At 39.9% G+C, this 57,671-nt stretch carries 46 protein-coding genes (2 of these 46 running past the window's edge); 25 read left to right on the plus strand and 21 right to left on the minus strand.

Translation table 11 applies throughout. The features are described from left to right. Nucleotides 1-35 carry the 5' end (the start) of a LexA family protein gene (locus V6R21_RS11970; RefSeq protein WP_334243847.1) on the minus strand. It extends 361 nt beyond the left edge of the window, so the window shows 35 of its 396 coding nt (coding positions 1-35); it begins with the start codon at nt 33-35; its stop codon lies beyond the left edge, outside the window. A 200-nt stretch (nt 36-235) separates the two neighbouring features. Between V6R21_RS11970 and V6R21_RS11975 the strand changes: the two genes are divergently transcribed. Beyond that, entirely contained in the window at nt 236-556 is a 321-nt protein-coding gene (locus V6R21_RS11975; RefSeq protein ID WP_334243848.1) for an HIRAN domain-containing protein, read from the plus strand. Between the two features lie 40 nt (nt 557-596). On the opposite strand, the gene V6R21_RS11980 is transcribed toward V6R21_RS11975, so the two are convergent. Beyond that, nucleotides 597-1,835: a M16 family metallopeptidase gene (locus V6R21_RS11980; protein ID WP_334243849.1), complete on the minus strand. Its 1,239-nt coding sequence runs from the start codon at nt 1,833-1,835 to the stop codon at nt 597-599. A gap of 430 nt (nt 1,836-2,265) precedes the next feature. On the opposite strand from V6R21_RS11980, the gene V6R21_RS11985 reads away from it, so the two are divergent. From V6R21_RS11985 to V6R21_RS11995, 3 genes are all read left to right on the plus strand, one after another. After that, entirely contained in the window at nt 2,266-2,736 is a 471-nt protein-coding gene (locus tag V6R21_RS11985; RefSeq protein ID WP_334243850.1) for a DUF4136 domain-containing protein, read from the plus strand. 302 nt (nt 2,737-3,038) lie between these two features. Further along, nucleotides 3,039-3,593 carry a DUF4136 domain-containing protein gene (locus V6R21_RS11990; protein WP_334243851.1) on the plus strand — a complete coding sequence of 185 codons (555 nt, stop codon included), beginning with the start codon at nt 3,039-3,041 and terminating at the stop codon, nt 3,591-3,593. A gap of 279 nt (nt 3,594-3,872) precedes the next feature. After that, nucleotides 3,873-5,108, plus strand: a complete 1,236-nt coding sequence (locus V6R21_RS11995; protein WP_334243852.1) for a BamA/TamA family outer membrane protein — start codon at nt 3,873-3,875, stop codon at nt 5,106-5,108. Between the two features lie 37 nt (nt 5,109-5,145). Here V6R21_RS11995 and V6R21_RS12000 read toward each other — a convergent pair whose 3' ends face one another. Beyond that, nucleotides 5,146-9,720: a S8 family serine peptidase gene (locus tag V6R21_RS12000; protein ID WP_334243853.1), complete on the minus strand. Its 4,575-nt coding sequence runs from the start codon at nt 9,718-9,720 to the stop codon at nt 5,146-5,148. A 420-nt stretch (nt 9,721-10,140) separates the two neighbouring features. Between V6R21_RS12000 and V6R21_RS12005 the strand changes: the two genes are divergently transcribed. After that, on the plus strand, nt 10,141-11,904 hold the full coding sequence (locus V6R21_RS12005; protein WP_334243854.1) for an AMP-dependent synthetase/ligase: 1,764 nt from the start codon (nt 10,141-10,143) through the stop codon (nt 11,902-11,904). 56 nt (nt 11,905-11,960) lie between these two features. Here V6R21_RS12005 and prmC read toward each other — a convergent pair whose 3' ends face one another. After that, on the minus strand, nt 11,961-12,806 hold the full coding sequence (gene prmC, locus V6R21_RS12010; protein ID WP_334243855.1) for a peptide chain release factor N(5)-glutamine methyltransferase: 846 nt from the start codon (nt 12,804-12,806) through the stop codon (nt 11,961-11,963). Nucleotides 12,807-13,107: 301 nt separating this feature from the next. Here prmC and V6R21_RS12015 point away from each other — a divergent pair, with 301 nt between their 5' ends. The 5 genes from V6R21_RS12015 (at nt 13,108) to lepB (ending at nt 17,840) form a co-directional block, all read left to right on the plus strand. Beyond that, on the plus strand, nt 13,108-13,881 hold the full coding sequence (locus V6R21_RS12015) for a ParA family protein (protein WP_334243856.1): 774 nt from the start codon (nt 13,108-13,110) through the stop codon (nt 13,879-13,881). Nucleotides 13,882-13,921: 40 nt separating this feature from the next. Next, complete coding sequence (locus V6R21_RS12020) at nt 13,922-14,857, plus strand: ParB/RepB/Spo0J family partition protein (RefSeq protein ID WP_334243857.1); 936 nt, start codon at nt 13,922-13,924, stop codon at nt 14,855-14,857. Nucleotides 14,858-15,084: 227 nt separating this feature from the next. Beyond that, nucleotides 15,085-15,663, plus strand: coding sequence for a DUF5683 domain-containing protein (locus tag V6R21_RS12025; protein ID WP_334243858.1), 579 nt, complete (start codon nt 15,085-15,087; stop codon nt 15,661-15,663). 171 nt (nt 15,664-15,834) lie between these two features. Beyond that, on the plus strand, nt 15,835-16,557 hold the full coding sequence (dapB, locus tag V6R21_RS12030) for a 4-hydroxy-tetrahydrodipicolinate reductase (RefSeq protein WP_334243859.1): 723 nt from the start codon (nt 15,835-15,837) through the stop codon (nt 16,555-16,557). Between the two features lie 119 nt (nt 16,558-16,676). After that, nucleotides 16,677-17,840, plus strand: coding sequence for a signal peptidase I (lepB, locus tag V6R21_RS12035; RefSeq protein ID WP_334243860.1), 1,164 nt, complete (start codon nt 16,677-16,679; stop codon nt 17,838-17,840). 92 nt (nt 17,841-17,932) lie between these two features. Here the strand turns inward: lepB and V6R21_RS12040 are convergent, their stop codons facing one another. From V6R21_RS12040 to V6R21_RS12065, 6 genes are all read right to left on the minus strand, one after another. Then, nucleotides 17,933-18,910, minus strand: a complete 978-nt coding sequence (locus V6R21_RS12040; protein ID WP_334243861.1) for a bifunctional heptose 7-phosphate kinase/heptose 1-phosphate adenyltransferase — start codon at nt 18,908-18,910, stop codon at nt 17,933-17,935. Between the two features lie 212 nt (nt 18,911-19,122). Then, nucleotides 19,123-20,337, minus strand: a complete 1,215-nt coding sequence (locus tag V6R21_RS12045; RefSeq protein ID WP_334243862.1) for a pyridoxal phosphate-dependent aminotransferase — start codon at nt 20,335-20,337, stop codon at nt 19,123-19,125. Nucleotides 20,338-20,563: 226 nt separating this feature from the next. Continuing rightward, complete coding sequence (locus V6R21_RS12050) at nt 20,564-20,911, minus strand: hypothetical protein (RefSeq protein ID WP_334243863.1); 348 nt, start codon at nt 20,909-20,911, stop codon at nt 20,564-20,566. Between the two features lie 370 nt (nt 20,912-21,281). Further along, a complete protein-coding gene (locus V6R21_RS12055) occupies nt 21,282-21,926 on the minus strand; it encodes a glucosaminidase domain-containing protein (RefSeq protein WP_334243864.1) in 645 nt (214 codons plus the stop codon). 612 nt (nt 21,927-22,538) lie between these two features. Further along, complete coding sequence (locus V6R21_RS12060) at nt 22,539-24,611, minus strand: M13 family metallopeptidase (RefSeq protein ID WP_334243865.1); 2,073 nt, start codon at nt 24,609-24,611, stop codon at nt 22,539-22,541. Nucleotides 24,612-24,819: 208 nt separating this feature from the next. Continuing rightward, nucleotides 24,820-26,121: a hypothetical protein gene (locus tag V6R21_RS12065; protein ID WP_334243866.1), complete on the minus strand. Its 1,302-nt coding sequence runs from the start codon at nt 26,119-26,121 to the stop codon at nt 24,820-24,822. Nucleotides 26,122-26,370: 249 nt separating this feature from the next. Between V6R21_RS12065 and V6R21_RS12070 the strand changes: the two genes are divergently transcribed. The 5 genes from V6R21_RS12070 to V6R21_RS12090 all read left to right on the plus strand — a co-directional run bounded on the left by V6R21_RS12070 (nt 26,371) and on the right by V6R21_RS12090 (nt 31,300). Continuing rightward, complete coding sequence (locus V6R21_RS12070) at nt 26,371-27,330, plus strand: prephenate dehydrogenase/arogenate dehydrogenase family protein (RefSeq protein WP_334243867.1); 960 nt, start codon at nt 26,371-26,373, stop codon at nt 27,328-27,330. Nucleotides 27,331-27,394: 64 nt separating this feature from the next. Further along, the gene (locus V6R21_RS12075) at nt 27,395-28,141 is read left to right on the plus strand and encodes a tetratricopeptide repeat protein (protein WP_334243868.1); all 747 of its coding nucleotides are present in this window, start codon (nt 27,395-27,397) and stop codon (nt 28,139-28,141) included. A 346-nt stretch (nt 28,142-28,487) separates the two neighbouring features. Further along, on the plus strand, nt 28,488-29,357 hold the full coding sequence (locus V6R21_RS12080; RefSeq protein ID WP_334243869.1) for a hypothetical protein: 870 nt from the start codon (nt 28,488-28,490) through the stop codon (nt 29,355-29,357). A 115-nt stretch (nt 29,358-29,472) separates the two neighbouring features. Beyond that, entirely contained in the window at nt 29,473-30,042 is a 570-nt protein-coding gene (locus V6R21_RS12085) for a hypothetical protein (RefSeq protein ID WP_334243870.1), read from the plus strand. 325 nt (nt 30,043-30,367) lie between these two features. Beyond that, a complete protein-coding gene (locus tag V6R21_RS12090; protein WP_334243871.1) occupies nt 30,368-31,300 on the plus strand; it encodes a hypothetical protein in 933 nt (310 codons plus the stop codon). Nucleotides 31,301-31,381: 81 nt separating this feature from the next. Here V6R21_RS12090 and V6R21_RS12095 read toward each other — a convergent pair whose 3' ends face one another. Continuing rightward, nucleotides 31,382-31,585, minus strand: coding sequence for a hypothetical protein (locus tag V6R21_RS12095; RefSeq protein WP_334243872.1), 204 nt, complete (start codon nt 31,583-31,585; stop codon nt 31,382-31,384). Between the two features lie 87 nt (nt 31,586-31,672). Further along, on the minus strand, nt 31,673-32,215 hold the full coding sequence (locus V6R21_RS12100) for a flavodoxin family protein (RefSeq protein WP_334243873.1): 543 nt from the start codon (nt 32,213-32,215) through the stop codon (nt 31,673-31,675). 170 nt (nt 32,216-32,385) lie between these two features. Here V6R21_RS12100 and hutG point away from each other — a divergent pair, with 170 nt between their 5' ends. From hutG to V6R21_RS12125, 5 genes are all read left to right on the plus strand, one after another. Then, nucleotides 32,386-33,381, plus strand: coding sequence for a formimidoylglutamase (hutG, locus tag V6R21_RS12105; protein ID WP_334243874.1), 996 nt, complete (start codon nt 32,386-32,388; stop codon nt 33,379-33,381). Nucleotides 33,382-33,476: 95 nt separating this feature from the next. Continuing rightward, nucleotides 33,477-34,802, plus strand: a complete 1,326-nt coding sequence (locus V6R21_RS12110) for an MFS transporter (protein WP_334243875.1) — start codon at nt 33,477-33,479, stop codon at nt 34,800-34,802. 10 nt (nt 34,803-34,812) lie between these two features. Continuing rightward, nucleotides 34,813-35,475 (plus strand): uracil-DNA glycosylase, encoded by a 663-nt coding sequence (ung, locus tag V6R21_RS12115; RefSeq protein ID WP_334243876.1) that lies wholly within the window; start codon nt 34,813-34,815, stop codon nt 35,473-35,475. Nucleotides 35,476-35,827: 352 nt separating this feature from the next. Beyond that, on the plus strand, nt 35,828-37,171 hold the full coding sequence (locus V6R21_RS12120) for an MFS transporter (RefSeq protein ID WP_334243877.1): 1,344 nt from the start codon (nt 35,828-35,830) through the stop codon (nt 37,169-37,171). A gap of 239 nt (nt 37,172-37,410) precedes the next feature. Beyond that, nucleotides 37,411-39,471 carry a GAF domain-containing protein gene (locus tag V6R21_RS12125; protein WP_334243878.1) on the plus strand — a complete coding sequence of 687 codons (2,061 nt, stop codon included), beginning with the start codon at nt 37,411-37,413 and terminating at the stop codon, nt 39,469-39,471. A gap of 52 nt (nt 39,472-39,523) precedes the next feature. On the opposite strand, the gene V6R21_RS12130 is transcribed toward V6R21_RS12125, so the two are convergent. Further along, nucleotides 39,524-40,858, minus strand: a complete 1,335-nt coding sequence (locus V6R21_RS12130; RefSeq protein ID WP_334243879.1) for a sensor histidine kinase — start codon at nt 40,856-40,858, stop codon at nt 39,524-39,526. A gap of 312 nt (nt 40,859-41,170) precedes the next feature. Further along, on the minus strand, nt 41,171-41,458 hold the full coding sequence (locus V6R21_RS12135; protein WP_334243880.1) for a hypothetical protein: 288 nt from the start codon (nt 41,456-41,458) through the stop codon (nt 41,171-41,173). A gap of 248 nt (nt 41,459-41,706) precedes the next feature. Between V6R21_RS12135 and V6R21_RS12140 the strand changes: the two genes are divergently transcribed. The 4 genes from V6R21_RS12140 (at nt 41,707) to V6R21_RS12155 (ending at nt 47,265) form a co-directional block, all read left to right on the plus strand. Then, complete coding sequence (locus V6R21_RS12140; RefSeq protein ID WP_334243881.1) at nt 41,707-43,083, plus strand: DUF2254 domain-containing protein; 1,377 nt, start codon at nt 41,707-41,709, stop codon at nt 43,081-43,083. 22 nt (nt 43,084-43,105) lie between these two features. Beyond that, nucleotides 43,106-43,831, plus strand: coding sequence for an SDR family NAD(P)-dependent oxidoreductase (locus V6R21_RS12145; protein ID WP_334243882.1), 726 nt, complete (start codon nt 43,106-43,108; stop codon nt 43,829-43,831). A 150-nt stretch (nt 43,832-43,981) separates the two neighbouring features. Beyond that, nucleotides 43,982-44,716 (plus strand): rhamnogalacturonan acetylesterase, encoded by a 735-nt coding sequence (locus tag V6R21_RS12150; RefSeq protein WP_334243883.1) that lies wholly within the window; start codon nt 43,982-43,984, stop codon nt 44,714-44,716. A gap of 125 nt (nt 44,717-44,841) precedes the next feature. Continuing rightward, complete coding sequence (locus V6R21_RS12155; RefSeq protein ID WP_334243884.1) at nt 44,842-47,265, plus strand: bifunctional UDP-N-acetylmuramoyl-tripeptide:D-alanyl-D-alanine ligase/alanine racemase; 2,424 nt, start codon at nt 44,842-44,844, stop codon at nt 47,263-47,265. Here the strand turns inward: V6R21_RS12155 and V6R21_RS12160 are convergent. The 7 genes from V6R21_RS12160 to polA all read right to left on the minus strand — a co-directional run bounded on the left by V6R21_RS12160 (nt 47,262) and on the right by polA (nt 57,449). Further along, a complete protein-coding gene (locus V6R21_RS12160) occupies nt 47,262-48,026 on the minus strand; it encodes a carboxypeptidase regulatory-like domain-containing protein (protein ID WP_334243885.1) in 765 nt (254 codons plus the stop codon). The two genes, V6R21_RS12155 and V6R21_RS12160, sit on opposite strands and share 4 nt — an antisense overlap. A 166-nt stretch (nt 48,027-48,192) precedes the next feature. After that, complete coding sequence (locus V6R21_RS12165) at nt 48,193-49,017, minus strand: alpha/beta hydrolase (protein ID WP_334243886.1); 825 nt, start codon at nt 49,015-49,017, stop codon at nt 48,193-48,195. Nucleotides 49,018-49,150: 133 nt separating this feature from the next. Next, on the minus strand, nt 49,151-49,894 hold the full coding sequence (locus V6R21_RS12170) for a YceI family protein (protein ID WP_334243887.1): 744 nt from the start codon (nt 49,892-49,894) through the stop codon (nt 49,151-49,153). Between the two features lie 340 nt (nt 49,895-50,234). Beyond that, nucleotides 50,235-53,492: a tetratricopeptide repeat protein gene (locus tag V6R21_RS12175; RefSeq protein ID WP_334243888.1), complete on the minus strand. Its 3,258-nt coding sequence runs from the start codon at nt 53,490-53,492 to the stop codon at nt 50,235-50,237. A gap of 264 nt (nt 53,493-53,756) precedes the next feature. After that, complete coding sequence (locus V6R21_RS12180; RefSeq protein ID WP_334243889.1) at nt 53,757-54,041, minus strand: hypothetical protein; 285 nt, start codon at nt 54,039-54,041, stop codon at nt 53,757-53,759. A gap of 142 nt (nt 54,042-54,183) precedes the next feature. Further along, nucleotides 54,184-54,423: a hypothetical protein gene (locus V6R21_RS12185; RefSeq protein WP_334243890.1), complete on the minus strand. Its 240-nt coding sequence runs from the start codon at nt 54,421-54,423 to the stop codon at nt 54,184-54,186. Nucleotides 54,424-54,623: 200 nt separating this feature from the next. Continuing rightward, entirely contained in the window at nt 54,624-57,449 is a 2,826-nt protein-coding gene (polA, locus tag V6R21_RS12190) for a DNA polymerase I (protein WP_334243891.1), read from the minus strand. 205 nt (nt 57,450-57,654) lie between these two features. On the opposite strand from polA, the gene V6R21_RS12195 reads away from it, so the two are divergent. Then, nucleotides 57,655-57,671, plus strand: partial view of a hypothetical protein gene (locus V6R21_RS12195; protein WP_334243892.1) — the beginning only. It continues 787 nt past the right edge of the window; the window shows 17 of its 804 coding nt (coding positions 1-17); it begins with the start codon at nt 57,655-57,657; its stop codon lies off the right edge, out of view.

Raw genomic sequence — 57,671 nt, forward strand, 5'->3', positions numbered from 1 at the left:
CCTGCATTTACATATTCTGCAAAAAACTTAACCATTTTATCGTTGTTTATTTTACCAAAAATAACATAATGTTTATTTAATAAACAAAAAATGGAATTGTAAAAGTTTTATTTGTTTAAAAAATAATCAAAAATTGATAAGTAAAAGAGAATGAAAAAAATCTGAATAACAGCACTTTACGGGTGTGCGTATAACATGATGTATGGCTTATATTTGTTCCATTAAACATCAAGTTATGGGATACAAAAGATCAATGGTTCAATTGTACGAGGGGTTTGTGGCAGGGTATCAGTACCATGAAGGACCTCAGGTAGAACATGAAATGAGAAAAGGAGAGGCTTTGCGGTTAGTGTGGGAAAAGGAAAACGTACATGACCCTTTTGCGATTGCTGTCTACTATAAGGATAGCCAGTTAGGGTATGTGCCTAAAATTTTCAGCAAGGAAGTGTGTAATATATTGGCGTCTCGCCGTGAGTTGGCAGTGACTTTTATAGGGCTGAATGAGTATGCGGAGCCATGGGAGCGGGTTGCATTTGAGATTTGCGAATTACGATAAAAAAAGCATTCAAGGAGTTGAACCTTGAATGCTTCTGGTTTTATTCTGCCGCTTTTGGGAAGTAGATCAGCGTACTGAGTTTATCATGGGTCATGGTCTCATTAGCGACATCCATGATTTGCTGTGCAGTGATACTTTCAATCTTATTGAAGAGCACTTCCAAAGGTTCAAGATCATCCTTGTTAAGAAGGCTTTTGCCCATACCAAGCATCATGCTTAGATTGCTTTCTTCCCCCATCGCGATTTGTCCCATCAATTGTTGCTTGGCAGTATGTAACTGCCTTATCCCAAGTGGCTGGTCACATATTTTTCGCAGTTCTTTCTCCACAAGATTGATACAACGGTTTAGCGTCTTCTCTTCTGTAGCGAAGTAGATCGTATGGAGTCCGGTGTCTTCAAATGAAGTATAGCTGGAAGCAATATCATAAACGTACCCGTACTTTTCACGAATCTGAAGGCTTAGGCGAGAGTTCATGCCTGGTCCGCCCAACATATTGGTCAACAGGAAAAATGGTAACCTTTTATCATCATGGAAAGAATAGGCTTCACCTCCCAAGATGCAGTGTGCCTGTGAAATGGATTTTACTTGCTGTCTGAACTCAGGTTCGTATCCTGTAAATGGTACACGCTGGCGTGGAAAAGTGTTGGCAGGGATTTTAGAAAAGTACTTTTCTGCAACTTTGACCACTTTAGACATTGGCAAGCTGCTTACTGAAGAGAATACTACTTCATCTGTACTCAGGTTCTCATCAATAAAGTCAAAGAAGTCCTGCTGCGTAAAACGCATAACACTTTCCTTGTCTCCCAAGATGTTTTTACCCAGCTGATGATTTTTATAGACAACCTCATCAAACTCATCTGCAATGGCATCTGCCGGGTCATCCAAGTACATCGACATTTCTTCCAGAATTACGCCTCTTTCCTTGATGATCTCTTTCTCAGGGAACACGGAGTGGAAAGAAATATCTGCTACGAGTTCCGCAGACTTATCGAAATGCTCTTCCAAAGCCGAAGCATAGAAGCAGATTTTGTCTTTGGTAGTATAGGCGTTGATTTCTCCACCCACCGAGTCTAGCCTGTTCAGGATATGAAAAGCCTTACGTCTGGTGGTGCCTTTAAAAGCCATGTGTTCCCAGAAGTGGGCTATGCCTTGCTGATGTGGCTTTTCGTCACGGCTACCAATGTTCAGGATGATGCCGCAGTGTGCAATCTTGGTGCTTTTCACCTGCTTGTGGATTACCCTGATGCCGTTCGGAAATGTATGTATGCTGTACTCCATGTAAAATGTCTTCGCCCTCTTTACTTAGTATAACTGCGCACTATGATTATTGTGTTGACTGTCAGTATAAATTATGCTGAAATATAGCTGGCGTTTAGGTCGCTTATTTGTCATCTGTGAATAGTGTGCGCAAAACAGTTGGCAAATTTACAACATCATCAAGACATTACAAGGTCAGAAAAAAGACATTTGGAAATGAGGTGAATATATGGCGTGTTTACTTGTTGGAAGGTACGATAGGGTAATCTAGTAGAAAGGACGTGAAACTGAATTTGTAATTATGTTTAATATATTGATAATTAATTGGTTATTCTTTGCTGGTGAAGGTTGGTCGATATTAGCTAAAACTATATCTGGCAGGATATGATAATTGATTTGAATGAAAAATAATCTGATAACGCTCATGCTTCTTTTGCTTACTTTGACTTGTATGGCTCAGGTCAAAAGCGAATACAAAAAGGGAATTGACTTTTCTAAGTATGAAACCTATTCATTTGGAGGTTGGCACGAAGACGGAGACAGTCCGTTGGGAGATAAAAATAAAAGTGCTGTTGAGCAGCAGTTAAAGAAAGAACTTAAAAGTAGGGGATTGGTCCAAACAGATCAGCAGCCAGATGCTTACTTTATATTATTAATTGTGTTGCAAAATGATGCAGGAAATTCAATGGTCGGTAATAACCAGATGGGAGAGTTTGAAGTGCATACCGATAAGAACTGGAGTGATCAGGTCAGTAAGGATTACCTGAAAGGGTACTTTGCAATTGAAATGTATGATCGTGACACACGAAAGCTAGTTTGGAAAGGGACTGTAAGAAAAATAGGTAAGGCACATCCTGAAAAGAGAGCTACGATTATCTCCAAGAAGTTAAAAAAACTGATGAAGAAGTTTCCAATAAAATAACCTGACTAAGAAGTAAATATAAATACATTTCGAGTGCGTGTTTGAACCTGTTAAAAAGACAGTATGTTGTATCCTAACAAAGGACAGACAATCAGAGCCTATCACTAAATTCCTACCCAAAGTATATCTTGATTGCCTCCATGTACAAAGTTTTAATCTTACACCTTTCAGAAGTCCGTTGTCCCAACTTTCCTGCCGTCATCGGATGATTCAAAACAGTTATGTCCACAAGTCTGGCTACAGGTATTAAGCTACCTGAATAGGCAGCGTGATATCATGCAAAAACATAAACACTTTGTGAAATGAAAAAAACACTGGTTGTTCTAGTATTGGTTTTGTTGGGAACTACCGCTTTTTCCCAAGTGAAAAGCGATTATGATAAAGACACTGATTTCTCCAAGTATAAAACCTATTCCTTTGCAGGATGGCAGAAAAACAGTGACCAACAATTGAATGATTTTGATAAGGAACGTATTCAAAGTGCACTAAAATCAGAATTTGACAAACGTGGCATGACACTGACCGAAGGTGACGCCGACGCAAAAATAGCCTTGTACCTAGTCCTTGATAAAAAGACAAGTACAACAGCCTATACCGATTATATGGGAGGGATGGGGTATGGACCGCGTTGGGGCTGGGGTATGGGGCCAGGTTTTGGTGCTGCAACTACTACCTACAATGAGAGCGACTATACAGAAGGAACATTGGTGGTGGATATGTATGATGCCAGTGACAGTAAGCTGATATGGCAGGGCGTGATGACTACCATTGCCAATGAGAAGCCGAAGAAAAGGGAGAAGTCAATTCCTAAGAAAATCAAAAAGCTGATGCACCAGTTTCCGGTTCCTGCCAAGTAGGTATCCAATGATTCAAACATGAAATTTAAAACCAGTACTGTCTATAGAACCATTCAAGGTATTACAGTTTGATAAAAATGTGTTTAAATAACAGTGTAAACACAGTCTTATACTGCTGCAAAAGCAAAACCCATTCATAGATCCGGAAGCATCCAAAATGATAGCGTCTTTCAAATTTGCCCTGCTTCGTTTTCCCATCCTAGAAGAAAATAACCTAAAGCATCCAAGCCTAGCTTAAATATCAATACTCAATTATTTGAATCACAAAAAGATCAACCCTTGAAAAAGATTTACATTATTAGCCTCATGCTTCTTTGCCTAACAGGCAGAGACTATCTGTTAGCCCAATCAGATACAACCCAAGCACAGAATCAGAAGATGATTCAGGAGTTTTCGTTTGTGCCCTTGCCCGTATTGGCAGCCAACCCCGCAGTAGGTTTTATGTTTGGTGTCGCACCTTCAGCGAGTTGGTTGATGGGGTCGGAACAAACAACACACAGGTCTTCAGCTGTTTCTACAGTACTTTATACAACCAAGAGTCAGTTTATGGTATTTATTAAGAGTAATATATTCCTTAAAGACGATAGCTGGAACCTGATGGGAGATTGGCGGTACTTTGTCTTTTCTCAGCCTACTTATGGTTTGGGAACAGGTTCGCAGTCAGCCAAGTTGGCATCCAATGGGTTTGAATATGATGATGGTAGTTACTCCAAGGGGATAAAAGAGGCGCAGATGATAGAGTTTAACTACTTTCGTTTCTATGAATCAGCCTTGAAAAGGATTGGTGATACCCGCTTTTTTACAGGCATTGGCTATCATCTAGATCACCATTCCAAAATCAAAGACAAGTTGTTGGATCTTGATACGGTTCCTCCTGTGATTACATCACACTATGCTTACTCACTGGATAATGGGTTTGACACTGATGGCTATACCTTATCGGGTGTTTCTGTCAATGGTTTGTACGATAGCCGTGATAACCCAATCAACCCTTACTCAGGAAGGTACGCCTTTATCTCTTTTCATATCAATCCGGAGTTTTTGGGAAGTGATAAGAACTCCACCACCTTGTGGGTCGAATACCGTGATTATTTCTCAATGAGCAAGACAAGACCTCGAAACCTGTTGGGACTATGGTTATTCGGCAATTTTGTGACTAGTGGAGAGTTGCCTTACTTGGACTTGCCTGCCATTGGTTGGGATCAGTTTGGACGATCAGGTAGGGCATATGCACAAGGACGGTTTAGAGGTGAAAACTTGACCTATGCTGAACTGGAATACCGTTTTCCACTTCAGAAGGACAAGGATAAGTTTGGTGCTGTGATCTTTGCAAATGCATCTACAGCTTCCAATAAGGAAGCGAATATTGACCTGTTCGAAAATATCGATCCTGCGGCAGGAGTCGGATTAAGGTTTATGATAGATAAAAAAGCCAGAACAAACATTACGCTTGACTATGGTTGGGGTAAGTATGGGGCACAAGGCTTTTACCTCAATGTAAATGAGACTTTTTAAAATGAATAAGGAAAATACTGAAGCCAAGCAATACGCTTTACTGAGCAAAGACAACTTTTAGTGTTGAGACTTGCTGCTCACTGATAAGTTGGAAAAGGTAACATTGGAATGGTTTAAGCGGTAGCGTCAGCCTGATAGGTTGATTATTGGAAGTAACAGGTAAACCATCCAAAATCTTTTTCCCTTGCAGGTCATAGATGTGTAGTGTACAGTCCCGAAATTCAGAAGGAAACTCCAGTAGTGTTAAGGCAGAGGAACCACTTACTTTTAACTGTGTCTGCTTTTTAATCGAAATTTCATTGACAACTTTTGGAATAAAGTTGAGACGGAAAGTATGGATATCTGCATTCTGCTGAAAAGTATAGTGCTGGTGTGCAGAAAGGACCATTTCCTCTTGACGCTCTATATCCTCCAATACGATAAGCCAATCATTGAAAAGCCAATCGGATTGTAGAAGTTGCAGAGCGCATACTTTTCCTTTGGGAGCTTTACTCTGGAAGGTGAAAGAGGTTTTGGTCTTAGGAAAAGGAACTCCACTGCGACTTTTAAATACAGCGTCATTGATAATGTACAAGGACCAAGGGGTGTCTTTAAGAAGTAAAGCTTCCGTGTCAATTCCAAAGTCTCTTCCCAATGAAAATGTATTCGAAAAGCCGATTAAGGCATCACTTCTTTGAATTTGTCCTTCTGACAAAACCAGTTTGACAGTCTTAAGATCCTCAGGGAAATGCAGCTTGCTTGGGTGTGTTTTTAGTTCATTCTGAAAAGTAACCACTCTGTCAGTCGAAGCTTTTACAAAGAAAGCTTGCCCCGGAGAGATAAGTTGATCACCATCGGTATACAGGTCAAGTAGGCTGATGCTGCGAAAACAGTTCGGAGGACTGTCGTGTTGGTTCTCATCATATAGCCAAAGGCAACCATTCAGGTGTGTGTTCTGAGGGTGCTGTAATAGTTGGTAAGCACTGATTGTGGCAGGGTAAGGGTTTCCTATCAGGTTAATGCCTTGTCCACCTTGGTTGGTGTAGGTGATTGGAGTCGTTAATGAGTCTGTAAGCGGTGTTCCTGATACTTGAAAGGTACTTTCACTGTCAAAATAAAACCCTGGATGTTGAGTGCGTAGCAAATCAAGGGATGTAAACTCCCAGCTTTTGGTGGCTTCATTAAAAGCGGTCACCCTGTCGTTCAGTTGGGTGGTAGGCTTGACTGGAAGACTAAGAAGATTGGGGTTTTTCCGAATCTGGAAGGTGACAGTTCCTTGTAGATTAGCTGTTTGTTGGTGCAACAGTTCTCCCGTTTCAGTGAAGAAAAGATTGTCTCTTGTATTAACCAGACTTTCAGAACCTATAACCACTTTACAATCAAAAGTGGCTTTTTCGAGAATATGCTGTGGAAATGCATCTGAAAAGTGAAGAACGCCTTTTCCTTTGACTGCGATTTGAGCTGTGCTGTGGTTGACAAAGTTGCCCTTCACATTGATAGTGACACCTTCAGGAATATTTAATTGAAAACTGTCCTTTAGGTAAATCGAACTGCTGGAGAAGGAAGGGACAGGTTTGTCAGACATAATATGAACATCTGTGAGAGAGTCAGGAACAACCCCATTTAGCCAACCTAGGTCTGTCCAAGAAGAAGTTTTGCCTGTGAGTATCTGTTTTAGTATCACGAACTGGCAACCTAATGAGGTTGTATAGGTGAACTTGATATTGTACTCGCCATTCTGAAAGTACTTATGGATGGGATTTTTTACATCCTTGATTACAATGCCATCTCCAAAATCCCACTCCCATGATTGGAGATCCTGAAGGTTATGCGAGAAACTCCACATCAACCCTCTTGCAGAAATATTGATTTTAGGGTTGAATACAGACGTGTCTTCTTGAATGTGAACAGTATCACTTGGGAATACTTGCCCGATGCTGGCAACAAAATATTGCTTGCTGGAATCGTATTTCAGTTGGTACGTTTCTCCAACATGCAACAACTTCGTTTCTTCGCCTTCCTCATAGAATGCAAAAGGACTTTCTCCTTCAGGAGCAAGCATTACATCCAAGTTGTTGCAAGCCTGAATAGGAGGTATGTAAGGCTTTGGCGCTTTTAGGATTTGTTGCGCCATTTGATCCACTCGCATAAGCTGAGGAACCATTTCAGCTTCAGAATTGTCACTTATTGTAATTAAAATTCCAATATGACGACTTTCATCAGGAGAGAGTTGAGTAATAAGAGTGCCGATGTTTTGGAACACTTGATCTTCACTGTTTCCTGAAAATGAGGTAGTGGAAATTCCCGAAGCAAGCATATTGAATTTTTCTTGATCAGAAAGTCCATCATTCAAGTTGACAATACTAGAAGGCAGGGTTTTGGAGAATGCGTGAAAAGAAGGAGGAACTCCTTCCGGAAAACCATTAAGAATTTTGATGCCCGCAAACAGTTGAGCGTCAGCTTGAGTGAAAACGGCATACTGATGGTCTTGATCCCATTTGATTTTTCCGGATTGAGCCCACTCTGTCAGCAGACCTGTATAGAGGGTGTCAATCACGGAATCGCTTTGGTTTGTTATTTCAAGGTCTACAATGAAAGATTGTGAAACAGCATCGTTTTGAGGCGCATGGACTGTTTGTTTAATCAGGAGGTTGGAAGCATTGCTGTTTGAAGAACTTCTGTCAGAATAGGTCATGGTCAAGGAACGAATAGAGTCGTTAATAGAGACCGTAATAGGTGAGACTGTGACAAAGTCACTGTTACGGTCAGCATCCGAAGCATCAATCCGGTCAGAAACTTTTTGGGCAGATTGGGCGAATACCAGACTCATTTGGGAAGTAGCTAGATAGCTAATACCTGTTCGACCTTGAGGCTGTAGGTAAATGCCTTTTTGAGTGCCAATGGTCCCGTCAGCGTCAAAAATGCCAGCCAATTGGTTTAGGTAATAAACTTCAGCCCTGTTGCCGGGTCTTAGTAAGAAATACTGCTCATCAAAGAAGTTGTTGGTCGCATCCTCAAATGTCAGCTTGAAGCGATACCGGCTAGCCAATTGTTGTCCGTTTTGCAAGTGAAGTTTTACCAGAAAAGGCAAGGCAGCATTGCTGATTTTTGCCAACTTCTCGAGCTTGCCAATATGAAAAGTAGATGAAAGTACAGTGAATGCACTGTCTTCTGTTGAAAGGGTAACCTTTAAGTCTTCAGACGATGCTGACAGGTAGTTGGTGAAATCGAAACTGATTGAGATGGTATCCTGATCTTGTATAGCCCTGCGTCGGTTGGCAGTATAAAAATCCAGATTTTCGCCACTGACTCCCATAACGTCGTCCACTTGGGTAAGTGCCGCAAAGGCATCAATCAATCCTTTTCCTATTTTGCCTTTTTTTTCCTCACTGCTCTGCTGGTAGATGACTGGGTTAGCAGTATTACGTAACAGATGGGCAACTTGCTTGGCACTTAGGTCAGGGAAGTGACTCCTGACAAGTCCTGCAATCCCTGATACAATTGGGCTGGCATATGAGCTTCCTGTACTAATACTGTATTTATTCCCTTGAACCAAAATCCTGATACCATATCCAATGGCTGCTACATCAATATATGGACTATACTTGAATGAGGTATGAGACAGGTTATTGTCAACGCCTGTTACAGAGATGACGTTTTCGTAAGAGGCAGGGTACCAATCTTCCTCTTTTGAGGGATCATTGCCAGCAGCTGCGACAAAGAGTACGTCGTGTGATTCAGTAAGGTAGTTGAAAATAGCTTGTTCAGTGGCAGAGTAACCGCCTTTTCTTCCCCAAGAAAGGTTAACAATCTGACATCCGTTGGTAGCGGCATATATTACTGCTTCCATAGTGTTGATAAGGGCGCCAGATTCAGTGTTGTAAATTTTTACGGGCATGAACCGACAGTTATACCCTGTTCCTGAAATACCTGTCAGGTTGTTGGTTTGGGCAGCTGCACATCCTGCTACGCCAGTTCCGTGGTCGTGGTTGGTGACTTGTGGGTAATTGTCACCGTCTCCAAAATCATAGCCTACAGAATCGTCTACAAAGCCATTTTGATCATCGTCGACGCCATCTTGTCCCAACATTTCACTGACATTGTAATAGTATTTGTTGATCAGGTCTGGATGACTTAAATCAACGCCAGTATCCACAATGCCAATAATTGTCTGGCTGCTTCCTTGAGATATATCCCAAGCATCGTATAGGCGACAGAGTACATTGACTTCTTTGTCTTGCAAAGAGTCAGATGGAATAGTTGCCAGTGGGAGATTGGTAGGTACTTCTTCTATATATGCTATACAATCTATGTTACTTAAAAGCTTTTGGACTTCAGCTAACGATTTATTGTTAATACTCACTTCATAAAGGTTGTCAATGCCATAGGATTGCATTTGCTGAAGCTTCCAGTAGTTATCCAAAGGGAGTGATGCTGATGCGTTGTGAGCGAAAAGGTGAGCGCAATATTCCGGAGAAAGCCTTTCTGCAAGTACAGCTGCAAAGCTGGCATAAGGGGTTGGTAGCTGACAGTCTGACTGGAGTTTGATGTAGAAAGTTGAAACCTGTGAAATCGCAGGTTTTTGAATATATAGAAGTAGCAGACATAAGATAATGGTATACCGAGTGCGCATAATCAGGAGAAAGAAATAAGGTTCGGGAATCCTGATGGTTATTTCAGGGAAAGTCTGGAGGTAGTTCAGAGAGTCTATTGCAGTGAGGAGGGTTCAGGAAGAAATTGAATGTGAACCCATTATTAAGATAAGATGTAATTGTTTCTTATACAGGAAAGTTTACAAAAAATAACGAGAGATCTTATTGGAATAAAATTAGTTCTTATTGTCCTTCAATCGGCATTGAATCCCGTATTAATACAAATTAACGATTTATCTCAATGATGTTGCTGTATTATGCGGTGATGCTGCTTATAACACTATGTCTTTAGGGATTCATTCATTATTTTCTGTAGCTATATATAGCGTGCTTTATTTATTAGGAAAATAAGTAAAGTCCATTTTAGAAGTGAATGTAAAAATGTAATCACACTAAGTGATATGGAACTGAAACGAGCTTTTGATTTCTTGTATTATCAAGTAGAGACTTATCCGAAATCTGATTGTTTTGCCTATAAAATTGACGGAAAATGGAAGCGTTTCAGTACGCAGGACGTCATTGATGTTGTCAATAAAATGAGCCTTGGTTTTCTGGAGGCTGGCATTGCAAGAGGAGATAAGGTTGCCATTATTTCAGAAAACCGACCGGCATGGAATTTCACTGATCTTGCTCTTCAGCAGATTGGAGCTGTCAGTGTACCAATGTACCCTACTATTACAGTAGAAGATTACCGGTACATATTTGATCATGCAGAAGTGAAAATGATCTTTGTCTCTAACGAAGATATATTCAGAAAAGCCAAGAAAGCAGCTGAAGGGCTATCTTTCATCAAAGAGATTTATAGTTACGAAAAAGTGGAAGGAGCCCGATATTGGGCAGAGATTGCAGTACTTGGCCAAGATCGGAACCCATCGGAATTGGATCCTCTGAAAGATTTTGTTCAGGAAGATGATATGATGACCATAATCTATACTTCGGGAACAACGGGCAGACCAAAAGGAGTGATGCTATCTCATCGTAATGTTGTCAGCAATGCCATCGCGGTTAGTGGCATATTGCCGTTGGAGCAGGGGAAATCAAGGGCCTTGAGCTTTTTGCCGCTTTGCCATATTTATGAACGGACAGGTGTTTATCTCTATTTGTATTTAGGTACCTCTGTATATTATGCAGAAAACTTGGAAACAATAGGTGATAACCTGAAAGAGGTGAAGCCTGATATATTCACGACCGTTCCGAGGTTACTCGAAAAAATTTATGATAAGATAGTGTCCAAAGGAATGGACTTGAAAGGGATTAAAAAACGGCTATTCTTTTGGGCGCTGAACTTAGGTCTGAAATATGAACCGAGCAAAGAGATGGGTGGTATATACAATGCACAGCTTAAAGTAGCTGACAAATTGGTATTCAGTAAGTGGCGGGAGGCGCTTGGTAACAATGTAAAGGCGATTACATCAGGAGCTGCGGCTTTGCAACCTAGGTTGGCTAGGGTGTTTTGGGCTGCTGGAATAAAAGTTTGTGAAGGGTATGGACTTACAGAGACATCTCCAGTAATAGCGGCAAACCTAGTGACTAAAGAAGGGGTTCGGGTAGGAACGGTAGGACCAGTGATTGGAGGAGTTCAGGTGAAAATTGCTTCTGATGGAGAGGTACTGTGTAAAGGCCCGAATGTGATGATGGGCTACTATAAGCAACCTGACCTTACTGCATCAGCTATTGACAGTGATGGGTGGTTCCATACCGGTGATATTGGAGAGATGGTAGAAGGGCGTTTCCTGAAAATTACAGACAGGAAAAAAGAGATGTTCAAAACCTCGGGAGGAAAGTATATAGCGCCACAGCTATTGGAAAACAAGTTCAAGGAATCGTTTTTTATTGAGCAGATTGCCGTCATTGGGAATGATCGAAAGTTCCCTTCTGCTTTGATTGTTCCAAATTTTGAAGCGTTACGAGATTGGTGTGAGCACAAAGGAATACATTATACGTCTGATGCAGCAATGGTTTTCAATAAGGACATCAAGCAGAAAGTTGATAAGGAAGTGGCGAGGCTGAACGAGGAGTTTGCCCAATGGGAAAAGATTAAGAAATATACCTTGTTGGCGGATTTATGGTCTGTAGAAACAGGAGAACTTACCCCGACAATGAAGTTGAAGAGGCGTGTGATTGATGAAAAGTACAAGCGGGAAATTGAAGAGATGTATATATAGATTTTTATAAAACAGGCATCGAGGATTTTTCCCGATGCCTGTTTTGCTTTATCAAGTTAAGCACTCCAATAGCCTTCAGCCATTCGGTCTTTTCCTTGCATGTCTTGCATAATGGCAACCTGTTTAAAACCAAGTTCTTCCATCATCCGTTTTGTCTCATGTCCAAACTGCTCATTGATTTCAAAATATAGCCAGCCACCATCTTTTAGTTGGTTGGTAGCCAATGTAGCAATTCTTCTATAAAAGCGAAGAGGGTCATGGTCTGGTACAAACAACGCCAATTCAGGTTCGTGGGCAAGTACATTGGGTTTCATCAATGCTCGCTCGCTATCTGTTACGTATGGAGGGTTGCTCACAATCACATCCATCTTTGGCAACTCTTCGAGTGTTTCATTCAGAATGTCTTTATGAACAAAAGTTACATTAGCCTGTAACAGCTTGGCATTTTCAGCAGCAACAGTCAAGGCTTTTTCGCTTATGTCAATACCCCAAACTGTACTTTTCGGCAACTCAAGTGCTGCTGTGATAGGAATACAGCCACTGCCTGTACCAATATCCACCAAGTTCAGGTTTGGAGCCATTTTGTGTCTTTCCACAATTCGATAAACCAGTTCTTCTGTTTCTGGACGTGGAATCAATACATCAGGCTTGACAATAAAAGGTCTGCCATAAAAGTCTGCTTTACCCAACAAATACTGTAAAGGTTCATCATTCAGAAGCCTGTCAACATAATTTTGAAGTACAGAAGTGTCTGCCTCAATATCAGCATGAGCCAAGATTTTGGTTCTCGCAACATCAAAAAGGTCTTCAAGCAGGATAAAGGCCATTTGTTTTGCCTCATTATTGTCGAACTTGCTAGAGAGCTGTTGAGACAGCTGATCAAAAATTTCTTTTGAATTCATAAGATTTGGTATTGAAATTGGTAGCAAAGAGCGCCTGACTTGTATATTGAATAAGTATAATTTATTTGGAAAGTACTATTTTGCCACACCTTGCAAATATACAAACCTCTTGCAAGAGAGAAAGAAGCAGGTCATAATGTTAGGGGATGTTATTGTGTTGGAAGAACTTGACTTTCTTAAATCTTTACTAAGAAAAATCACTTTATTTCCCGAAAAGAGGATATATTTGGAAATTAAGTTACCTTAGTAATGATTGTCTATATTTGTAACGCAATACTATATTTTACGACTTAAGAGTATAATGGGGAAGATAATCGCTATAGCCAACCAAAAAGGTGGTGTCGGAAAAACTACTACTGCAGTGAATTTGGCAGCAAGCTTTGCTGCTTTGGAATACAATACGCTGGTTGTGGATGCGGACCCTCAGGCCAATTCGACTTCAGGCTTGGGTTTTGACCCAAAGGAGAACCGCAGCAGTATCTATAACTGTATTGTAGGCGAGGTTGAGATTGAGGAGATTATTGAACCAACTGAATACGACTATCTGGACATTATTCCTTCGCATATTGATCTGGTAGGAGCTGAAGTGGAGATGATTGACATTGAGGACCGTGAGATCCGAATGTTACGCGTGTTGGAAAGTGTAAAAGACAAGTACGACTTTATTATCATTGACTGTTCTCCTTCTCTAGGACTGATTACAGTTAATGCGCTTACAGCAGCAGACTCCGTGATTGTGCCTGTTCAGTGCGAGTTCTTTGCATTGGAAGGGCTAGGTAAACTATTGAGTACAATCAAGATTATCCAATCAAGGTTGAACCCTGATTTGGTGGTGGAAGGAATCTTATTGACGATGTATGACGTACGTCTGCGTTTGTCGAATCAGGTAGTGGAAGAGGTGCGTGAGCACTTCGGTGATTTGGTATTTGATGTGATCATTCCTCGAAATATCAAGCTTAGCGAAGCACCAAGCTTCGGACTTCCTGTAATTGCCCACGATGCGCTAAGCAAAGGTGCTGTAAGTTACCTGAATCTGGCACAGGAAATTATTGACAAGAATCAGATTAAAGCATAACCGAGCCTTTTCACCGGGTGAGGGGATACTGTGAATCATTATGGCTGAGAAGAATACATTGAAAAAAAGGACTTCATTGGGAAAAGGGCTAGGAGCCCTATTGGGGGATTCTGCTCCTGTGAAAAATCACGGAAATGAGGAGAAGAAAGTATCTGCTGTACAACAGCAGGTTGTGGAGAAAATGGACGAAATTCCTGTAGCTGCCATTGAGCGTAACCCTTATCAACCCCGATTGGAGTTTGAGGAGAATGCACTTAGAGAATTGGCAGATTCGATTAGGGTGCAGGGGATTATTCAGCCGATTACAGTTAGAAAAGTAAATGATCACGCTTATCAGCTGATTTCAGGTGAGCGAAGGTTGCAAGCATCAAAGCTGGCTGGACTGGAGAAAATTCCTGCCTATATCCGTGCTGCTTCCGATGTTCAGATGCTTGAAATGGCGCTGATTGAAAATATTCAGCGTGAGGACCTCAACCCTGTTGAGGTAGCGTTGAGTTACCAGCGTTTGATCTCAGAATGTAGTTTGAAGCAAGAAGAGCTTGGGGATCGTGTTGGTAAGAAACGTTCTACCGTGACCAACTACTTGAGATTGCTGAAATTACCGCCTGAAATTCAGGATGGATTGAAAGCTAGAGAAATCTCAATGGGACATGCAAGGGCGGTAGTGAATGTGGAAAGCATCGAATTGCAGTTGGCCCTTTACGAGAAAATTGTAAAGGAAAGCCTTTCAGTAAGGAAGACAGAAGAACTGGTAAGGGATATTATTCAAGGAAAAGACCCTTTGAAAGCCAAGAACAAGGCCAAGGAGGCTAATCCATTGGATTTTGAATTGAGCAGACTTCAGAGCGGGCTTTCGTCACATTTTGGTACTCAAGTAAAAGTAGCTGCCAATAGTAAGGAAAAAGGAGAAATCAAGATTCCTTACCATTCCAAAGATGATTTGAATAGAATTCTTGAATTGCTGAAATACAGCTAATTTAAGTAGTGATATTGATGAACACTTGCCTGAAACTAGGTAAGATGATAATAATGAACCTGTTGCAGTCATAATGTATTGCAACAGGTTTGTCGCATTAATGCAAGGCACTTGAAAAGTGCCTATAATTACCTGATAACTATTTATTCATTATTCAGCCTAGCATGAGAATTTTGAGGATTCCTGCAAATTTACTGATAGGAGCGTGCCTTTCACTGGTATTATGTATGGCGGGGCAAGTAGCATTTGCTCAGAATACATATGAAGTGACCGAGAAAGGGAAAAATACACAGGTTAAGAAGCAAAAAGAGAAGAAGCCTCCTAAGCCACAACATGAACGCTTGCATACTCCAAGCCGAAGGGCTTTAGCGTCTGCTATATTACCTGGACTTGGTCAGATCCAAAACAAGAAATATTGGAAGGTGCCAATTATCTATGGAGGTTTTGCGGTATTTGGTTGGCTGGTGAAAGAAAACCATGTTAACTATATAGAGTCAAGAAACTTCTATACTTATTTGAGCGATGGAGACCCTCAGAACGATGCCTTGATTCCTGAACGTTTTCAAGGGCTGACGGCTGATAGTTTTCAAACAAGACGGGATAACTTCCGTCGAGATCAGGATTACTACACCATTATCATGTTCCTGTGGTATGGGCTTAATATTGCTGATGCTGCCGTTGATGCCCATTTGAAGAGGTTTGATGTAAGTGAGGACTTGTCAGGTGTTGTGAAGCCAGCTTTGATTAGAGGCCCTTTTAATAACCCTGCGATGGGACTGACGCTTGCTTTTAACTTTAAACACTGAGGTGATTGGAAGTAGGAGTGGAGAGGTGTAAGAATGATCTAACATTTTTTAAGAAATAATAATGTAAATCCTGCTTATACTTAGCCGTATATTCAATAAGGATTACAGGGTATTACATACGATGTGGTATCAGAATAAAGAATTCAAAAACAATAAAAGAGCGAAAGAAAGATGAGAGTACTGCTGATTGGATACGGTAAAATGGGAAAGACAATCGAAGAGATTCTAACTGAAAGAGGACACAAAGTAGTTGGGATTGTTGATAGATCTACCGAAGCCAAAATTAAGGATTTCAGTAAGTCAGAAGTGGATGTTGCCATTGAATTTACAGAGCCTTCAGCAGCTTATGACAATATTACTGCTTGTTTGGAAGAAGGAATTCCATTGGTGAGTGGTACAACAGGTTGGTTGGACAGACGTGAAAACGTTGAGAAGCTTTGTGCTGAAAAGGACGGAGCATTCTTTTGGGCATCGAACTTCAGCTTGGGAGTTAATATCTTCTTTGCACTGAACAATCGTTTGGCAGAGTTGATGAACCCCCATGCTGATTATAAAGTATCAATGGAGGAAATTCACCATACAGAAAAGAAGGATGCACCAAGCGGAACAGCGATTACATTGGCAGAAGGTGTGATTGACAACCTGGATCGTATTGAAAACTGGAGCCTGAAAGGTGAAGGTAGTCAAGTGGAAAATATCCTTGAAATTGCTGCCGTGAGAGAGCCTGATGTACCTGGTACCCATGAGGTAGTCTATGAGTCTGAAATGGACAAGATAGAAATCAAGCATACAGCACATACCCGCAAGTCTTTTGCATTAGGAGCTGTAGTAGCTGCAGAGTGGCTTCCAGGCAAGAAAGGAATTCTTTCTATGCAAGATATGCTGGGCTTCTAGTAGCTTGGTGTTTGTTGGTTTTGGATATAGCAGATTACTTTTTGTAGATCAAATTTTTGGATAATCCATTTATCGATAATCAGTTGCAAGCTGACTGATTGTGTTTAACTGCGAAAACAATGAGCTTATTAAAGAAAAAAACAGAAGATAAGGAACAGGGCAAAAAGAAGAAAGGCGCCTTACGTGAGTGGTGGGATGCAATCCTGTTTGCAGTCATTGCTGCAACTATTATTCGTTGGGCACTTTTTGAAGCGTTTACCATTCCAACAGCCTCTATGGAGAAAACGCTGATGGTGGGAGACTTCCTGTTTGTAAGTAAAATTCATTACGGACCTCGTACACCAAAGACTCCTCTTCAGGTGCCTTTGACGCATCAAACCATTTGGGGTACTGATATCCCTTCTTATCTGGATTGGATTCAGTTGCCACAATACAGACTTCCGGGCATTTCCGAAGTGAAGAGAGGTGATGTAGTGGTATTCAATACTCCTGATCCATACAATAACTGGGACCAAGACCGTCATCCATCAGATTTGAAACTCAACTACATTAAGCGTTGTGTTGGTGTGGCGGGTGATTCTTTGGAGGTAAGACACCATCAGGTATTTATCAACGGACAAGCTTCAGAAACTCCTGAGGACTCTCAGGTTGGCTATGAGATTACGATGTCACAGGTTCCTAGCCAAAGATTCTTGAAAGAATATGGTCTTTACGAATACCAGTCAGGAATCAATGGTGGAAGAGATATAGTTGATTACTCATTGAGCCCTGTAAGAAGCGGTAATGGAACACAGACTTACGTAGTTCCTATTTCTAAAGAAGTAGCTGAAAAGATTGAGCAGTTTGACTTTGTAACAGAAGTGAAACCTGTAGAATACCCTAAAGGAGAAAACAATTACAATTCAGCAATTTATCCAAGAACTGATAAGCTGGACTGGAGTGTTGACAACTTCGGACCGATTTACATTCCAAAGAAAGGAGATACAATTGAACTGAATGAGAAAAATACATTACTCTATCAAATTCCAATTCAGCGCTATGAAGGGAATAAGAATGTAGAAGTAAAAGATGGTAAGATCTTTATTGATGGTAACCAGATCAATGCTTATACATTCAAGCAGAACTATTACTTTATGATGGGTGATAACCGTCATAACTCGGAAGATTCACGCTATTGGGGATTTGTTCCTGAAGACCATATCATTGGTAAAGCACTGATGATCTGGATGTCAATGGGACCTGAAGGTATCCGTTGGGATAGAATTTTCAATATTATCGATTAAGCTATCTATAGCTGATTGGTTTTATAATAAAAAAGGTTGAGCAACTTACTTGCTCAACCTTTTTGCTTTATTAAGTATCTATGCCTTTTAGGCTATAGTATTTTACGGGCTTCTTCTTGCAGTCTTTTCTTATCAATAGGTACAACACCTAGGTGCTCGCATACTAGTCCGCCACCCAAGTTGGCAACCGCTGCAACTTTATCAATAGACATACCTAGAGCCAAGCAGACTGATGCAATACTAATCACGGTATCACCAGCACCAGATACATCCGAAATCTCGCGTTTATGGGCAGGGATATGATACTCCTGATTAAAGTCAGTGATGTATACTCCATGCTCTGATAGGGTAACCATGGCATTGGTTACATCCATTTGTTGCTTAAGAGCAGTAACAGAAGCTTTTACATCCGAGATTACATCTCCAGTGAAGTCAGCTTTCATTCCTTCTCTAAGCTCTTTCAGGTTCGGCTTAAATAGTGTAGCGCCTGCATAGCTTAGGAAATTACGTTTTTTAGGGTCAACAGTTGTTGGTATACCCCTTTCATTGGCAAAATGGATAATTTCCTGAATTGCCGTTTCGTGTAATACGCCCTTGTCGTAATCCTCAAAGATGATAACATCAGCTGCTTCTGCCAGCGACTTGACTTTACTGATCAGCATATCAGTGTCTTCATGCCCAATGTCATGAGTGTCCTCAGAGTCAATTCGCATCATTTGCTGATAGCCAGCCAAAATACGGTGTTTTACGGTAGTCCTACGTTGCTTGCTTTGCAGTATACCATCAGTAGGAATACCGATGTCCTCCATAAGTTTTTTAAGGATTATACCATCCTCATCATCTCCTACGACTGAACACAGAATTGGTGTAGCTCCTAATGCATGTATATTTTTGGCGACATTGGCAGCACCCCCTAACCTGTTTTCACGTCTCGTTGTGTTGACGACAGGAACAGGAGCTTCTGGAGAAATGCGATCAACCTTTCCCCATATATATGAGTCTACCATTACATCACCTATAATCAGGACTTTAAGGCGATTGAATTCCTCAAATGTCTTTTCTATAGTCAAGGTGTAGTCTAGTTTATAGTTTGAAATAAGGAAGTCAAGAAGGAATTATCCACTTTTGACTACCTAAAATGAAACAGTCAGCAAATTTATAAGATCAGACTTATGAATTGCAACCCATATGAATTGATTAACAGTTCTGCAACCTGATTTTAAGAAACAAAAAGACCTGCCCAGTATAGACAGGTCTCTTTTATAGTTTATTCTGACTGGTATTAGCTAAGTCTTCCAAGAGCCTCAGTGATCAGTTCACAAGCTTTCTTCAGATCTTCATCAGCAGCTGCAAATGAAATCCTGATACAGTTTGGCGCTCCAAATGCCGCACCTGAAACAATAGAAACATGTGCCTCATTCAGCAGGTACATGGCAAGGTCATTTGAGTCCTTGATCACTTTCCCATTGAAAGACTTGCCGTAAAAGGCACTAACATCAGGGAAAATATAAAATGCACCTTTAGGTTTATTGGTCTTGATACCTTTGATTTTATCTAACTCTCCTTTTACAAGGTCACGTCTTCTCAGGTAAGCCTTTTTCATTTCTTCTGTAGCTTCCATCGGTCCATTGATGGCTGCAAGTCCTGCACGTTGAGAGATTGTACAAGTTCCAGAAGTTACTTGTCCTTGGACCTTGTTGCAGGCTTTTGCGATAGCCAAAGGAGCCGCAATATAACCCAGTCTCCATCCTGTCATGGCATATCCTTTCGAGAAACCATTCACGATAATGGTTCTCTCTTTCATATAGTCAATCTCCGCAATACTATTGTGTTTGCCTTCAAAGTTGATAAACTCGTAGATCTCATCAGAAACTACATAGATATCTTCACGCTCCTTCAGTACCTCAGCAATGGCATTCAGTTCCTCTTTTGTAAATACAGATCCAGTTGGGTTACATGGCGAAGAGAACAATACCATTTTGGTATTTGGTGTAATAGCTGCCTTTAGTTGTTCTGCATTTGGTTTGAAGTCATTTTCAATAGAACCTTCAAGTAGCACAGGAGTGCCTTCAGCCAACTTGATTTGCTCAATGTATGAAACCCAATAAGGCGTGAATACAATTACTTCATCACCCTTGTTGAGAATACTCAACAAAATGTTAACAATAGACTGTTTAGCACCTGTCGAGACTACAATTTGCTCAGGAGTATATGATAACCCATTGTCTCTAAGAAGCTTCTCCGCGATACCTTGACGAAGTTCAGGATAACCAGCTACAGGAGGGTATTTGAAGTACTTGCCATCCTGAATAGCTGCTACTGCAGCATCCTGTATATGTTGAGGAGTAGGGAAGTCCGGTTCTCCAAGGTTCAGGTTGATTATTTTATGTCCTTGTGCTTGCAATTCTCTGGCTTTCACTTGCATGGCAAGCGTAGCAGACTCTTCCATTGCCAGCAGTCTGTTTGATAGCTGAAGGGCAGGTGTATTTGAATTCATCACAATTATATTATAGATAATATGTAGAAGCCTTCTGTATTTGTGCGTCTTATTAAAAATCAGACGAAAGCACATTATCATAAATGGATATGGAGAAGGCTCATTTTTCGGGGAGTAAGATTACGAAAAAATTAACAAAAATGAGATGAAATAGGGTTATTTTTAGCTAATAGAGGCGGTTGAGAAGCTATTAAAAAAAGCCTCCTTTTGGAGGCTGATGGTGGGTTTAAATCATAAGAGGCTCTTCCATTTTGAGCTTTTGACAGTCTCCTTCTTCTATTACCAGTACTACATGTTGCTTATTCTGGTAGATGCTGGCCTTGAAGATGTATTCTTGCTCACAGTGCAGTAAGCGAAAGCTATAATCTTTAATAGGGATCTTTGTTCGAATAACACCTTCTGATTCATAAGAAACCACTAGTTCACCATCATCATAAATTTCTAGTACGGAGTTGAGGTGAGTTCTTTCTGGGCTAACAATTTCTATGGTGACAGTAGAATTGGCTTCAGGGGTGTCATTCGGTTGAAACCAGGTTAATAGTAAAATAGAAAAGAAATGACAGATATAATTCATAGGGTATTTGTAAGGTGTTTAGTATGGATAAGGGTGTAGGGAAGTACATCTGTTCGATGTCGGTAGCCTTGGGAGACAAGGTATGCGTGCAGTTAACATGAAAGTAATTGCGTTGCTGGTGATTGATTATGCAATTACCTGAAGAGAGCATGCTGGCGGTTTATAAGTAAATGGTTTTGCCAGTTAATAGAGTTATAAGGCTTACTAATTTCCGAATTGGAGAAATGAGATACGAAAATATGACTTTTTGGGTGTCTAATGTGGTGTATGGGTAATTAGAGCCTTATTGAGTTGATTTAATCTAAGCATTTTCATGGGAAAAAAAAAGCCCTCCAAGTGAAGGGCTTTCTTTTTATTCGGTATATGAGCCTTAATCCATAGGGAGGCGCAGGCTCATAATATCGTTGCGGTTGATGCCATATATTGCTTCTTTTTTGAAGCCTTGCTGGTTCAACAGTGCTTTACGTGTTCTAAGGTCATCTACAATTGGAGAAACAAACTCATTCAAGATGCGCAGAGACAATTCCTCATAACGCACATTGGTTGCATAACCTCCATCCACAATAGCCTTGATCTGGCGGTGAGGATCGATAGTTTCAAATAGACCATGTGCTCGATAGGTAGGGTAACTGCTTAACACCTTACAATAATCCTCTATGGCCTCTTCCAGTGAATGGTAAACACGGTATCTTCTATAACGACGCTCTCCATGGTCATAAACCACTTTACTGTTGTTTGGAGAAACAGACATAATGTTGAAGATTCGGTAGTCTTCACGCATGATCCATCCTTGCTCTACAATAGCTTGGGTGATTGCCACTTTGGTATTGATACCGTATTTCTGACAAACAGGGTCAAAAGCGTAAAATAACTGTGTGATGTAAGCCATTCTTTGTTTTTCAGCGTTAAACGGTTTAAAGCTATTAGCTGAAATTGTACTATAAGAAGAAGCGTTTGTCTGATGGATGATTAACAAACCCAACACTAGAGGTAGTGTGTAGATAAGTTTTTTCATCAATAGATAAGTTTGGTGGTAAATAATAAGATGTTTGAAATTCACCTTATTGCTGATTCTCAGCTTTGTACGAAATCGGTTCGTTTTTAGTGTGATAACAAATGTAGAAGATTAGATGTGAATAAAAAAATACGGTTAGTAAACGAATACTAACGTGTTATGGTGATTTTTCAAGTTTTTATATGATATTATATATTGATTTTTCAATGTTATTAGTCGTATAAGTGTGGGGGTAAGATGTATAAAAACATCAAAGTTTACATGAAATTCACTTCAGGTTAATGGTAGGAAATATTGTATTGTGTTACGAATATTATATAAAATTTTAAAGTGAATTCAGGAGTCAACCTAGCTAGAAAGACTAAAAATAGGGTTTCATCTAAAAGGTGTAAAATGGATTTATCAATGTAATATATTACACATAACACAGTAAATAAACATAATAAGTGTCTGATTTGAAATTCATTTAAAGGAAGGTTCTGTCTGTGTGAGGAATCGTTCAAAAAAAGATGAAAAAAAAATAAATTTCTTTAAATAGGTAAGAGAAAACTTCTCATAGTGCAAAAAAAGAGCCAAGTTTCCTTGGCTCTTTAATGAAAGGTATTATTTGTATTACCATATTTTTGCTCTGAAACGATTCTCTCTTCTCATAGAGTCACCTTCCTGAATATTGAAAGCCTTGTAAAATGCATCCATATTGGAAAGAGGGCCATTTGCTCTGTACTGTCCAGGTGAGTGAGGGTCTGTAAGAATCTGGTTTCTTAAAGCAGCCTCTCTTGACTTAGTTCTCCAAATAGTAGCCCATGACATAAAGAACCTTTGTTCTGGAGTGAAGCCATCAATATTAGCAGGTCTACCTTCTTTTTCATAACGGTGTTGCAATGCATCATACGCTACAGAAAGTCCACCTAAGTCAGCAATGTTTTCACCCAATGTCAGCTGTCCGTTTACATTCAAACCTTTAATAGGTTCGTAGCTATTGAACTGCTCTACCACTTGGTTAGCTCTTTCCTTGAACTTTTCATTGTCTTCGGCAGTCCACCAGTCTGTCATCTGACCTTTGGCATCATATCTTCTGCCGCTGTCGTCAAAACCGTGAGTGATTTCGTGTCCAATAACAGCTCCAATACCACCATAGTTAACAGCATCATCAGCTTTGTAGTTGTAGAAAGGAGGCTGTAGAATGGCCGCAGGGAAAACAATCTCATTATAGCTTGGATTGTAATAAGCATTAACCGTCTGAGGAGTCATGCCCCATTCCGTTTTGTCTACAGGTTTACCGAATTTTTCAAGGTTTCGGTTTACTTCAAACTTACTTGAGTTCAAAACATTGGTGAAGTAGCTATCAGTCACTTCTAGGTTCTCATAAGTTTTCCACTTATCAGGATAGCCGATTTTGACATTGAAGGAATCTAGTTTTTCCATCGCCTTTTGCTTGGTCTCATCAGTCATCCACTCAAGTCCGTTGATTCTTCTGCCAAAAGCTTCTTTAATGTCAGCCACCATTTCCTGCGCTTTTTCTTTTGCTTCAGGAGGGAATACTTCATCTACATACAGTTTGCCTAATGCAAAGCCAAGTGAACTGTTAGTCGCACCCAACACTCTTTTCCATCTAGGGCGCAATTGCTCAAGTCCGTTGAGTTCTTTGCCATAGAAAGCGAAGTTTTCATTTACAAAGTCACTGCTCAAGTAAGCGGCAGACTCATGCAGGATGTGCCATTTAATATAGTCTTTGATTACATCTACAGGCGTGTTTTCAAGGACCTCATTGGCAAGGGCAAAGTATTGATTATTTGTCAGGACAACATTTTCAGGTTTTGTCTCCAAACCAGGTGTTGCTTCGAAGTACTTTTTCCACTCGATGGCAGACATTTCCTCTTGAAGTGCATCAAGTGTACGAGGGTTGTAGCGTTTGGTTGGGTCTCTTCTTTCAACTGGAGTCATAAAGCCTTGAGCAAGCTTATCCTCCAGTTCGAATACTTTGTGAGATGCTGTTTTAGCTTCTTCAGCATTATAGCCTGCCAATACAAACATTTTAGCGATATGCTCTTTGTACAGTTCCCTTACTTCTTTGGACCTGTCATCTTGTTTGGTATAAAAATCTTTGTTTGGTAGACCAATTCCTGTTGGAGCAATGTACAGTGAAATCAACTCACTGTTTTTCATATCCTGATATGCATATGGAGCAAAGAAAACACGAGTACCATATTGGTGTAGCTCTGTAATTAGGTCTTGAAGACCATCTTTGTTGGAAAGATTATCTACCTTTTGCAGAAGTGGCTCGACTGGTTTGATACCAGCCTCTTCAATATTTACGGAATCCATACCTGAAGCATAGAATTTAGCCGCTTTTCTTTCATCAGAATCCTCAGCAAATTTTGGTGAATCAGAGGCTCTTTTCAGAACATCAAGTGTTACAGTTTCATTTGCATCTCTAAGTTCATCAAAGCTTCCCCAACGACCACGGTCAGCAGGAATAGTTGTGTGCTTCATCCAACCTCCGTTTACATACATGAAGAAGTTATCCGAAGGAGAAACAGTAGTATCCATATTTACCAACTTTAAAGCGCTGGTAAGTTCTTCTTCTTTTTGATCAGATGCGGGAGATCCACAAGAAGTAGCAAATAGCACAGCTGCTACGGCTGCCATTCCTGGGTACTTAAGCCATTTTGTTTTGCTTGCCATGGTTTTAATTATATAGTTTATTACTAAAAGTATGTTTTTTTGAGAGGATAATATTAATAGTTGAACAGTGCTGGAAAAACTAAAATTCGCTGAATGGTCAATTCAAAGGTTGTATGGTGTAATTACGATGTGGAATAAGGGACAAAAAAAAGCCTGACCCATTACAGTGATGGTGTCAGGCTAACTTTTTGCGTTTCGATTTATACTTTTATACAGTACTGAGACTTCTTCGGTTTAACCAGTGCATAAGTGTAGCAATTGTCTCTTCTCTGTTGTTAAAACTGTTGATGTGTGTATCACGGACACCATTGGAAGCGTGTATTTCATACTGGCCAGACGTATGCAGGTATGAAATATAGAAAGTAAGGTATTTGCCTTCTACACAAAGCTCGATAAAGCCGTCCACTTTGTTTCCGTTACTGAAGAACTGTACACTTTCAGCTATGTGTCCAAGAGGAATCATAGAGTCTTTCAACTCCTGAAGGCGGACTTGCTGTACTTCAGCTATTTGGTTTAAGTTCCAGAACGTCTGTCTAAGCTGCTCAGCGACTTTTATAGGATCTTTATCTTGATAGAAGAAACCGTAATAATGGTGCAGCGTCAGTGTATAATAGTCTTCATTGAAATGGTATTGTATCGTAAGGCGATGTCCCCATTGTGTTTTAATCTCCAGATACATTGGAGTAGGAACCACATCCGCTAAATCAAACGTCTGGTGCCAGATATGGTAAAAGAACTGCTCATTATTGACACTAACGACATCCATTCCTGCAAAGTCCATTGCTATTTTTTGAACATCCTTGAGTTTTTGGCGAATCAGCTGGTTAGGAGTTCGAACCCCATCCAACTCTGCAAGTGGGAGCCATTCATTGCTCCAGTTGTAAAACTCAAGTGCATCCAGTCTTCGCTTGTAATCAAAAACAGAAGGGGAGTCCAGTACATAGCCTGGATAGTAATACTTTTTACCTTGTGCTAAAGCTAACTCCACTTCGAGCAACATTGTGGTGATGCCAAGGCTTTTCTTTTCAAACTCTGGATGGAAAATAGCCAAGATACTGCAAATACTATCTTTGCCCATGTCAAAGAAACTGACACCGACCAACTGTTCGTTGTGATAAAGCTCCAACTCCCACGTCTCAAAAGGTGAAGTATTGCTGCCTTCCTCAAGGAAATAACTTCGTAGTGTTTTGGGTGAGTTATTGGATTTAAATCGCTCCCGATGAACCTGATACATCTCTTCCTTGCTTTCTGAGAATGTAACAGGACGTATGATCTTTTGGAATGTTTCACTTTTTCTCAGCAGCTTACGCTGGTTTTTAGAAAAAGAGAACGTTTCCAGATTAGCACGTAGTGGAGCGACTGAATAGATATTGTTTCTGAAATGGATAAGTTCATACCTAGACATTAGGCTACCATCACGAAACCATCCGCTCTGCAAGTACTGGTCAAGCACTTCTCCACTGCACTCATCAGGCATGTCAAATTCAAAAACCATATTGTTGACGCTCACGATTGTATCTAAAAAGTTGATTTTGATTTAATAATAGATTTTTAGGACTTCCACGTACCAACTGAAGTGTTTCCACTCCGTTATTATGCTCCCTTCACGATTATTTCTTTTTCAAAAGAAAAAAAAATAGGATTTTTGCGGTTTAGAACTTCACTTTGCCAATTCCAAATATATGGAAAATGTAAAAGGAGCAAACACTAAGGAAATAACATGTCTCCTTGCTGTGATGTTTCTCTAGAGAGAAAATAAATGGGTCTAGCCTATATCTCTCTTTTTGAGCAAGTGGATATTCCAGAGATACAAAATTATAATTTTAAAGTAGAAATCTTGGCACTTCAAGGACAAAAAGTAGGTGTAATCGGTGGCAGTCAAGGGTTGGGGAGTTGGTTAGTAGGTCACTTAAAGGAAAAGAAGATCGAAGTAAAGTTCACTTCAGCAGACGAATATTCCGAGTTGCCTTCTAATAAGGAGCTGTTGGAATTTGCAGATGTAGTTTTCTTATGTGTTCCCATTTCCGCAATGGAAACGGTAATGGAAGAAGTCTACCCATACCTTCAAGGGAAGACACTCATAGAAATTTGCTCTGTCAAGAAGTTTGTGATCGAAAAATACGAATCGCTCAAACAACAGTATCCTGATATTGAGACTGCATTCTGTTCTATACACCCAATGTTTGGGCCAAGAATCCATTCCCTGACCGGACAGGTAATTTTGTTTAACCATTCTGACAGAATTGCCGAAGGAATTGTTGAAGAGCTAAAGGAATTTTTCCTTGAAGACCATGCTCAGGTTTATAACCTACCATATTTGCGCCATGACAAATTGATGGGAGTTGTTCAGGGATTGAATCACTTCAATGTATTTGTCAGTGCGAAAACCCTTGCTCGCTTTGAAAGTGAATTCGAAGACATTAAACAGGTAGCATCTCCACCTTACAGGATATTTATTATTTTCTTTACTCGGTATGTTTTGCAGAACCCAAGGCTTTATGCTGAAATTCAGATGAACAATGAATTTGTATTTGAAGTTGTAAGGATATTCAGAGATGAAATGAATAGGTTGTTTGATTTGATTCAGACACGGGATAAAGAAGGGTTTATCAAGTATATAGAGGATATGCAGCCTTACTTTGCATCCAATAAAAGTGATATGGAAGTGTCTACACACCTGATTGAACAGCTGGGAGAATATTTGGAGAAAAAGAACTGAGAAAATTAGAAGCTTGTCTGTTGGATTCGTATTCAGCCAAGTATGAAAAATTATTGTAATCAAGATGAACAGTGAATACCAAAAGGCACTGGAGTTGTGTCAGCAGGAGAAATATCAAGAAGCAATCGGTTACTTTGACAAGGCAATCAAGCGTTCTCCACGTCACTTTGAAGCCTACTATAACCGTTCGGCAGCTAAGTATAGGTTGATGGATTTTGAAGGTGCCTTGTCAGATATAGGCTTGGCATTAAAGATTGCACCTCAAAGTGCTGATGCATGGAGTCATAAAGGAGTAGTGACACATATGTCAGGTAAAAGCCATGAATCATTGACTGATTTTGATAGGGCACAGGAATTGGAACCCAATAATCCATACAGATATTCTAGTAGAGCCTTTATTAAGGCGCATATCAAGGATGTGGCTGGTGCGATGGAAGATTACAAGAAAGCATTGGAGTTAGATCCAGAGGATGCTATTTCGCTGAACAATTTAGGCATGCTGGAAGAGCAAGCAGGAAGAGTGGAAGCTGCTCAGAAACGTTTTAAGAAAGCTGATGACCTTGTGCGAAAGGATGATGAGCAACTTGAACGACCGGATTTGGATGAGATGCTGAAAGAGTGGAGAAAAGAAAAAGAGGTCACTGCATCAAAATCAGCTACAGCAAACATTCAGCAAACTAAGACAGTACAAGTTGAGACAGCACCACCAAAAGCAAAGGATTATGTGCATGTGGTTAAAGAGGTTTTGACGAATAAGGAGATGTTCAGAGAGTTTGTGAAATTTATCCTGAATGGGTTCAAACTTAAGTAGCACAGTTTCATTGTCTTGATTTTTATTTAAGGGAATTTAACATATAAAGGATACGTTTTTGAACGTATCCTTTTGTCTTTTTTGCACTTTTGTTTGTCTTTTCATTACGATGCAGCAAAAAGTTATTTACTCTTAAAAACTTAGATGTGGCATTTTAATTGAGAGAGATATTACAACTGGCTAAAACATTTTTGAAGGATCACAATAAAAAGTAGCATTCAATATTAATAGGGTAGACGACAGTCTTAACAATATGGCGCGCTTATATTAGCGTGTTCACCTTATTCTATTTCAAAATCAAAATAGAAATTATTAAACCACAATTTTTTATTAAAAAACCAAATTTATGAGAAAGTACACAACTTATTTTCTTGCACTTATCTTTGCTGGATTGATGACAGCTTGTACAGAGGATGAAGTATTGCCTGAGTCTGAGACTATCAATATTTCAGTGACTTCAAGAAACCCTGAGTTAGGTAAGGAAGTTAAGGCTGGTCAAGAGATCTCGATCATCCTGAATGTAACCAACGAAGACAAAGTTAAAGACTTTATCATTTCTGGTTCTGGAATCGAAGAGACTGAAATTGCAGTTTCTGGTCTATCGTCAATTTTCCAAGGTAAAGGCCTTAGAAAAGATGACGAATTGGATAAAATCGATGGCGCAAGAAATTTCAACTATACTTTCAGACAGTTGATTACAGATGATATGGTAGAAAACGGTGACATCACATTTAACTTTACAGCAAAGGACGGTGTTGGTGAAAAAACTTTATCAGTAGAGTTCACTACTTCAACTGAAGAAATTGTAATTGATGAAAAAGAATTGGTAGTTAGTGATGCAGGTGAATTTGCACTTGCAAACAAAGAAGAGATTCCTACTTTGGGTCTGAGATTCGCTAAAGTAGTACTTGGAGGTAACGGAGCATACTTTGAAGGTGTATTTGAAGGTACTGAAGCAAACGAATTTGTAGCAGTTACTGCTGCTGATTACATCGGTGATGACGGTGAAGGTAACCCAACAAATATTGCTGATTTGGCTACAGCTGAAGCTGGTGATAAAGCGACATCATTCAAAGTGAAAGGTGACAACGCATTCGAAGAAGTAACTTACTTGACTAAATTGTCTAGTGGTAAGTATATTGTTTTGAACTTCCATGACTATGCTTCAGGTGGAAACGCTGATGGTTTCTATGTATCTTATGCTATGGTACAGTAATTATTAGATAGACTAGTAATTATTCAATAATATTAATCCCGACTGAATATGCTTTTCAGTCGGGATGTTTTTGTTAAAAGGAAGTATGAAAAGGTCTGTAATACTGTTAGTTTTTTTGTTGACAACCATAGCTTCATATGCACAGAAGTGGCATGGAGAGGTGGAGGTCAGCGGTAATATGTCAACTTACCATGGGAACTTTGAAACTGATCCTAAGTTAGGGTATAGGGGAAGCGTAAAGCTTTTTAGAGAGTTGACCCCAAAGCTTAAGTTAGGAGCTGGTTTATCTTGGGCAGAGTTAAATGCAGAAGGAGAGGTGTCTTTTGGATTTATGCAGGCGGAGATGGACTATAATAGAAGAGAAATAGGTGTTCCGATAACAGTCCGTTTGGAACCGTTTAAGAAACCATTTTTTGTGGAGCTGGAAGCTGAAGCAGTTTATACGCAATCAATGACAATTGAAGGGTATGATAAGAATTCAGGAGAGCCATTTCCGATTGAAATCGAAGATGGTACTGTAAAGGAGTGGATTGGGAAGACATCCGTTGGAGTAGGGTACCAGTTTTACAAATTCTTGGCAGCTAAAGCGAGCGTATTCTCATCTGTTGGAAGTGTGTATAACGCAGGCGGTACAAACTATTGGGGAGGTAGTGTGTCTTTGATCTGGTTAGTAGCTAGAAACTAGTATTTTAGATTAAGTGTATCGTTTGTAACATTATTTACAACAAGTTGTCATTAGGTGGCATACTTGTGATAGGATAGCTGGTTGAGTTTCTCTTTTATCTATGAATTACACTCGTTCAACTTTTGCTATGTCATATGTGTATAGTAAGAAAGCAACTATCTATATGAGATAATAAAGGAATTCTCCCCTTTTGTATTGATTGATTAACAGCTAATTAACTTTCTTCTTTAATTTACCCACTGTTACAGTCAGTTAACCCAAATATGACTGATAATTAGCGCATTCACTTGAATCAATCCAATCACTAAAACCAGTTTTCATACCTATGAAAAAGTTTGCATTTTATTTTCTTGCGATTCTGTTCGCAGGCCTAATGTCTTCATGTGACGATGATAGCGACCCTTTACCCTCATCCAACACTTTATCACTGACTACAGATGCAACACCAGCCAACAATACGGAAGTCTCACCGGGAGATAATATCAGTATTGATATCGAAATGTCCAGCTCTGACAGGAATTTGGAGGAATTTACAATCTCAAGAGTGATAGATGGAACATCAGTTGAAATAAAGATGTACCCAGATATTACTGACACATCAGGGTCTGATGATGAGTTGGAAGATTTACGAGACGGGGACGAGTATGAATTTATCAATAACCGTCAGGTGACTTATACTTTTAATGAAGTAATCGGAAATGAAACCTTCAGTGAAGCTCAGGCTTCTTCAGATCTTAGAATTGTATATATCTTTACGCTGACTGATGGCGAAGGAAGCAGAGAAGATAGTGTGGTATATACTGTACCAGAAGTGGTCACAGTAGAGTATGGCTTTGAAGAAAGTACTGATGTGACACTAACTTATACAGGAGCAAGCCAAAGTGATGGGGCCAACGAAAATTCAGACGCAGGCTTACAATACATTTCTAATCCGACAGCAAATGATGGTAGGTTTGGGACATTTGAAGCGGAGTCGGATTTGGTAGAAATAGATGAAGCTACCTATAACAGTATCAGTGGAGCAGATGAAGAAAGCTTCGGGAATGCAGAAACGGCTTATAACGATGGTGATAAAGTAGCCAGTATCGATATCGCATCTGATGCTAACTTTGTAGCCAGATATATTTTGATTAAAAAGTCTGATGATGAATACAGTGCTGTGAAGTTTATTGATTTAGTCTTTGCAGCAGGAAATAATGTGGCAACTATTGATTATAAAGTTGTTTCAAGAACAGACGTTGAAGAAACAGCACAATAGAAGCAACTGTTGACTTTTAAAAAATATACCCCACCAATAGTGATTTAATTACTATGGGTGGGGTTTTTTAATGTGAAATATTTAGTCTTTTTGGTAAGGTTTCTTTTTAGTTACACGGGGACGCTGTTTCTCAAAGTTATCATAGAGGTTACAAGCGTCCGAAAACTGACTGTGCATGGCCTGTTGAATTTGATACCTGTTAGCTACACGTTGGTAGTGAGGGTTTGCACAGGAAGCTAAGTAAACTAAAGCAGTTGAGGCGAGAATGGTCAAGATTTTTCTCATGATTATTAGAAGGGGTTTATGGAAGTAGCTTGGTTTTCAATTCATAAACACCACACTTGTATACATCGTTCGCCTGCTTATCTTTTATTATAATATTTCGGGAACTTTTTCTTCTAATAGTCTAATTAGTTTTTCTAATTGTCTTTTTGCTTTTAGAGGAATTGTTTCATGTTGCTTGTCGAACCACGTATGAACTCCTCCTTTATAGTTCATTTTAAGGTATTCGGAAGTTTTTTCAAATGGCATAAAGAAGCCTTCAATAGGGGTTTCTGAAGAACCACAGCTGACAATAAACATATCTTTTCCATGAAATTTCTTACCTAAATCTTTTTTGAGTAACAATAGGTCTGTAAAACGGTCAAAGAAGTTTTTCATCACTCCACTCATGGAATACCAGTATACAGGAGTTGCAAAAATAATCAGTTGATGGTCAAGCATCTTTTCAGCAATACTGAGAAAATCATCGTGTTGATTATGGAAGTTGTAGTCAAAGAATCCAATATTAGCTTCCAGTAAGTCTATAATTTCAATATTGAACTTCTCCGAGATATAGGAAGTAATTTTACTGGTGTTACCATCTGACCTAGCACTTCCAAGTATGATGATGGCTTTAGTTTTTGAGTTGTTCATGGTATAAGTGTAATCGTGAATTATATAATGAGTAATGGACTTTTAGGATAATTTGTTTGAAAAAAATTTTTTATGGTTATTGGACGGCTATTATTATAGTGCCATACGCATTGTATTTTTGAGGGAAGAATGTGCTTGATGGGACTTTATTTTCCAATGTGAATCAACTTATGAAAAATAATAACTACCAATCTACAGACCGCAAATTTTGGGACGGAAGAATTGACGGTACAAGTCGTGAGGATGCAAGATGGCATCAGGTAATTGAGACAGTTAATTTGCTTGAGGCTGACTTGCCAGTTTTGAAGGAAGATGAAAAAGGGATTGTTATCATTGGCTTTATGTCTGAGGAAGGTGTCCGCAGAAACAAAGGCAGGCTTGGGGCGATTGATGGCCCTTATGACCTAAGAAAATCTTGTATGAATCTGCCCGTTCATTTTCCTGAAAATGTAAAGCTGCTGGATGGTGGAAATATTGTTTGTATTGGAGAAGGGTTAGAAGAAGCTCAGGCAACACTTGGTAAAGCTGTAGCAAAAGTATTGTTGGCAGGGTATAAACCACTTGTATTTGGTGGAGGTCATGAGGTGGCATATGGACATTACCTTGGACTGAAGCAGTATATTAAGGAGGTACATCCAGGTAAGAAGCTGGGCATCATTAATTTTGATGCACATTTTGACCTAAGAGAGTTAGAAAATGGAAGAGGTTCTTCAGGAACGCCGTTTCTTCAGATTGCCCGTGATATGCAGAAAGAAGGAGAAGACTTCAGGTATTTGGTGTTAGGCATTCAGAAAAACAGTAATACAAAGAAGCTGTTCAATGTTGCTGAAGAGTTGGGTGTGGAGTACGTGGCTGGAAGGAAATTCAATGCAGCAGACCGTACACTTATCTTCCAGAAAATAAGTGATTTTATTAATAGTGTTGACTTTGTCTATAATACAAACTGTCTGGATGTATTTTCTGCAGCATATGCACCTGGTGTAAGTGCTCCAGCCTATAATGGCATAACACCGGATGCTTTGTTTGTAAAGTCGTTCAAGAAAATTCACAAATCAGAGAAAGTAATCTCAACTGATATAGCAGAACTGAACCCAAAATATGATACAGACCATAGAACGGCTAAATTGGCAGCTTCAATGGTGTTTGATATTGTAAACAGTCTGTAATACGTAACCAAGTGATCTGTAAGGTGATGAGATAAGCCTTCAGGTCAATACCATAGGCTTCAGGTATTACTGAGGCCTTTATTAACTATCATGATATGGAACTGAACAACAAAAAAGTACTCAATGCCTGGTGTTCTTATGACTGGGCAAATTCCGTTTACTCTTTGGTAATTACCTCTACTATCTTTCCCATTTATTACAATGTTTCCACAAGGGAAGCTTTCAATGGTGACAGGGTTGAATTCTTTGGTTTTTCTATTGAGAACACGGTTTTATTCTCTTATTCAATCGCTTTTTCATTTTTACTTATAGCGAGTTTGTCTCCTCTGCTTTCAGGAATGGCTGATACAGGAGGGGTGAAAAAGAGAATGCTTCAGATTTTTGTGTTGATAGGTTCCTTGTCGTGTTTGGGCTTATTCTTTTTTCATGGGGCCAATATTGAGTATGGAATAATATTAAGTGTATTGGCGAGTATAGGGTATGCAGGGTCATTGGTGTTTTACAATGCTTATTTACCTGAGATAGCAACTGAAGATAGATACGATGTACTGTCTGCCAAGGGCTTTTCAATGGGTTATATAGGAAGTGTGATCCACCTGATTGTTTGCTTTGCCTTTATTGAGTTTCCTGATATTATAGGCATCGACAAGGATTTGGCAGTCAGACTCTCATTTCTGACTGTAGGTGTCTGGTGGTTAGGATTTGCACAGATCGCTTTATACTACTTACCAAGTGACTCCAAAGACAAAAAGAGAAGGAACTATAAACTGATCAGTAGAGGGTATGAAGAATTGAGAAAGGTTTTCAGTAGCCTTAAGTACCATAAACCGATCAAGCGTTTTCTGGTTTCTTTCTTCTTTTACAATATGGGGGTACAGACCGTTATGCTATTAGCGGCTAATTTTGGAGAGAAAGAGCTTCATCTGAGTAGTGTGAAACTGATTGTAACAGTGCTTTTGCTTCAGATTGTTGCAATTGCAGGAGCTTACTTCTTTGCTTGGCTATCTAAGAAAATAGGTAATAAAAGCGCTATTGCTATCATGATATTCTCTTGGGTACTGATCTGTATTGGAGCCTTTTATACTTACACTGAAATGCAGTTCTATACTTTAGCTGTAGCGGTTGGACTAGTAATGGGAGGTATTCAGTCACTTTCTAGATCAACCTACTCCAAGCTGATTCCTGATGGTACGATCGATACCACCTCTTATTTTAGTTTCTATGATGTGGCAGATAAGCTATCAGTGGTAATTGGTACTTTCAGCTTTGGATTGATGGAGTACTTGTATGGAAGTATGCGCTACTCTGCACTATCATTGGGCGTATTTTTCATTATAGGATTGATCGCCATATTCCGCTTCAAAATGCCCTTATCAAATAAGTCAGCAGTAGACCAGAAATTGGAAATAACTAAATCATAAACAAAGAAAGATGGACGTCAAAATAGAAGACTCTTGGAAAGGAAAACTCCAAACTGAATTTGACAAACCTTATTTTCAGCAGCTTACAAACTTTGTAAAGGGAGCGTATACGAATAATACGATTTACCCTCCCGGTAAACTTATTTTTAATGCGTTTGACCGCTGTACCTTTGACAATGTCAAGGTAGTGATACTGGGGCAAGACCCTTATCATGGACCAGGTCAGGCCAATGGGTTGTGCTTCTCTGTCAATGATGGGGTGCAGTATCCACCATCGCTTCAAAATATCTTTAAAGAGATCGCACAGGACTTGGGTAAGCCAATTCCTGATACAGGTAACCTCGAACGTTGGGCAGATCAAGGTGTATTACTTCTGAATGCTACCTTGACTGTGGAAGCTCATAAGGCAGGCTCTCATCAAAAAAAGGGATGGGAGGAGTTTACAGATGCTGTGATCAAGAAGGTGTCTGATGAGAAGGAAGGGGTGGTTTTTATTCTTTGGGGTTCTTATGCCCAAAAGAAAGGTGCCATAATTGATACAAAGAAGCATTTGGTTTTGAAATCGCCACACCCATCACCACTTTCCGCACATAGAGGATTCTTCGGTAACGGACATTTTTCTAAGGCCAATGAATACCTGCAACAGCAGGGTAAGGAACCAATTGAGTGGTAAAAAATTAGCTTCAGAGCAGTTTCAAAGAGTCCTTGTGTTTATAGTCACAAGGACTTTTTTTATGCCTTTAGGTAATTATTAGAATAGTACAATAAATGATTTCATAAGGTAGACATTGAACCTTTCATGCAAAACTATCATTTCAATTATGATGTCGGTTGGTTAAAAGGTAAAGTGTTTTATTTGGTGAAACTCTGCAACCGATTGCGTTTTATATTGTTATGCTTATAAATGTTGCCTAGACGTTTTTCTTTCCATTTAATGAGGAAGATCATCTTTCAATCACCATTTTTTAGTAAGATTGTATAAATCGAAGACATTATATAACAATTCACTATTGTTCTAAACTAGTATGGAAATAACTAAAGTACAAAAGCCAACACTTAGCTTCTGGCAGATCTGGAACCTGAGTTTCGGCTTTTTGGGAGTGCAGTTCGGGTTTGCGCTTCAGAACGGTAATGTAAGCCGTATTCTGCAAGCATTAGGAGCAGACGTACATCATCTAGGTTTCTTTTGGTTGGCAGCTCCAGTTGCCGGAATCATCATTCAGCCTATCGTAGGGGCAGCCAGTGATACCACTTGGACTAAATTGGGTCGAAGAATTCCATTCATCTTGGCAGGAGCTATCTGTGCTACTATAGCAATGTTCCTGATGCCCAACTCCGAGATTTTTACAGCCATAATGCCCGCCATGTTCTTTGGCGCACTGATGCTGTTGATTATGGATGCATCCTTTAATATTACCATGCAGCCTTTCCGTGCATTGGTAGGGGATATGGTACCGGCATCTCAAAGAAACTTGGGTTATTCTGTACAAAGTTTCCTGATCAATACAGGTGCAGTAGTAGGGTCATTATTACCTTTTATCTTGACGCAGTTTGGTGTAGCCAATGAGCCTGCAGCAGGTGAAAAGATTCCTGACTCAGTAATTTGGTCATTCTACATTGGTGGTTCTGCATTGATTCTGTCAGTTATCTGGACTTCATTTAGAACAAAAGAATATCCACCAGAAGAATACTTTAAATACAATCCGGTAGAGAAAACAGAGGAACAAAAACAAGAAAAAGAGAGCTTCTTCAAAACGTTGGCTGGTACGCCGAAGACCATGATGCAATTGGCGGTGGTACAGTTTTTCTCTTGGGTGGCTTTATATATCATGTGGGTGTATACAACTCCTGCTATTGCACAACATATTTGGGGGACAGAACCAGGAGATGCTACTTCAGCAGCCTTTAATGAAGCAGGTAACTGGACTGGGGTAATTTTCGGTGCATACAGTTTCTTTGCAGCGATTTTCTCTTTAGTAATGCCTAAGTTGGCAGAAATGACTAGCCGTAAGTTTGTATACAGTTTGTCATTGGCTTTGGGAGGTTTAGGACTGATCTCCATGATGATCTTTACAGATAAGAATATGCTCTTCCTCTCGATGGCGGGAGTAGGTGTTGCATGGGCTGCGATTTTGGCTATGCCATATGCAATCCTGTCTGGTGTGTTGCCTTCGGATAAGATGGGTTTATATATGGGTATTTTCAACTTTACCATTGCAGGTCCTCAAATCATTGCAGGGTTATTTGGTGGTTCGCTGATAGCGCTGTTCGATAATCAGGCAATTCTGCTACTGGCATTCGCTGGTGTATGTATGATATTGGGATCTGTGGCTGTCACCTTTGTAAAGGAAGATAAAACAACAGCTTAATTGATCGTAGTTGATATTGTAAAGCCCTTCAGTGCAAATAGCGCTGAAGGGCTTTTTTATTGACTGCAAATATCATTTACCTTAAGAAGGCATTAGATTATAGTTAGAAAATCACGAATTCTTTTATATTTATTAAAGACTACTATAAAACCTTTACTACTTCAACTCCCCAGAATACTGGATGTCTCTGACCATTCAAAAGACCTTTCACTTACCTGATTATAGTAACCTGAATGCTCATGCTAAAGAAAACCCAATTAGGAAAACTCTCACTTTATAAATTATTGATAATAGGTGGGACAGGATTAATGTTGGCGAACCTGTTTGCCATTTTTAGCTTGAATACCTTAAACCCTGATTTGACCAATGTAATCAAGTTGGCCAACCAGAATACATTACTTACTCAGGAAATGGTTCTGTATGCATGCTTGTATGCAGACAAGGAAAACCTAGAGGCAAAGAAGGCTGCTTTGGAGGCTTTTAGTGAGCATGATTTAGTAATAAAGCTGTTGAAAAATGGAGGGGAGACTTCAGATGGAAGTGGTTTGAGTGAAGTAAAAGATGTGCAGATGCTTTACTTGAATCAGGTGGATAAAAAATGGGCATTATTTAGTCATCATATGAAAAATATATTGGAAGAGCCCTTTTTTCTGGAGCAACAAGTATTTGACTTGAATATTGACTATTCCCAAAAGTCGGATTCTGTACAGATGATGAAAATGGTAAAAGTAAAGAACCCACTTGTTCAAAAGAGTATTGAGTACATAGGTAATCATGTTGAAGATATGCAGCATCGTGATGCCCAATTTGCCGAATCTTTAGAAGTACTGAGAGAGCGTAAGGTCAGTGAAGAAAAGCGAGTGTTGGTTTGTATTCTGGTGTTGAATGTTTTGGCAATCATATTTGGGTCATGGCTAATAAAGAGTAAAGTGGTCAATGCATTACGTAAGCTGACAGGTGTTGCCATACAGTTTGCTAAAGGGGAATATAGTGATCATCAACCGGATTTAGGTATTCTGGAATTAAACAGGACAATAGAAGCTGTAAACACTTTGGGAGGTAAGTTGAGAGGGGTTACAGCCTTTGTGGAAGCTTTTAACAGACGAGAGTTTATTAAAGAGCGGTATGATTATTATAAATACCATAAGGACTTTTCGGGAGATTACTTGATGCAATTGTTACTCAAGACCAGTGAACAATTTATTTCTAATTATGAAAACGATCAGTACCGAATATGGAGAAATGAGGGGCTTGGTAAATTCACAGCTTTGCTCAGGTCTGATATAAGTGATATGCATCAGTTGGGACGTTTGGTGATTTTGGAATTGGTCAAGTTCCTGAATGTGACCCAAGGTGCCATTTATTTTGTGGAAGAAGGACAGTATGAAGGAGACGAGCCTTATATGATGAGAATAGGAAGTTATGCTTTTGGTAGGGAGAAAGAAGTACAGCAGACTTTCAAGAGAGGTGAGGGCTTGTTGGGAGAGGCATGGCTTGAAAAGGAAGTAATACATTTGAATGAAGTTCCTGAGAACTATCTTGAAATCCGTTCTGGACTAGGAAATGATAAACCCAGAAGTCTATTGATTGTACCTTTGACCTTGAATGGATATGTAATGGGTATTATAGAGTTGGCTTCGTTTGATTATGAATTTGATAAAAGAAAGATAGATTTTATGAAGGAACTGGCAACTGGCTTAGCTTCTGACTTGTTGCATTTGGAAGATGGGACAAAGCTGAAAAAGCTTTATAACGATGCTGTTAACCTGACCAATGAGCTGAAAGCACAAGAAGAAGAAATGAAGCAGCAGTTGGACATGCTTGAAAAGATGAATGAGGCAGCAAGGGAGTCTGAAGAAAATATTGCCATGATGAAGCTTAGGCTGGATGCGATTGTTGAAGGTTCACCTGATGGAATACTCATTATAAATGATGAGCAGAAAATCGAGAAAGTAAATAATACCTTGCTTCAGCAAACGGGTTACAAGAAAAATGAATTGATCGAAAATCATTTGGCTAAACTCCTGAAATTGGAGACAGACTTTTCCTTTGAACAAACCTCAATGATATTTTCACAGATGATCAGGCTTGATTATTCTCAGGATCCCGTAATAGTATATATCAATGCTTATGTGGAGAAAGGGGATAAGAAAGCAATCCTTTACATAAGAAGTTCTCAAGAACTGGCAGATAAAACCCATGAATTGGGAATCTGTCAAGAAGAGAAAAAAGCATTGCAGGTAAGGCTAGAAGAGGCACTGGGAATGTATAGAAGGAATGAGAATGAAGAAGAGGACTAAATGCTATCTAAAACAAAAAAGCTTCGAAATATATACTTCGAAGCTTTTTTGATTAGTGCTGTAAACACAGCTTATGCTCTTGGGAAACCGTCTCAGTAAAAGAGCTTTTAGGCAAATCTGGAATGACCACTTCAAATGTGGTATAGCCATTTTCACTCCTGTAGTGGATGTCACCCTGAATTCTTGAGATCGCTTTTTGCACCATATACAAGCCTAGACCATGTCCTTCAGATACTTCAGAACCTTTGAAGAACATCTCAAAAACTTGACTTCCAAGGTCAGCGGAAATTCCGATACCGTTATCTTCTACTTTGAGAATCAGGACATCTCCTCTTTTGAAAGACTTGATATAGACTTGTGGTTTCTTATCAGATTTGAATACCAACGCATTTTCCAAAAGGTTAAACATAATTACTTCAAGCATAAGCCGAATGGAATTGGTTTGTGACCCTTCAGAGAAATTGGTAGTGATCTGGATACCGCTGTTTGAGATACGCTCCTTCAGTCTTTGACTGACAGATTGATAAACATCAGACAAGTCAACTATAGCGGCTGTGCTTTGTGAGTATTGGATATCATGAATACGTCTCAATTTTTGTAGCTGCTCACCCATATTGCCAGCGATATTGTTGATACGATCAATAATATCCTTGCTTTCAGTTGTATGGTCAATCATGGAGGCTACCTGACATAATCCCGTAAGAGTAGCCACAGGACCTTGTAGGTCGTGAGATGCTTTATACAGGAACCTATCCAGCTCCTGATTGGTCATGGCCAGTGCTTCTGTTTTTGACTTTACAGTCTTTTCAAGTTGAAGATTGGAATCAGAGATATGTTCATTGACCTTTTGGAGTGCCGCAGCCTGTGCAGCTATTTTTTGCTCACTCTCAAGGATATTACGATTCAGTTCACGTAGCACACGGTTGTGTTTACTCTTTTTACTGTATCCATAAAGCAGGAAGCTGATGATGCTGATAATTCCCAATGCAAGCAGAATCTCAACAGCCTTTACCGCATATTGCTTTTTGGTAGCTTCTTTTTTTATCTGCTCATTCTTATGTGAAATCTGAAGTTCTGCATGCTTAAGTTGTTGCTTGAGTGCCTGTTTTTGAGACAGCAACAAATTGTTGACGTCTGTCATACTCAGCTTTGAAAAAGCATTTTCAAACAGAACCCTATATTTATAGGCATTTTTGTAGTCCCCTTTTAGTGCGTAGTACTCACTTAATGTCTTAAGTGAGTTTAAGTTATTCAGTTTAGAAGAATCATCAAGGGTTACATAAGGCTGAAACATCTCAGCATCTTCCTCAATGATCCTACTTCCTTGCGCACACAGGTTACTGTAAAAAAAACATATTAACAGTGTAGTCAGAATATATCTGTGCATGGAATATGAAGTTGCTTGACAGAATGCCAAAACAGGTAAACAATAGAATTCACCAGACATAATACCTCAAAGTAGGGCGAGGTAGTCCAATGAGCACATCAGTTATTGCCGGTTAAATTCAGATTCAAAAGTAAGATTGTGTAGTCAATTTAACTTTATGTAACGGACATTCACAAAACGCATTTGTGAATGATTCCAAAGTATCATGCTTGACTGATTCACAAAAAAACAAACAGACAGTGATGTGATGAAGTTTGTAAGAAGAAGATTTATTCGCAGTTATTAGCTATTGTTTACGCTATATTTTTAACACTACTTAAAAAACACTTCCATTACAGCCCATTGGATTACATAAAACAAGCCTGACCCAATTACCGTCGAAACAGCCAATGCTTTTACCATATTGAGGTTCTGGTGTGCATTTTCAGTTTTAACACGACTCTTGATCATGATTTTTTCGGCAATATTCAGTTGGTTGACTTCTATTTTACGCACTTTTTGAGGCCTTTTGGCCATGATCGTGTCTTTGGCTGTAGCAAAAAATGTATGAGGCTTCTGTTGTTGGTTGCCTTTGTTCATTCCAAATCCCATATATCCCATAGTAGTAGTAATTTGGTGAATGTGTAGTTTTTGAAAGGTAGATTTATCAGCAGGGCTGATGCTTCGTCTTAGTGGTTGTTCCTTAAATTATCCAATTTGAGGGACTTTTCCTACTGTTATTGTTTTGCTGCTAACGGTAGAGGAACTCAAGACCATTTACTTTTGAATTTTATTCCCAATTATAAGGTTGAACAATGTACAGTGATATGGTATGGTCCATATTGAGTTCATTTTATTGATACCTGATCTTGATACAAGAAATCCAAAATTTCATTCTTAAGAAGGCGAAGAACGTTCTTAATTCAATCGCATTTTATTCCTCAGTAGTGGCTTTGTCATATATGGTGCTGGCAATTGTGGTTAGAAATGTGGAGTACCTTGAAATGGTGAAAGGTTATAAAAAGACTTTAGGGATAGATTTTGTCAATAGTGAGGAAAATGCAAGGCTAATTCTGGGAGGTTTGGTTGGTGGAATTATTTCATTGATGGTCTTTAGTTTTTCGATGGTAATGGTGGTAATCAATAGGACAATGGCAACTTTATCTCCACGGGTTGTCCCAGGTATTATTACCAAGAAGTCTCACCAGATTGTATTGGGGTATTATATCGGGACCATCGTTTTTTGCTTGATTACCATTACAGGAGTTGGGGAGGAGTTTGATGGAAAAGCGGTTATACCGGACTTGGGAGTACTGATAGCCTTGTTTTCAGGTATCGGTTGCTTGGTGATGTTTGTGTACTTTATTCACTCCATTTCCCAGTCCATACAGGTAGACAATATTCTCAATGGAATCTACAGAACAACATTGAATGGAATGCAAAAGGCTAAGGAGGGTGAGAAACTTCCCGAAAGTGTATTCAAGCATGAAAAAGAAGACGAGGAATGGGTTAGGGTTTATGCAGCACAAGTTGGGTATTTAAAGAAAGTCCATACGAAAGCCCTATGTGATTTATTGGATGAACATGACTTGAAGTTGAGTGTGCTGATCAGGATGGGAGATTTTACGGTAAAAGGCTTTCCATTCGTTAAGGTTAATCGCAGTTTGGAAGAGGATGAGTCGCTGCAAGATAAAATACAGTCAAGCTTTGAGTTTTATCAGGAGGAGTTTACACAGGATCATTACCGGTTTGGCTTCCGTCAGATCACTGAGATTGCAGTAAAGGCACTTAGCCCAGGGATCAATGATCCTGGTACAGCCGTAAAAGCGATAGACTTGCTGACAATTCTGTTTATTGAACGTTTGTCGCTGTTCGACTTTACCGTAACAAAAGGCAAAGAAGATGTACCCCGCCTGTTTGTAAGAGAGCCTACATTTGGAGAGTTGCTGTATGAGTGTATCACTCCAATAAGGAAATATGGGAGGGAGGATACATTGGTTATGGCCACGATACTGAAGCTTTTGGAAGATTTGACAATTGTATCAATTAATAAAGCGAAACAAGAAGAGATTTTGGAACTGGAAAAGCTGGCAAAAAGTGTCTCTTCGGAAGCAGATAGGTACTTGATTAATCAATTGGATAGAGCAAAAATTAATGAATATCTGTCCAATATCGAAAGGTTACTACAGAACCAAAATGGAAACAAAAGCTTTTCAATCCAATTGGAAGTAGAGACAGATGATTGAAGATAATAACCCAATTAATAATATGAGCAAAATAGCATTGATTACAGGAGTGAGTAGAGAAATGGGGTTGGGCTTTGAAACGGCAAGACAGCTGGGGAAATTAGGATATAAGGTTATCGTCACAGCTAGAGAACTGTCCAAAGTAAAACCCTTGGAAGATAAACTGAGAAGTGAGGGATTGGATGTCCTTTCTGAAAAAGTAGATATTACCAATGAACAGCGTGTAGCGCAATTGGCCCAAGAAATTGATGATGATTTTGGGAAGTTGGATGTGCTGATAAATAATGCAGGAGCCTTTTATGATGCTGGGGGAGACCCACTGACGGTTGATTTTGACTTTGTAAAAGCAGCATTGGATGTTAACCTGTTGGGTGCTTGGCGTATGATCGCCCATTTTGCCAGTATTCTGGAAAAAAGTGAGAATGGTATCGTGGTCAATGTATCAAGTGGAGCTGGTGCAATCTCTGATATGTCGTATGGTTTTTTGTCAGGTAGTGCTGATACACCAGTTTATAGTGTCAGTAAATTGGCACTCAATGGGCTAACCATAAAAATGGCAGAACACCTGAAAGGAAAAGTGAAAGTCAATGCCGTGTGTCCTAGTTGGGTAGCGACTTACCCAGGAACAGCTGAGTTGGGGGCGAGACCTGTAGAAGAGGGGGCGAAAGGGATTGTGTGGGCAGCTACATTACCTGAAGACGGACCAACAGGAGGGTTCTTCAGGGATGGAAAATCCATTGATTGGTAATCGATAGAAGCGTGAAGAATAGACAGGAGAAGTTCAGGACAAATAGAAACTTTGAATGTGATTAACAGTATTATTCAGTTAAATTTTTATATTATTAACTTATTAAAATACTATTTCTGAATTGCTGTTTAAACTAACTATTGGAAGAAAATGAGAACCCTATCTATTATTTTTTTACTGTTTGTGTGTGTTGGGTGTAAAAAGGAACTGAAGCCAATTACGATTTATATGGTTGGTGATTCTACAATGGCAGACAAGCAACCTAACAAAGCACCCGAGACTGGTTGGGGACAAGTCTTTCCCCAATTTGTGAACGAATATGTTGCCATTAAGAATCAGGCTGTAAATGGTCGAAGCTCCAAGTCATTTCTAGGAGAAAGTAGATGGCAACCTGTCGTAGACTCATTGCAGGTGGGTGATTATGTCTTTATCCAATTTGGGCATAATGACCAGAAAAAAGATTCTCTGCGCTATACTTCGTTGGATGAGTATAGAGCCAATCTGAAAAAGTATGTGGAAGAAACAAGAGAGAAAGGGGCGAATCCTATTCTTTTTACTTCGGTTATGAGACGTAGATTTGATGAAAATGGAAAGTTTTATGATACACATGGTGGATATCCAGAAGTGGTGAGGGAAGTTGCCGAAGGTTTAAATGTTCCGCTGATAGATCTCCATCAGCAGACAGAAATGCTGATAACGGAGCACGGCATCAATGACTCAAAAAAGCTTTTCTTAATACTGAAAGCAGGTGAGCATGACAATTACCCAGAAGGTAAGGATGATAATACCCATTTCAGTGAATATGGTGCTGTTAAGGTGGCTCAATTGGCAGTGAATTCCATAAAAGGATTAGAATTACCACTTGCTCAGTACTTGAAAAATTAACCTGCTAGGTATAAGTGAGGTATGGTCAATATAAAGCAGGTAATGGTACTTTTTTAGGGTAGTTGATCTCCATTCTATAGTTTTGCTGTAAATTTGAATGAACTGTTCTAATCAGCAAAAGATATATGGATTTCAGCAACCAGTTTTGGCAGAAAAGATACCTCCTTACCGACAGTCGAAAGCTTATAGCAGCAGGCGACACCCTGTTTTTTGCCCTACAGGGAAATAACCACGACGGTCATGGTTTTATACCTTCACTTTATCAGCTTGGAGTGAGGGCTTTTGTGGTCAGGAAAGACTTTAATACTGCAGAATATCCTGATGCTGATTTCTTCTATACCAGTTCTCCTCTTCAGGTTTTACAGGCATTGGTAGCATATCGCAGGGAGCAATTTAACCTGACAGTTATAGGAATTACGGGAAGTAATGGTAAAACCATTATCAAAGAGTGGCTTTATTCCTTGCTTGAAAAGGATCGAAAGGTTGTGAAAAGTCCTAAAAGTTATAACTCTCAGATAGGGGTTCCACTTTCCGTTTGGGAAATTAGTGAGGCGCATGAGGTAGGAATCTTTGAGGCTGGAGTTTCTCAAAGTGGAGAAATGGAGCATCTGGAAGTTATGATCAAACCCAATATTGGAATATTTACCAATATAGGTTCTGCTCATGATAAGGGTTTTGTAGACAGGACTGAAAAAGTACAAGAGAAGTTAAAGCTGTTTGAGAATGCTGAGGTGTTGGTGTATTGCAAGGACCATCAACTGATAGATAAAGAAGTTCAGAAATGTACTTGCAGAAAGTTTTCATGGGGATTGACTTCTGATGCTACGTTGCAATACAAGGAAATAGGTTTCAGTAAACTGGGTAAAAATATTGAACTGAAATATCAAGATGAGGTCTTTCAGTTGAGAATACCGTTTACAGATGCAGCTTCTGTTGAGAACAGTATGCACTGTATTGCTTGCCTCTTGGTGATGGGCTATTCCTTTGAGGAAATTGCCGAAAGAATTGCTTTGCTACGTAGGGTGGGAATGCGATTGGAGTTAAAGCAAGGCAGACACAATTGTAAACTGGTAGATGATACTTATAACAATGATTTGGCAGGACTAATGGTAGCGCTGGACTTTTTGGTTCAGAATGCGGGGCAACTTACCCGAACCGTGATTCTCTCTGACTTGTTGGAAACAGGACGCGACCCCGAATGGGTTTACAGCAATATTGCAGAGCTGTTGAAAGGAAAGGGAGTTACGAAACTGATAGCTGTAGGTACCAGAATCATGGCAGGGCTGAAGTATTTTGAAGGGATTCAGGTGATGGTTTATCCTGATACGGAAAGCTTAATTCAAGATATAGGCAAGGCTTTGTCTTTTAGCAATGAGATAATTCTGGTCAAGGGTGCTAGGATGTTTGCCTTTGAGAGGGTGGTTAGTAGCTTGCAGGAAAAGGTTCACGGAACACGCCTTGAAATTAGTCTGGAGTCTGTAGAACACAACCTGAATTTTTATCGAAGCCTTCTGGCTCCTGACACCAAGCTCATGGTGATGGTGAAGGCATTTGCCTATGGCAATAGCAGGTATGAGTTAGCAGGACTACTCCAATATAACTTGGTGGACTATCTCGGAGTCGCATATGTGGATGAGGGGATTGAATTAAGGGAAAATGGCATCAAGTTACCAATCATGGTGCTTAACCCTTCTGAAGATACTTTTGACAAGGCATTGCAGTATGACTTGGAGTTGCAAATGTACAGCATGCAACTGCTGAAGGCTTTGGCTGAGTGGAAACAGGACAGGGGTTCGGCTCATGACCAGATTAAGGTACAATTGAGTTTTGATACTGGGATGAGACGATTGGGGTTTGAACCTGCTGATTTGGAAAAGCTGTGCAATTTTTTGATCAGAAATGCACATTGGCTGAAAGTGACAGGAGTGTTTACTCATTTAGCTGGAGCTGATGAAGAGGTACATAATTCCTTCTCTAAACAGCAGTTGGATACATTCTCGACAATGGCAGCTCACCTTGAGCGTCAACTGGGGTATAGTGTCATCAAACATGCTATGAATTCAGCTGGAATTGTCCGTTTCCCTGAAGCGCATTTTGATATGGTCAGGTTAGGGATCGGTTTGTATGGGGTTGATCCGACAGCGATCAGCCACCATATGTTGCAACCTATCAGTACATTGAAGACATCTATTTCTCAGGTTAAATATATCAAGGAAGGGGAAACTGTTGGATACAGCAGAAAAGGGGTAGCAGAACGCCCAACGACCATTGCAACAATCGGTATCGGTTATGCAGATGGTTTTGACCGTCGTTTCAGTAATGGAGTAGGCAAAGTGTTAATTAATGGACAACTGGCGCCTGTTATTGGCAATGTCTGTATGGATATGACAATGGTTGACATAACAGGTATTGAAGCTGCAGAAGGTGATGAAGTTATTGTATTTGGAGAAGGACTGACGATCAGTGATCAGGCTAAAGCAATAGGTACAATTCCTTACGAAATCCTGACCAGTATCAATGAAAGGGTCAAAAGGGTATTCTACGCTTAGCGGCTTGGTACAAGCTCAATAGTAGCAATGTTGGTGACATGCTCCTGACTGACTAATACTGTACGGGTATAGTCTGCATATCCTTCGGCTGTAACAACAAGCTGATAGACGCCAGGAGCAAGGTCACTAACCATAAAACCTCCTAAACTTTTTGTCTGTGTGGTTGTAATTGGCTCTACAGCGTCTTGGTTATAAACAAGTATTTTGGCTGGGCTGGTAGTTGAAAGTTTACCACTAATGCCTGTGATTGGGTGAGAAGAAGCACTTAAGGTTGGATGGAAGTTGTAAATCCCAAAGTCATTGATCGATACGGCATTGTTAGATCCAGTGGAAAGATCAATGTTGTAAATTTTACCTGATTCTATTCTTTCATCTGTATCGAAAACCAGCTCTTCAGGGATGTTGAGCTTGTATTCCTCATCATTGACCACAATTGAGTTGGCAACACCAAGTGAAAGCTTTATTTGTTCGATAGTACCTGAAGGGATGCTCCCATAGCCAACCAAAGGCTGTTGGTCAGTATTGTTTAGGTTATGGATAAATGAAGCTCCATCCAAAGAAATCCATTCCTTGTCATTATTTTCCATTCTTACCCAGACCTCTTTTATATCAAGGTAAATATTATTGTTTGGGTTGGGCGAATCAGCTTTCAGGTGTACCATAATAGAGGCATTTTCCTTGGGCTCAGGATCATCATTGCTACATGAATACATACAGAAGCTTAACAGAAAGGTAAAAGAGAGGAATGTAAGTTTGTCCATCAGAGTCCTATTGTCAGTTAGATTGCTAAGGCAGAATGAAATTTTAAAAGCATTCATACTGTCTTAGCAACTATCTTTTAACAATAAAACCAGTTAAAGATTTCCAAATGTTTGGGATTATTTAGCAAACAATAGAACATCATTGAATTGTCCTTTAAAAAAGGTCCTATTCAGGAGATTGATCAAAGAATTCATCAAAAAACGCCAAATGGTAAGGGACTGACTTATTCCAGTAATCCCAGTTGTGTTCACCCGGTCTTTCCATGTAGATGTGAGGATACTTAAGCTCCAGAAGCTTTTGATGCAATTGGCGGTTTACCTCAATAAAAAAGTCATCAACACCACAATCTATAAATAGCGTTACCTGGCCATCCTTTAACTTTTCAGCATTGGCAATAACCGTATGAGATTCCCATACCTGTGTATTGGACTTATAAGGGCCTAACTTTTTGCTAATTTGCCAACTCAAAGGCCAAGGAGTGAAGTCAACTCCTCCGCTCATGCTAGCTGCTGCCCCAAATGTATCAGCATGTTTGGCAGCAAGGTAAAGTGCACCATGCCCCCCCATACTTAACCCAGTAATGGCTCTGCCTTTTCTGTCCTGAATAGTGCGGTAATGCTGATCAACCCATTTAACGACTTCCTTACTGATATAGGTCTCAAATTGGCTTTTAGGATCAATGGGGCTGTCAATATACCAGCTATTGAAGTCTCCGTCTGGACAAACGACAATAAGTTGTAGCTCATCTGCATATTTAGATAGCTCAGGGAATGAACTGGTGTAGTTAGAGAAATTACCTGAATGTCCGTGTAGCATGTATACTACTGGGAATGACCTGTTAGCATCAGTTTGGTAAGCATCAGGAAGGGTAACTGTTGCTTTCCAGCTTTCGTTCATAGTGGCGCTGTGAATCGTTACAGTATCTGTTTCTGCTGCAAAGACCGCAACAGAAAGGAGGAGGCTTCCTAGTAAGGTAAAAATGTGTCGCATTGCTGAATGGTTTAAAATTGGGAATTAATGGTATGAATTAAAGAAAAAATTGTAAAGGAAGAAAAAATGCACCACAACAAAAAAGCCGCAGGATTACTCCAGCGGCTTTTTGTATTAGCTAGTAAAGGTTTGCTTATTCAGCAGACTCTTCAGTAGCCTCTGTAGCTTCAGCAGATGCCTCAGCAGTTTCGTCAGCTTCTACAGTAGCTTCTACAACTTCAGCAGCAGCAGTAACGTTCAATTCGATTTCTACGTCATCGTAGATGAACTTGTCAGCAGCGTCACCAAGGATAGACTTAGAGCTATAAGTGATACCGAATTTAGTTCTGTCGATAGAGAATTTAGCTGCAACTGTAGCAGTACCTTCAGCAGTTTCGATAGTAGCTGGGAAAGAAACCTCTTGTGTAGAGTCTTTCAAAGTCAGCATACCAGTTACGTTGTAAGCACCCTCAACAGCTTCTACTGAAGAGATCTCGAAAGATGCAGTAGGGAAGTTCTCAACGCCGAAGAAATCATCAGCTTTCAGGTGACCTACCAGTTTAGCGTTCATTTCATCCTCAGCAGGGATGTCAGAAACTGCAACAGAGCTCATGTCGATAGTGAATGAACCTGATTTTACTGTACCTTCAGCGATTTCGAAAGAACCTTCGCTTACACTGATAGTACCGAAGTGCTCACCACCTACTTTTTTACCAGTCCACTTTACAGAGCTAGCAGAATCAACGATAGCGTAAGAGCCAGCTGCAAGACCTTCAGCTGCAGCAGTCTCAGTAGTTACACCTGCTTGTGCTTCTTCAGTGTTTTCTTGTTTAGCGCCACATGCAACCATAGCAAATGACATAAAACCGATCGCGGCAAATTTAGTAGCCTTGTTCATACAAATTTGGAATTAGTTGTTGGATAAATAAATGTTTACACAAATGAATTTGCACTCCAAATGTAGTATGGAGTTTGATAAATATAATACAATTTAGTATTAAAATTATCTTAATTTTTGAATTTGTATTATTTCAACAAAAATACAGGATTCTGTTTAGGCAAAAAAAATGCCGATTTGGATGGGGTGGGGTTGTAGGTACCTAGTTTTAAGATTTGTAGAGGGTTTTTTAAGTTATTTTACCAAAAATCAGGGGTAGTTATCAAAAATTAGCAAATAAAAAGCCCTTCACCGTTGTAAAGTGAAGGGCCTTATAGGTTGCAACTAGCTTAGAATGTGCTTACTTCAGCTGTGATTCCAGTGCATTTATGCGGAACATAGCTTTAGCATAGTAGATTCCAAGAGGGTATTGCTTAATATATTCTTTATATGCCTCTACAGTGTCATGCTGTTCAGCCTCTTTCCAATCTTTTTCCTCTTTGTTCTGTGAATCATTTTTCAGGTCATTGATACGACCCTTAGCTTCATCCCAATACCTTTTCTCCTTTGTCAGGTTGAGGTAGTTAAAGTAGGCACTCATAGAGTCTTCATCGATGGTGTTTTTCCATAGAATATCCTCTTCGTCATCCTCACTTTCTGTTTCTTCTATTGCAGCAACAGGTTCCTCAACTTCTTCTTCAACTATTTCTTCCGTATTGACTTCTGGTTCAGCGAAGTCAGTAACAGGGCTTTCAGAAACTGTCTCTTCTACTTCATTGAAGTGAGATACAGTAGTTTCTTCTTCCGTTGTTTCAGATATTGACTTCTCCATGGCAGCTTTATAAACTTCCTCAAAGTCGCTAGGAGGTGTTACAGGTGCTTCCTCTACCACTGCTTCTTCCGTTTTATCTTCAGCTCTGTTCAGTTCGTTGATACGGCTGTAAGCTTCAGTCAGGTAAGCATTGTCTTCTGAGTGGCTCAGGTATTCACGGTATGCATCAACTGTATCTTTTGACTTAGCATATTGCCACAGGCTTTCTTCATCAAGGCTTGTAACGTCAACATTTTCCTCAACAGCGTTACTTACAGGAGTTGTTTCTACCGAAGTATCCTCGCTTGGAGTAGAAGTGGTCGTTTCTGTGAACGTTGCTGTTTTGTTGCTGCTACCTTCCTGACTGCTCAGTTTGTTGATCATGTAGTAAGCATCAGCAATATGCAGGGACTCTTTTGTATAGTTGATATAGTCCATGTAAGCCAAAACAGTGCGCTCCTGTTCAGCACGTTTCCATAGGTCGTCTTCAGACAGTGCTTTCAGGCTAGCTTCATCACTTGATTCAGATTCAACTTCAGACTGACGTTTTGGCGCTTTCTTCTGTGCTGTAACAGCAGGTTGAGAACGCTCAATACTAGGCGTTTTAACATTGTCCTCTTTTTCTGACTGCTCTTCCTTATCAAGAATACCCGCAATCAGTTCTTCAGCTGCTGAGATTTCTTCAGTAATGTTAACTTCAAATGAAGTCTCATTTTCTACTGCTTCTTCAACCTCTTCCTGCTGCTCTTCTGCTAGTATTGGTGTAGCTACTTCTTCAGTAGGTACTTCTACTTCCTGTACAGGCTCTTCTTGAGTGCTATCAGCAACAACACTCTCATCTTCTATGGCAGGTGTTTCCTCTACTACAGCTTCAAGAGTTTCCTGAACTTCAGTTTGAAGCTCATTATCAATGGCAGGAATTACTACTTCCTCCGCAATTGAAGAGACTTCTTCTGTTACAGGTGTCTCAGTATTTGGTGCAATTCCGTTCACTGAAAGCGATTCAGAGATCTCTTTAATCACATCTTCAACAGGCTCATGTCTCAGTTTTGAAAGCAGTGCCTGATCAAGTCCGTGAATAGAAGTACCATTCACTGTCACTGTTTCGTGACCATTAACTTCAGGTACTTCAGTAATATTTTCTTCTTCCACTACTTCATTAGTGACAGTAGTAGGAGTTACTTCATTGTCAACAACTTCGTTAGCAGGAGCTGGAGTCTCATTTTCTGGTTGAATAGACCTAAGCTCAATTACTCGCTGCTTGGCTTTAGTAATGTGCTTGCCTTGCGGGAAGACACTGATATAGAAATCGTATGCTTCTTCTGCATTCCAAATAGCAGTACGCTTCCAGAAAGCATCTTCCAGTTCACCCATTACTTCATCCCTGATTGATTGGCGAAGTGATTCTTCTGTTTCTTTGGACAGCCCTTCTTCAGCTTTTGCAGGGGTTTCTTGTGGTGTAGTGTTAAATTCAGATTGGAGCTGTTGACGAATCTCGTCTTCCAACTCTACTTTTACTTTTTCACGGATAATGTTTTCCTGTACGATAAAGCGCTCGCACTCTTCCATACGACGGACTACAACAGGGTCACTGTGCGTTTTCATAGAACTAGCATAGTTCTTCATAGCTTCGCTATAGTTGCCCTTGAAGTAAGCCTCATCGCCCTTGTGGCGAAGTGTGATAAACTCGATTTCCTGAATACTCTTGTCTAGTCTTTCTTGGAAGCTGGCATTGTTAGTGTCATCCAGTTTTACAAGTTGTTCGTACAAAATCTTGGCATTCTCGAAGTCCTCAGCCTCAAAATGGCGGTTGGCTTGCGCAGCCAATGAACGGATACTTCCTTCTGTTGAGGTCGGTAATTGGTACAATGCTGTAGCTTTATTAAAGGTGGCATGAGCTTCCACAAATGCTTCTCTATTGTATGCCGCTTCTGCCTGAGTCAGTAGTTCAACAAAAGCTTTCTTTTTGCTGATTTCTTCGTCTTCAGGGAAAAGCTCAGATGCTTCTTTCAGGTAAGGTCTTGCAGACTGGTAAGCAGCATTAACAAAATGCAGGTCTGCATCTTCTTTCAGTTGAATGAACTTAGCATAACGCTTGTTGAATGCGAGTTTAAACGTTCCCTGATCACCTTTGCTGATAAGCGGCTTTATATCTTCAGATACATGTTGGAATTTCTCAAAAATATCATCCAAAGTGATGGTTGCTTGCTGTTTTGAAATGCCGTTTTCAAGTATTTGAACCAACTCTTTTGTGAAAAGTCCTGACGTGACATTGTCATCAGTTGGAGTTGATAGGAATACTTTGTTTGGCAAGTCAGATCCATATTGGTCAAACAGCTGAACAACCAGTTGGTTAGGCTGGATATCAGATTCGAAGTTAAGTTTTTGATACTCGGCGTCAATCAGGAAAAGGATGCGTTGTGCTTCAGTTTCCTTCAGGATATCGATGATTTCTTCAAGCGCAATACCATTCACATGTGCTTTTTCCAATGTGGAATTACCTGTCATAAAGAACAATCGTTCCTTTCTCAATACCACATAACCATTGAAGCAAATTATGAGTGTATCCTTGGATTCTTCAGCAGCGCTAGCCAGTACTTCTTTGATGCGCGTATTGTCCTCCTTGTCAACAAGGGAAACAATGTTTTCCTTGGGCAAGCCGAGTACTTGTTTATCAACAAATGCAGACTTAAGTGAGTCTAGCTCTTGCTGAATTCCGCCAATAGGCGCAAGGGATTCATCTTTCGGAAATTCCCCGACGCCGATGATTACTGCTTTGGTTTTAGCTGTGTGAATCGTCAAAGACATAGTAGTATCTTACTTAACCTGTTTGAATGCAACCTAATAATGAGTTACTATAATGTGCTCTCTGCTTAAAAAATGCGTGAATAAGAAATATTCAAAAAAGCGCATTACAGCTAGTTTAGTAACGGTTTTGTTGTTTTTATATTCTCTATTGTTTGGATTTTTTCAATAGTAAGTAGAATAATATCACTCTGAAAGATAGTGATCCCTGTTGTTTTGTGCAACAGGGGAAGTTTTTAGGTGGTAATAATTGTTAATAAAAGTCGATTATTCTTCTTCGTCCGCATAGTTGAATCCATGGTCACCTTCTTCTTCGTCCTCAGGTTCAATGGTTTTACGAAGGAGGTTCCAGTCTGCTAGAAAATCATCAGGGTAAGGGCTGCTTTTTTCCTCGTCAGACAGCGTTTCTTTTTCCTTTTCAATTTGCTTTACATCAGGTGTTTCTTCATCGCCTAATTCATCTCTTCTGTCGGCTGCTTCAAGCGCTTCCCAGTTAATCTCGCCTGACTCATCTACCTCTTTCGCCTTTTTGTTCTTGTCCTCTGCCATCATCTTAAGCTTAAATATTAATGTGAATTACAAATCGGTAGCAAAGATATGGATTTTGAAAGGATTTGCAGGATTGAATTTGATAGGTTTCCAAAGTATGTTGTAAAGGTCAGAGAATGCCTGACCTTTATTTGAGAGTGTGTTTTCAATAAGCTACATGTACATCAAAGTCTTCGATAGTCACCATTGGGACCACAAAAGTATGTCGATATTTGCTGACGGTGTTGAGGTCCTTGTCTTTTGGGTGACGCATCTTGTCTTTGATTTCGGATATTTGTTCCCTGTCAAGCCCAAAGTCAATCAGTTCGAGAGAATAGACAGGAGAGCCATCCATTGATTCGTAATGCGCCCTTTTTCGGACGATTGCGTAGCGATGTTCTTCCATAGTAATCAGAGAGTTAATCGTTGAGAAATAATACGTTTGAAGAGTCGTCAGTTATGTCAATCAAAGCGGGTTGGAGACCCTGTTTAAATTGAAAATCAATTAATCAGCCATTTCGTTCCTGAAAACTACCCCGAAGGCAAATAAAAAGCACTGACCGTAAGATCAGTGCTTTATTTTTATACTTCAGATGGATATAGCCCTTAATGAGCTTCCAGCCAGTTTTGGCCAATACCTACCTCAACTTCCAATGGAACCGCCATTTGATAGGCGTTCTCCATCAGTTCTTTCACTTTTTGTTGCAGTAATTCAAGCTCATCGTTGTGAGCATCGAAAACCAATTCATCATGCACCTGCATAATCATCTTTGATTTAAGGTTATTCTCCTCAATCCACTGCTGGATGTCGATCATGGCTTTTTTGATGATGTCCGCTGCTGAACCTTGGATAGGGGCGTTGATGGCATTTCGTTCTGCCATACCTCTTACCGTAAAGTTACGTGAGTTGATATCACGTAGGTAACGGCGTCGTCCCATAATGGTTTCTGCAAATTCATCGTCACGCGCCTTGTTGATCGCATTGTCCATATAGGCTTTTACTGAAGGGAATTCTTCAAAGTACTTGTCGATCAGTTCGCCTGCTTCTTTCCTTGGGATATTCAATTGCTGAGACAGACCAAATGCAGAGACACCGTAGATAATACCGAAGTTGGCAGTCTTGGCTTTTCGACGCATGTCGCTGTCCACTTCTGATTCAGTTACCTTGAATACCTTGGCAGCTGTAGCGGTGTGAATGTCTTTACCCTGTTTGAATGCGTCAACCATATGAGCATCCTCACTGAATGCTGCCATAATGCGCAACTCCACTTGAGAGTAATCGGCTGCAAGAATGGTGAAATCCTTATTTCTTGGAACAAATGCCTTTCTGATCTCACGACCTTTCTCCGTTCTGATCGGAATATTCTGAAGGTTTGGATCAGTACTGCTCAAACGACCTGTAGCAGTTACTGCCTGATTGTAAGATGTATGGATAAGTCCATCTTTCTTGCTGATCATTTTAGGAAGGGCATCTACATAAGTAGACTTCAGTTTCTGTAACTGACGGAACTCCAAAATATCTGAAACAATCTGATGATCGTTGGCAAGGTTGATCAGGATTTCTTCACCAGTAGCATATTGCCCTGACTTTGTTTTCTTAGGTTTCTCTACCAGTTTCAGTTTTCCAAACAGGATTTCACCCAACTGTTTTGGAGAACCTACATTAAACTCTTCACCTGCCGCTTCGTAAATTGACTTTTCTAAAGCAGCAATGGTTACTTCAAGTTCCTTGGATGAGTTAGCCAAGTTTTCAGTGTCAATCTTGACACCGTTCATCTCGACTTCAGCCAGTACCTTTACCAAAGGAATTTCTATTTCCTCTAACAGTTTCTTCAGTTTTGGTTCCTTGTCCAACATTGGTGCAAAAACCTGCTTCAATTGCAATGTAATGTCTGCATCTTCAGCAGCATACTCAGCTGCATTTTCAACAGGAACTTCACGCATGCTTAACTGGTTTTTACCTTTTTTCCCAATCAGCGTTTCGATTGAAACCGGTTCGTAATTCAGGTAAACAGTCGAAAGGTGATCCATGCCATGACGTTGCTCAGGGTGAAGTAGGTAATGAGCTAGCATGGTATCGAATAGAGGTCCGTTGATCTCAATACCATAGTTGCGCATCACCATCATATCGTATTTCAGGTTTTGGGCAATCTTACCTACTTTCTCATTTTCAAATACCTCCTTGAACTCACTGACTATGGCTTTGGCAGCTTCCTGATCCTCAGGAATTGGTACATAGTATGCTTCATGAGGACGGTATGCAAATGACATCCCTACCAGTTCAGATTCTATGGCAGACAAAGAAGAAGTCTCTGTATCGAAACAGAATTCGTCTTGTAAAGACAGGAAATGAATGAGTTCCTTGCGAAGCTCAGGCGTGTCAATTAGCTGATAGTCGTGAAGTGTATCGTGGATAGTACCAATTTCAGTAGGAATTTCTTCTTCAGGCTCCACTTCAACAGTGGTAGCTGTAGTAGCTTGTGTTGTCGGTGTGTTACCAAAAAGGCTCATCTGACCTGTAGTCGTAGGACCTTGTTTGGCAGCAGTTTGGCTACCATCATCTCCGAAAATTCTTTTGGAAAGGGTGCGGAATTCCAGTTCGTCAAAAATTTTGCGAAGTTCAGCTTCATTGTAGGTGTCATAATGGAGAGCTGTTTCATCAAATGCGATAGGAACATCGATCTTGATAGTAGCCAGTCTTTTGGACATCAAAGCCTGCTCCTTGTTTTCCATTACTTTTTCCTTCTGCTTGCCTTTCAGCTTATCGGCATTGTCCAAAAGGTTTTCGACAGTGCCGTATTCCTTCAGCAACTTAACCGCTGTTTTTGGACCAACACCAGGTATGCCTGGGATATTATCCACAGCATCACCCATCAAACCAAGTAAATCAATTACCTGATCTACGTTGTCCAAGTCAAACTTGGCAAGTACCTCAGGAATACCCAAGATATCGATGTCATTACCTCTAGTTGCAGGCTTGTAAAGGAATATATGGTCTTCCACCAATTGGGCGTAGTCCTTATCCGGTGTCATCATAAACACCTCAAAATCTTTTCTTGCTGCTTGCTTAGCCAATGTTCCAATGATGTCATCCGCCTCATAGCCATTCATCTCAAGGATTGGAATGTTGAATGCCTTGACAATCTCCTTTACGATCGGAATAGCCACACTAATATCTTCAGGGGTTTCCTGTCTGTTGGCTTTGTACTCCGTATACTCCTCATGTCTGAAAGTTGGAGCACTTGTATCAAAGGCTACCGCAATGTGGGTAGGTTTTTCCTTTTTAAGGATTTCAAGCAGGGAATTGGTAAAGCCCATTGGGGCACTTGTATTGACTCCTTTGGAATTGACCCTAGGGTTTTTGATCAGGGCAAAGTGCGCTCTGAAAATCAGCGCCATTCCATCCAGCAAGAACAGTTTTTTTGAAGGCATTTATCTTTAGTCTATCTATTATTTGTGATTCATTTTGGTGCTACAAAAGTAGGGAATTACGGGAGAAATCTAGTAATGGAATTCAAGGGAGTTGTGGGAGAAGTACTTGTATTGAGAAAATGTGATAATAATAGAAATTGAAATATATTTGAAGAATGGACTAAACTGATTGAAAAGAAACTTTTATAACTAACTAATAATCAAAATGAGGAAGTATTTAAT

This window comes from Limibacter armeniacum, assembly GCF_036880985.1.
Taxonomy (GTDB): domain Bacteria; phylum Bacteroidota; class Bacteroidia; order Cytophagales; family Flammeovirgaceae; genus Limibacter; species Limibacter armeniacum.

What these genes read in the sequence shown, in the direction of transcription:
- V6R21_RS12050 (WP_334243863.1), bottom strand. Translation starts at nt 20,911, where the DNA reads ATGAATTATATCTGTCATTTCTTTTCTATTTTACTATTAACCTGGTTT.
- dapB (WP_334243859.1), top strand. Translation starts at nt 15,835, where the DNA reads ATGAGAGTACTGCTGATTGGATACGGTAAAATGGGAAAGACAATCGAA.
- V6R21_RS12125 (WP_334243878.1), top strand. Translation starts at nt 37,411, where the DNA reads ATGCTAAAGAAAACCCAATTAGGAAAACTCTCACTTTATAAATTATTG.
- V6R21_RS12080 (WP_334243869.1), top strand. Translation starts at nt 28,488, where the DNA reads ATGAGAAAGTACACAACTTATTTTCTTGCACTTATCTTTGCTGGATTG.
- V6R21_RS12150 (WP_334243883.1), top strand. Translation starts at nt 43,982, where the DNA reads ATGAGAACCCTATCTATTATTTTTTTACTGTTTGTGTGTGTTGGGTGT.
- polA (WP_334243891.1), bottom strand. Translation starts at nt 57,449, where the DNA reads ATGCCTTCAAAAAAACTGTTCTTGCTGGATGGAATGGCGCTGATTTTC.
- V6R21_RS12095 (WP_334243872.1), bottom strand. Translation starts at nt 31,585, where the DNA reads ATGAGAAAAATCTTGACCATTCTCGCCTCAACTGCTTTAGTTTACTTA.
- V6R21_RS12020 (WP_334243857.1), top strand. Translation starts at nt 13,922, where the DNA reads ATGGCTGAGAAGAATACATTGAAAAAAAGGACTTCATTGGGAAAAGGG.
- V6R21_RS11985 (WP_334243850.1), top strand. Translation starts at nt 2,266, where the DNA reads ATGGCTCAGGTCAAAAGCGAATACAAAAAGGGAATTGACTTTTCTAAG.
- V6R21_RS12145 (WP_334243882.1), top strand. Translation starts at nt 43,106, where the DNA reads ATGAGCAAAATAGCATTGATTACAGGAGTGAGTAGAGAAATGGGGTTG.
- hutG (WP_334243874.1), top strand. Translation starts at nt 32,386, where the DNA reads ATGAAAAATAATAACTACCAATCTACAGACCGCAAATTTTGGGACGGA.
- lepB (WP_334243860.1), top strand. Translation starts at nt 16,677, where the DNA reads ATGAGCTTATTAAAGAAAAAAACAGAAGATAAGGAACAGGGCAAAAAG.
- V6R21_RS12135 (WP_334243880.1), bottom strand. Translation starts at nt 41,458, where the DNA reads ATGGGATATATGGGATTTGGAATGAACAAAGGCAACCAACAACAGAAG.
- V6R21_RS12185 (WP_334243890.1), bottom strand. Translation starts at nt 54,423, where the DNA reads ATGGAAGAACATCGCTACGCAATCGTCCGAAAAAGGGCGCATTACGAA.
- V6R21_RS12130 (WP_334243879.1), bottom strand. Translation starts at nt 40,858, where the DNA reads ATGCACAGATATATTCTGACTACACTGTTAATATGTTTTTTTTACAGT.
- V6R21_RS11975 (WP_334243848.1), top strand. Translation starts at nt 236, where the DNA reads ATGGGATACAAAAGATCAATGGTTCAATTGTACGAGGGGTTTGTGGCA.
- V6R21_RS12120 (WP_334243877.1), top strand. Translation starts at nt 35,828, where the DNA reads ATGGAAATAACTAAAGTACAAAAGCCAACACTTAGCTTCTGGCAGATC.
- V6R21_RS12000 (WP_334243853.1), bottom strand. Translation starts at nt 9,720, where the DNA reads ATGCGCACTCGGTATACCATTATCTTATGTCTGCTACTTCTATATATT.
- V6R21_RS12075 (WP_334243868.1), top strand. Translation starts at nt 27,395, where the DNA reads ATGAACAGTGAATACCAAAAGGCACTGGAGTTGTGTCAGCAGGAGAAA.
- V6R21_RS12090 (WP_334243871.1), top strand. Translation starts at nt 30,368, where the DNA reads ATGAAAAAGTTTGCATTTTATTTTCTTGCGATTCTGTTCGCAGGCCTA.
- V6R21_RS12070 (WP_334243867.1), top strand. Translation starts at nt 26,371, where the DNA reads ATGGGTCTAGCCTATATCTCTCTTTTTGAGCAAGTGGATATTCCAGAG.
- V6R21_RS12005 (WP_334243854.1), top strand. Translation starts at nt 10,141, where the DNA reads ATGGAACTGAAACGAGCTTTTGATTTCTTGTATTATCAAGTAGAGACT.
- V6R21_RS12060 (WP_334243865.1), bottom strand. Translation starts at nt 24,611, where the DNA reads ATGGCAAGCAAAACAAAATGGCTTAAGTACCCAGGAATGGCAGCCGTA.
- V6R21_RS12015 (WP_334243856.1), top strand. Translation starts at nt 13,108, where the DNA reads ATGGGGAAGATAATCGCTATAGCCAACCAAAAAGGTGGTGTCGGAAAA.
- V6R21_RS12100 (WP_334243873.1), bottom strand. Translation starts at nt 32,215, where the DNA reads ATGAACAACTCAAAAACTAAAGCCATCATCATACTTGGAAGTGCTAGG.
- V6R21_RS12160 (WP_334243885.1), bottom strand. Translation starts at nt 48,026, where the DNA reads ATGGACAAACTTACATTCCTCTCTTTTACCTTTCTGTTAAGCTTCTGT.
- V6R21_RS12110 (WP_334243875.1), top strand. Translation starts at nt 33,477, where the DNA reads ATGGAACTGAACAACAAAAAAGTACTCAATGCCTGGTGTTCTTATGAC.
- V6R21_RS12045 (WP_334243862.1), bottom strand. Translation starts at nt 20,337, where the DNA reads ATGAATTCAAATACACCTGCCCTTCAGCTATCAAACAGACTGCTGGCA.
- V6R21_RS12165 (WP_334243886.1), bottom strand. Translation starts at nt 49,017, where the DNA reads ATGCGACACATTTTTACCTTACTAGGAAGCCTCCTCCTTTCTGTTGCG.
- V6R21_RS12025 (WP_334243858.1), top strand. Translation starts at nt 15,085, where the DNA reads ATGGCGGGGCAAGTAGCATTTGCTCAGAATACATATGAAGTGACCGAG.
- V6R21_RS12170 (WP_334243887.1), bottom strand. Translation starts at nt 49,894, where the DNA reads ATGAACAAGGCTACTAAATTTGCCGCGATCGGTTTTATGTCATTTGCT.
- V6R21_RS12175 (WP_334243888.1), bottom strand. Translation starts at nt 53,492, where the DNA reads ATGTCTTTGACGATTCACACAGCTAAAACCAAAGCAGTAATCATCGGC.
- ung (WP_334243876.1), top strand. Translation starts at nt 34,813, where the DNA reads ATGGACGTCAAAATAGAAGACTCTTGGAAAGGAAAACTCCAAACTGAA.
- prmC (WP_334243855.1), bottom strand. Translation starts at nt 12,806, where the DNA reads ATGAATTCAAAAGAAATTTTTGATCAGCTGTCTCAACAGCTCTCTAGC.
- V6R21_RS12055 (WP_334243864.1), bottom strand. Translation starts at nt 21,926, where the DNA reads ATGAAAAAACTTATCTACACACTACCTCTAGTGTTGGGTTTGTTAATC.
- V6R21_RS11980 (WP_334243849.1), bottom strand. Translation starts at nt 1,835, where the DNA reads ATGGAGTACAGCATACATACATTTCCGAACGGCATCAGGGTAATCCAC.
- V6R21_RS11990 (WP_334243851.1), top strand. Translation starts at nt 3,039, where the DNA reads ATGAAAAAAACACTGGTTGTTCTAGTATTGGTTTTGTTGGGAACTACC.
- V6R21_RS12180 (WP_334243889.1), bottom strand. Translation starts at nt 54,041, where the DNA reads ATGATGGCAGAGGACAAGAACAAAAAGGCGAAAGAGGTAGATGAGTCA.
- V6R21_RS12155 (WP_334243884.1), top strand. Translation starts at nt 44,842, where the DNA reads ATGGATTTCAGCAACCAGTTTTGGCAGAAAAGATACCTCCTTACCGAC.